Here is a 54,731-nt window from a genome sequence, read left to right as displayed (position 1 = left end):
CTGCCCGCTGGTGTCCATGGGCTTCTCCTCCGCCGTGGCCGCCTTTGTGTGCCAGCTTAGGCGCTGCCGGGGTTAGCCGGCAGGGCGTTCGGCCCTCTCCTGCCATCCCGTCCAGCGCAGGCGTTGAACCCTCCGAGGGGCTTCCGAAATACTTGAAGAAGGGGATTGAAGGGCGGTGGACAGGGTGAACAGCGGGTCAGGAGAATTCCGGAAGCGGCTGGAGCGCGCCGCCGAGGTGCGGTCCTACCGGGGAGCCGGCATCAGCGCCGAAGAGGAAGCCGCCCTTGATGCCCTTGAAGCCAAGGAACGGGAAAAGCGCCGCAAGGTGGGCGATGCCGCCAGGACGGACTACCTGATCCGGGATGCCATGGCCCAGGGCAAGTTCGACAACCTCAAGTACGCCGGCAAGCCCATCCCGGGGCTGGGTGAATCGTATGACCCCGACTGGTGGGTCAAGGGCCTGCTCCAGCGCGAGAACATCAGCGGCCTTGGCCCGCCGGCCATCCTCCTGCGCACTGAGGACGCCGAGCTGGACGCCAAGCTTGACGCCCAGTACACGGAACAGCAGGTCCGCGACATCCTGCAGGACTTCAACCGCCGGGTCATCGATGCGCGGCGGCAGCTGCAGGGCGGACCGCCGGTCGTCACCAAGCTCCGGGAGGTCGAGGAGGAAGTGGTCCGCTGGCGGCAACGGCGGGCCTCCCGGACCGTCGAGCCACCGCCGCCGCCGCAAGCGCCGCGTTCGTGGTGGCAGAAGCTGTGGAAGGGCGCGGGTTAGGCAGTCCGCTCGAACAGCTCGCAGAGGGCGTTGTAGTAGCGCCCGGTCTGCCCCTTGTGGACCAGCCCAATCCGGGTGCACACCCTCTGTGAGGCAGTGTTGGCCGGAGCCGTCACTGCCACTACCTTCTGCAGGCCGCTTTCGAAGGCGTAGGCGAGGACCGCGGCCGCGGCCTCGCTCGCGTAGCCGTTGCCCCAGAAATCGGGGTGGAAGTGCCAGCCGATCTCAGTGTCCCCGGAAGGCTGCGGGGGAAGGGAGCCGCCCGACGCCGGGATGGACTTCAGGAGCAGCGTGCCGGCCAACTCCCCGGCGTCTTTGATTTGAACGGCCCAGACTCCATGGACGGGGTGGTCCATCGCCCGCCACACGCGGATCCGTTCCTCCGCCTGCGCCAGGTCCGTCATGACCTCGGGCGGATTGCCGATGAACTGCTGCACCTCCCAACGGGAGTAGAGATCCAGCACAAAAGTGGCATCCGCCGGCTCCCACTGGCGGAGGACCAGCCGCTCAGTTTCGAGGCTCTTCACGCCGTTCATTGTGGCAGGCAGGGCCCTCGGGATGACTGAGGTTTGGCGTGGAATCAGGGCTTGGGTGTCGGATTGGGTCCGATCATCGATGGGGGAGGGCCAGGGAAGGGCGCTGCCGGGTACAGCGGCGCCGCCTTCAGCATGTAGTTGGCCCACTGTGGTCCTGCAATCATGTAGCCGTCGAGCCGGGGGTAGAACGTCCCGTTGATGGTGACGTTCTGGCCGGGGCGCTTCTGGCTTTCCAGGGGGTCTCCGAAGAAGGATGCGGTGGATAGTCCGGTGGTGTAGCCGACGATCCAGGTGGCCCCATTGTTGTTGGACGTTCCGGTCTTGGCGGCCGTGGGCCACTTGTCATGGACCTTGGGATTGATCCAGAAACCCGATCCCCTTACCAGCACGTCCTGCAGCACCGAATTGACGCCCCGCGCCACGTCGGGCTTTACGGCATCCCGGCACTCGACATTCTGCGCCGGCAGCTTGCCGCCGGCGGCATCCGTGATCTCCACCAGCGCGATCGGGGTGCAGTAGCGGCCGTCATTGGCGAAGGTCGCGAAAGCGTTCGCCATATGCAGCGGAGCCACGTTGGTGGCACCGAGCAGGTTGCCCAGCTGGTGCATGTTGATCGGTGACCCGTCCAGCCCGTTGTGCAGGCCCACGCTGTCCACCATCTTCTGGATGCCGCAGAAATCCAGCTGCGTGGCTGATGCGAAGGTGGCCGTGTTGATGGAGTTGTACAGGCCGTAGTTGATGGCCATCTTCCGGTAGAAGCCCTCTTCGGCGTTCTGCAGGTCATCCGCGGCGCCCAGCTCAGGGTTGTTCTGCGCCGTACTGTAGGCGCCCAGCACCTTGCCGCAGCTCGACCGCCACGGGAAGCCCAGCGGGTAGACGCGGCGTGAGGCGTCCACCTCCGCGGTCAGCGGCTTACCCTCGTTCAGCCACTGGGCAAACGTGAACGGCTTCATGGTGGAACCCGTCTGGAACCCGCCCGCACCGTTCAGGTTGTTGCCCTGGGGGTCCTTGGCGTCCACATTGAAGTTCAGGTGGGTGTCGAACTTTCCCGGCTCTGCCAGGAACACCGTGTTCTGGGCCATTGCCAGGATCTTGCCGGTTGCCGGCTGGACCGTGACCAGCGCGGCGCCCCACCGGTCGGGGTTGGCCCCGGCCGTGCCGTCCACCTGCGCCTGGGCAGCGGCCTGCAACCGGCTGTCCAGAGTGGTGATGATGGTCAGGCCCCCGCGGTACAGTTTGCGCTGGCGTTCGGCCTCGTTCTGCCCGAACGCAGGATTGTTCAGGATCAGGTGCGAAATGTAGTCGCAGAAGTACGGGGCCATGGTGGCGTTCGCGCAGCCCTGGCGCTCCGGACTGATCTTGAGTTCAATCGGGGTGGCAACCGCCTGGTCGTGCTCAGCCTGGGTGATCATGCCGAGGTTGCGCATCTCGCCCAAAACCTGGTTGCGGCGGGCCATGGAATTGTCCGGGTTGAGCGCCGGGTTGTAGAACGTGGGACTGTTCACCAGCCCGGCCAGCAGGGCCGCCTGGGGGAGGTTAAGGTCCTTGGCGGTGGTGCTGAAGAAATAGCGCGCGGCGGCCTCGACACCGTAGGCGTCACTGTTGAAGAACACAATGTTCAGGTAGCCCTCAAGGATCTGCTCCTTGCTGAACTTCTTCTCCAGGGCTATGGCCAGCTTCATCTCGCGCAGCTTGTCGCCCATGTCCTTCTGGCCGCTGAGGACCACCTCGTCGGGCCGGTCCTGGGACACCCGCGACTCGTTGATGACATTGGTGACGTACTGCTGGGTGATGGTTGAAGCACCCTGCTGGTCGCCCTTGGTCAGGTTGGCCACCACAGCCCGGAGGATGCCCTGCGGGTCCACGCCGGCATGGTCGTAGAACCTGCTGTCCTCGATGGCGATGACGGCGTCCTTGATGTACGGCGACATCTGGTCCAGCGGGATCCGGACCCGGTTCTCCGCATAGAACGTGGCAATCGGCTGGCCGTCGGACGTCAGCACCTTGGTGGATTGCGACGGCGGCTGCACGGTCAGTTCCTCGGGCAGGCTTTCAAAGAACCCGATGGAGTTGCTGACGCCGAATCCTGCGGCAGCTACTGCCGGGACCACCAGGCTCGCCACCAGGACACCGCACATGGCAGACGCGGCCAGGAACCCCAGGAGTCGTCCCACGGCGCTGCCTTTACCGCGCCTGCGCTTCCTTTTTTTCACCATTTTTCAGCCCTCGGAGCTTGGAGGTGTGAAAAGACTACGCCCGGGTAAGAGGGTCTTCCATAGCCCGGCAGGTCAGGATTTGGTCACACTTCGCCCTTGACGGGCCGATAGCTACCAACATATCGTTAACTATCGCTGAATAGGTTAGTGAAGATAATGATCCTTTGGAAGGACGAGCCACCATGAAAGGCATTTCTGACGAAAAATTCCCCCACCGCGATGTCGGCAGGGGCAGGTTTGAGCGGGGTAGGGGCCGCCGCGGGCCGCACGGCCACCGCGGCGGCGGATTTGGCCCAGTCTTTGGACCCGGTTTCGGCCCAGGCTTCGGCCCAGGATTTGGCCGCGGGTCGAGGCGAGCAAACCGCGGTGATGTCCGCGCAGCCATCCTCTCGCTCCTAGCCGAATCGCCGTCGAATGGTTACGGCTTGATCAAGACCATCGCCGAAAAGACGGACGGCGCGTGGCGCCCGAGCCCCGGCTCCATCTACCCGACGCTGCAGCAGCTCGTGGACGAGGGCCTCATCGAGCCGCTGAGCGAAGGGCGCGGCACCGAGTTTGCCCTGGGCGACGCCGGCAGGGCCTACGTTGCAGAGCACGCCGAGGAGATGGAGAACGCATGGAATGCCGGTCCGGACAGCTCGGACCGGGAATTCCACCAGAGCATCGGCAAGCTGATGGGCGTTATCCACCAGTTCCGCAGCGGCGTCTCGGAGGAGCAGCGTGCAGCGGCGATCGAAAAGCTGGATGAAACCCGCCGTGCCCTGTACAAAATCCTGGCGGACTAGGTAGGGAAGCCCGGCGGCGCCGACACCCTAGGCGAACGCATCCTCCTTGGCCCTCCGCATGACAGCGTCCTTGGTTGTGCCATGGAGTTCGGCAGAACCGGGCCGCAGCGGGTTGAGCCCGGCGCCCAGCTGACCGAAGGCGTAGGCGCTCTCTGCGTGCTCGGACAGGTCCACGCCCGCAGTCTCCGCTTCGTGGCTGACCCGGAACCCGATGGTCTTGTTGATGGCCCGGGCGATGACCAGGGTGCCGAGTCCGGAGAGCAGCATGGTGACGACGACGGCCGCCATCTGGGCGATGAGCTGCTGGATGCCGCCGCCGTAGAAGAGCCCGCCGCCCTGGCCGTCAACGGGCAGGGCAATGAAGCCAAGTGCCAGGGTGCCGATGAGCCCGGCACCAAGGTGGACGCCCACTACATCCAGGGAGTCATCCAGTCCGAACCGGTACTTGAGGTCAACGAAGACGGCGCAGGCGGCACCGGCCACCAGGCCCAGGCCGATTGCGGCCACCGGGCTGATGTTGGCGCAGGACGGGGTGATGGCCACGAGTCCGGCCACCACACCTGATGCCGCCCCCAGGGATGTGGGGTGGCCGTGCCGGATCTTTTCCGTGACCAACCAGCTGAGCATGGCCGCGGCCGGGGTCACCAGCGTGTTGACCCAGATCAGGCCTGCCTGTTCGGCGGTGGTGGCAGCGCCGCCGTTGAAACCGAACCAGCCGAACCAGAGGATGGCCGCACCCAGCATGATGAAGGGCACGTTGTGCGGGCGGTGGTTCGAGTCCTTGGCGAAGCCGTGCCGCTGCCCGACGATGAGGGCGAGGACCAGGGCCGCTGTTCCGGAGCTGATCTCCACCACGGCGCCGCCGGCGAAATCGATGACCTGGCCGAAGACCGCGGTGAGGGCGCCGCCAGGGCTCAGGAGCCCGCCGCCCCAGATCATGTAGGCGAGGGGGCAGTAGACCACCGTGATCCAGAGCGGCACGAACAACGCCCAGGCGCCGAACTTCGCCCGGTCGGCGATGGCACCGCTGATCAGGGCCACGGTAATGATGGCGAACGTGGAGCTGAAGCCGGCCTTGATCAGGTCCGGGGAGCCCATCAGGTTCTGGAGCCCGAAGCTGGTGAAGGGGTTGCCGAAGAAGCCCAGCACGCCGTCCCCGGTGGTCATGGAGTAGCCCCACAGCACCCACACCACCCCGACGATGCCGGCGGAGATGAAACTCATCATGATCATGTTGAGGGCGGCTTTGGCGCGCGTCATGCCGCCGTAGAAAAGACCCAGTCCCGGAGTCATCAGCAGTACCATCGCGGCCGACATCATTAGCCAGACGTGTTGGGCAGAAATTTCCACCGGCGGTCCCTTCGCGCAAGATCCTCCCGGGACGGTTCTGACGTCCCGGCAATTCCCCCGGGGACCAATCTTTCGTTGCCTGTGTTTCGGTTACTGCCCCGGCAAGTTGCGGCGAGGTTACGCAAATCGCTTCCGCGTGAAGTTCGCGTGTCGAAGATGTTTCAGCTGTGTTAACCGGCGCCCTCCGGGCTGTGCCGAGAATGGGGCGGGCGGCTCTCGCGCGCCCCAATGGCGGGGTAGGTCCGGGGGAAAAGGTGAGGAACGCCGTCGTACGCTTCCGCCGCCACGTTTCCTGCCCGTGAACGGCGGCTCACTGCCGTGGGCTAGAACTGCCGGGCGTTGGTGAGGACCGGGAGCTTGGCGCGTACGTCCTCAACCGTGGAGGGATCGATGTCCACGACGGCGAGTTCTGGCTTGCCACCAAGCGATGCCAGGGTGGAGCCCAGCGGGGAGATGACGGCGCTGTGGCCGATTCCGGTGGGCGCGCTGCCGGCCGGTCCTGCGCCGGTGGTCTCGGGGTCGCCCTGGCCGCAGGCGACGACGAAGGTGGTGCTGTCCAGTGCCCGGGCGCGGACCAGGAGGTCCCACTGTTCCGCCTTGCCTTCACCGGCACCCCAGGAGGCGCACACGATATTCACCTGGGCGCCGGCCTTCGCATTGGCCGTAAACAGGGCCGGGAACCGGACGTCGTAGCACGTGGCCAGGCCGAAGACGGTTCCGTCCACCTCGAACGTGACGGGGCTTTCCCCGGCGTCCACGGTCTTGGATTCGGTGAAGCCGAAGGCGTCGAAGAGGTGGACCTTGTCGTAGGACGTGTCCACGCCGGGGCCGGTCACCAGCAGGGTGTTGCGGACCCGGCCGTCCTTCCCGGGGGTGAACATCCCCGCCACAATCACAATCTGGAGTTCCCTGGCGATACCCCTGACTTTGTCGGCCCACGGGCCGTCCAGCGGTTCCGCAATGTCCTTCAGGGAGTGGCCGAAGGCCCGCATCGCCGCCTCGGGGAAGACCACCAGTTCCGCGCCGGCCGCCTTGGCCTGTGCGGCATAGTCCCGGATCAGCTCCAGGTTGGCCGCCGGATCGGCGCTGCTGATGATCTGGGCGACTGCAAGACGCATGGAAGAACTCCAATCTGGTGCCGCAGGCAGGTGCGCCGAGCGGGGGGACATTCCCAGCTTATCGAGCTACTGCTTGTAGCCCTCCACCTCGCTGACGGGCCTCGGTTCGGCCTCATTGGGGTTCTCCCCGGAGTCCGACTTCGCCCTGCGCTGGCGCAGCAGGTCCCAGCACTGGTCCAGGCTTTCCTCCACCTGCCTGAGCCGGGCCTGGTCCGGCACCTGTCCGTCACCGGCCGCCTCGCGCAGGGAATGCTCCTCCTCCACCAGGGCCTGGATGCGCGCCAAAATGTCCTGATCGTTCATTATTTCCCTCTTTCCCTTGCCTGTCCCTCCGGTCCCCTCAGGGTACGTAGTCGCTGCAGAACCCACCACCCCCTGCGCGGTACCATCAGGTTCATGCCCACTGTGCTTGATATGGCAGGTCCAATCCTGGAAATGCTGACCTGGATGTGCCTGCCCACCGGCCTGGGCCTGCTGTTCTACACAGGATTCCTCCGCCGCTTCGTGCACCCATGGGCAGTGGCCGACGCCGTGGTGTACTCGGACAGCACCGGCGTGGGTTTCCGCTGGCTGGACCGGAAGCAGCAGATGCACCGGGCACCCATGTCGCCCCATGACATCAAGCACCTATCCGAGGGCGATACGCTGCCCATTTACTACCATCCCAAGCGTCCCACCCAGTGGCAGACCGTGGAGCCGGAGGAGGCCGGCCGGACGGCTGCGGTGCTGGGGCGTGTGCTGACCGGCATCGGGGCCGTGGCCCTGCTGGCCGGTTTTGTCCTGCCGATGTTCTGAAAGGGTGCCCGGCGGCCGGCAGCTAAGCGGCGAGGACCACGCCGATGCCCAGGCCGCCCAGCACAACCCCCGCGAAAGCCGTCCACAGCACCGCGGTGATGTCGGCGTCGACACGTTCCCTGGCTATGCCGCGGGAGCTGGTGCTGTAACGCCGGCGCTGGGTGAGGTAGATGGCCAGGGCGGCAGCCGAGGAAACGGCGAACAGCAGCAGGATGGGGAATCCGTGCACCGGAAGCCAGCGCAGGAAAATCGCGCTGACCGTCACCAGCGCCATCATGGTGCGGCCCCACGCAAGGCTGGTTCGTTCAGGCTGCAGGCCCGGATCACCGTGGGAGCCGGGGCGGGAACGTGCCATCGGTCATCGCCAGAGGATGAAGACAAGCACGACGGCGGCCGCCAGGGCGCCTGCCCCGGCAAGCAGCGGCACAATGAGGGGCAGCGGCAGGGGTGCTTTGTTGCGCATGCTCCGTTCCACCCGGAGCCACCGTACGGCCGCCCCGGCGCTGAGCAGCATGCCCAGCAGCAGCAGGACTATGGCCAGGCCCTTGCGGACCGGCTCCAGGAACAGGTCGGCGGTGAACGCCTCAATGGCGATCCCGCCCGCCAGCAGCGCCAGGGATGTCCGGATCCAGGCAAGGAAGGTGCGCTCATTGGCGAGGGTGAACCGGGGGTCCGGTTCCTCCCCGCCCGGCAGCAGCCGCTCGGCGATCTTTCCGCGCGGCGGCGTAGGTTCGCTGGATGCCGGCTGGGAGTTGGTCACGGTGCCAGTTTAGGCGGTGCGGCCGGACCTCCTTTAACTGCCGCTCCTAACTGCCGCCCCGTGGTGCGAACATGATCACCGCCACGCCCAGCAGGCAGATGAGGGAACCGGCGATGTCCCAGCGGTCGGGCCGGAAACCGTCGAAGACCATGCCCCAGGCGAGCGAACCGGCAACGAACACGCCCCCGTAGGCTGCCAGGATCCGGCCGAAGTGGGCGTCCGGCTGTAGGGTGGCCACAAAGCCGTAGGCGCCCAGGGCGATGACGCCCAGCCCTGCCCACCACCAGTCCTTGCCTTCCCGTACGGATTGCCACACAAGCCAGGCCCCGCCAATTTCCGCTGCGGCGGCCAAGGCGAACAGCAGGACGGCCTTGCCGATGGTCAGTGTCGTGTCAGGAGTACCCACGCAGCCATCATGCCAGCCGGGAATGCCGCCGGGGTCGCGGAGGTTGGGGACAGGTATGGAGCGCATTGGATTCTTGTCATTCGGCCACTGGGGTCCCGGCCAGGGCTCCCGCACCAGGACGGCGGGTGAGGCGCTGCTCCAGGGCATCGAACTGGCCGTGGCCGCGGAGGAGCTTGGTGTGGACGGCGCGTTCTTCCGCGTCCACCACTTCGCCCGCCAGCAGGCCTCCCCGTTCCCGCTGCTGTCCGCCATCGCGGCCCGCACCAGCCGGATTGAAATCGGCACCGGGGTGGTCGACATGCGCTACGAAAACCCCCTTTACATGGCAGAAGAGGCAGCAGCCGCCGACCTGATCAGCGGCGGCCGGCTCCAGCTGGGCATCAGCCGGGGATCACCCGAGCCGGCCCGGCAGGGCGCATCAGCCTTCGGCTACGTGCCGCAACCGGGTGAAACCGACGCCGATATGGCCCGGCGGCACACGGCCCTTTTCCGGAAGGCGATCAGCGGCGCCGGTGTGGCAGAGGCTGATCCGCGGTACGCCGGCGGTGCCACCGGACTGCTGCCGGTCCAGCCCCAGTCGCCCGGCCTCGTCGAACGCATCTGGTGGGGAGCAGGGAGCCGCAAGACCGCCGTCTGGGCTGCCGAGCAGGGCATGAACCTGATGAGTTCCACCCTGCTGACCGAGGACACCGGCGTTCCGTTCCACGAACTGCAGGCCGAGCAGATCCGGCTGTTCCGGGATGCGTGGGCCGCGGCCGCCCACCGGCACGAGCCCCGGATCTCCGTCAGCCGCAGCGTGCTGCCCATCGTGGATGCCGAGGACAGCCGCTACTTCGCGGGCAGCGCCCTGCGGGACAGCCGGGACCAGGTGGGGATCATCGACGGGCTCACCGCAAGGTTCGGCAAGAGCTATGTGGGCGAACCTGACCAGCTGGCAGAAGACCTGGCCGCAGACACCGCCGTCCAGGCAGCGGACACCCTGCTGCTGACGGTCCCCAACCAGCTGGGCGTGGAGTTCAATGCCAAACTTTTGAAAAACGTGGCCAGGCACATCGCCCCGGCGCTGGGATGGAGCCCCTCCCGCTCCTGACCGGCCGTAATCTCTCCCGGGTGGCACGTAATGTCCGCCCGCCATAGCCGCTCCAGGGTATATACTAAGCATGCTTACGATAAACGCGGGAACCGTCTGCGCACGCCAACCGTTACTCTTAGAGTGCGGCTTGGGGGCTTAGCGCCCCTTTTACAGCGTGACTGCGGAACGGTCATATGACGGAGAGAGAGAAATATGGCTCGCGCCGCTCTAGGCTTAATCGCATGATCCGGCTAAGACAGCTGGCCCAGGCGGCCTCAGTACTCACCACGCCCCTGGCGCCCGAGGACATCCTTGCCCTGTTCAACCCGGTGTACTCCGCCCGGCAGCTGCGCGGGGTGGTTACGCGCGTGGTGCAGGAAACCGCGCAGTCGGCCACCATCTTCTTCCGGCCCGGCCGCGGCTGGCACTCCCACCTCGCGGGGCAGTGGGCGCGCATCGGCGTCGAACTCAACGGCGTCCGGCACTGGCGCTCCTACTCCCTCAGCGCTCCCGCCGGCAAGGACCCTGCCATCACCGTCACGGACGTGGGCGCCGTGTCCGGAACGCTGGTGCGCACCACGCGTCCCGGCGATGTCCTCTTCCTGGCACCGCCGCAGGGCGACTTCGTGCTCCCGGAGCACCCGCGGCCCCTGCTGATGGTCACCGCGGGCAGCGGCATCACTCCAGTGATGTCCATGATCCGCACGCTTGTTCCGCGGCGCCCGGATGCCGACGTCGTGCTGGTCCATTCCGCCAAGACCCCCGGCGACAGCCTGTTCCGCGAGGAACTTGCCGAGCTTGCCGACCAGTTCCCCAACTTCAGGCTGGCCCACTGGTTCACCGGTGAGCAGGGGCGCATGGACCTGACCAGCACAGACCAGCTGGACGAGCTCTGCCCGGACTGGAGGGAACGCGCGGCCTACGCCTGCGGGCCGGACAGCTTCCTGGATGACGCCGAAGCGCTCTGGAAGCGTGCAGCGCTCACCACCGCGGCGCCCGGCTCCGAGATAGCCGTGGCCGGCAGTGCAGGCAACCTGATGATCGAACGGTTCAACACCACGTTCAATGTCGGTGTAGGACATGACGGCGGCTTGGTCACCTTCGAAACGTCCGACCGGGAAGTGGAAGCCGACGGCGACACCCCCCTCCTGGACGTGGGCGAGGACGCCGGAATCCTGATGCCCAGCGGCTGCCGGATGGGCATCTGCCACAGCTGCCTCACCCCGCTCCGGGCCGGCCAGGTCCGCGACCTCCGCACCGGCGAAGTCCACGGCGAACCCGGCCAACTGATCCAAACGTGTGTCTCGGCAGCCGCCGGACCCGTCAACCTCGAACTCTGAGGAGCATCACGGTATGTCTGTAATTTCACCCAGCAAAGCCACTCCCTCGTCCACCAAGGGCAGCGCCGCCGGCGGGTCCAGGACGCGCCCCGGAAAGCTGGCTGAGTCCGGCAGCCCCACCGTCCGGCCGCCTGCAGCGGCGCACCTGACCGACGAGCAGGTAGCCGAGCTGGGCCGTGAACTCGACGCCATCCGCGACGAGATCCTGGCCAAGCGCGGCGCCGAAGACGCGGCCTACATCCGCCGGATGATCAAGATCCAGCGCGGACTCGAAATCTCCGGCCGCGCCGCGCTGCTGGTCAGCAAGAACAAGGCCGCCTGGGTTACCGGCACCACCCTGCTCAGCCTGGCCAAGATCCTGGAGAACATGGAGCTGGGCCACAACATCCTCCACGGCCAGTGGGACTGGATGCGGGATCCGGACATCCACTCCACCACCTGGGAATGGGACTTCGTCACCCCCTCGCGCTCCTGGCAGCACACCCACAACGACCTGCACCACCGCTGGACCAACGTGGTGGGCAAGGACAACGACGTCGGATACAACCTCCTGCGCATGGACGATGCCCAGCCGTGGAAGCCCATCAACCTGGCCAACCCGCTGTTCAACGCCATCCTGGCACCGGTTTTCGAGTGGGGCATCGCCATCTACGACCTCGAGCTGACCGAGTACAAGGAAGGCACCAAGTCCAAGGAAGCCCTGCTCAAGGACCTCAAGGCTTTGGGCAAGAAGGTGGTCACGCAGTTCACGAAGGATTACGCCGCCACCCCTGCCGTGGCAATGCTGACCGGTTCCGGGAAGCAGGCCCTCTACGGCACCATCGCGGCCAACGCGATCCGCAACGTCTGGGCTCATGCGGTGATCTTCTGCGGCCACTTCCCCGAAGGTACCGACACCTTCACTGAGGAAATGGTGGAAGGCGAAACCCGCGGCGACTGGTACGTCCGCCAGATGATCGGCTCGGCCAACATCTCGGGATCGAAGTTCATGCACATCATGACCGGCAACCTGTCGCACCAGATCGAGCACCACCTGTTCCCGGACCTGCCCTCCAGCCGGTATGCAGAGGTGGCTCCCCGCGTCCGCGAAATCTGCCAGCGCTACGGGCTGAAGTACACCACCGGACCGCTGATCAAGCAGGTGGGCTCCTCCTGGGCCAAGGTGTTCAAGCTGGCACTGCCGGGCAAAACCGCCAAGGCCTGATGTTTTGGCTGCCCCAGCCGCATAATTGATCCCACAGCCGCCGCGGCCTACGGAGGAATCATGCGGTTCTTGGGAGCACTTCTTGTCATCTGGTTGATCATCGGCGGGGTGGCCGCCTGGCAGCGCGGCTACTTCGGCGGGGCACCGGGGAACTGTGCCGAGGCGGGAACGGTGCTCGTCACCATCGTGGCCGGGCCCTTGAATTACATGGGAGTCAACCCGCAGATCTCCTGCGAGCTGCCACAGCCGTCGCAGTAGCAGGATCGGCACCCAACGCCATTCGCGGCCCTAGAGTAGGGAGTGCGCGGGCTCCGCACAACGTTGCCCGCACCGACCAGCCTCGAAAGGAATCTGCCCGTTATGGCTTTCATCACCGTTGGGACCGAGAACAGCACTGACATCGAGCTCTACTACGAGGACCACGGCTCAGGCCAGCCCGTTGTTCTGATCCACGGCTACCCCCTGGACGGCTCGTCGTGGGAGAAGCAGACAGCTGCCCTGCTGGACGCCGGCTACCGGGTCATCACCTATGACCGCCGCGGCTTTGGCAAGTCCAGCAAGCCCACCGAAGGCTACGACTACGACACGTTCGCTGCCGACCTCAACGAGCTGCTGACCGCGCTGAACCTGAATGACGTGGTGCTGGTGGGCTTCTCCATGGGCACCGGCGAGGTGGCGCGCTACCTGGGCACCTACGGATCCGCCCGCGTGGCACGTGCTGCCTTCCTCGGTTCCCTGGAGCCGTTCCTGCTCAAGACCGACGACAACCCGGACGGCGTCCCGCAGGAAGTCTTCGATGGCCTGATGGAAGCGGTGAAAGCGGACCGCTACGCCTTCTTCACCGAGTTCTTCAAGAACTTCTACAACACGGACACCTTCCTGGGCACCCCGAGGCTCAGCCAGGAGGCCGTGAACGCCAGCTGGAACCTGGCCTCCAGTTCAGGGGCAACGGCATCCGTTGAGGCCCAGCCCACCTGGATCACGGACTTCCGCCAGGACATCCCCAAGATCGACGTTCCGGCTCTCATCCTGCACGGCACCGCGGACAACATCCTCCCCATCGACTCCACCGGCCGCCTCTTCGCGAAGGCACTGCCCGGCGCCGAGTACGTGGAGATCGAGGGCGCCCCGCACGGCCTGCTCTGGACCCACGGCGCCGAGGTGAATGAAGCACTGCTCCGCTTCCTCGCCAAGTAGCGCCCCGAGCAAGCAACTTTCGACGACGGCGGGAGGCCGCCGTCGTCGACAGTGCGCGAGCGTCGGCCTGCCCGGCAGTAAGTCGCCGAAGAATTCGCCCTATATGCGAGGGGCCTGTGAAACGGGAGCGGGGGACAGCTGCAGAGCCAGGTCCCGGAGCTCCGTAGGCCGGAACGGTTTGGTGAGGTACGCCGCGGCACCGGAAGCCATCCCTGCCAGCACGTCATCATTTTCAGACCGGGCCGTCAGGAACAGCAGGGGGGCCTTGCTGACCTCCCGGATGGCGCGTGCCACAATATGGCCGTCCATGTCCGGCAGGCCAAGGTCCAGGGTGACAAGGGCAATAGCCGGATCTTCGGCCGCGGCTATGGCCTCGGCACCGGTCGGGACCGAAAGCACCTCGAATCCGGCGCGCGAAAGCACCACGGTGATCAGTCCAGAGATGTCTTTGTCGTCTTCCACGACAAGGCAGACCCTTTTATTTTCCATCAAAGCCCCCCGGCGAAAGTTTGCCTTATTCTACCTGCGCCGCGGTGCTTTGCGGATGTATTAATTAGCCGTCGTAATGTGTGCGCGCCGGGCCCTGGCCCAAAGCGTTGACGACGGCGGCCGCCACGTCATGCAGCTTCGAGTTGCGGGTGCTGGACGCCGTCTTGAGGATCTCAAAGGCGTCAAGCTGGCTGCAGCGGTTCTGGGCCATGATGATGCCCACGGCCATGTCGATCACGGTGCGGGATTCCAGCGTGGCGCGCAGGTTGGCTGCCGTCTCGCTGTAGTGGGCAAAACGCACGGCCAGGCGGAGCGCGAGCGACGTCTGGCTGACGAAATCCTCAGCGAATTCGAGGACCCGGCTGTCAAAGCGGTTCGGCCTGCGCGAATACAGCAGCAGGGCAGCCTTCGTCTCGCCTTCCAGGTGGAACGGCAGCGCCACCACGGAGCGGACCCCCTCTGCGGCCATGGCGGCGGAATACTCGGGCCACCGACCGTCCGCCTCGAGATCCGGAACGTGCACGGTCTCCCGGGTGATGGAAGCAGTGAGGTTGGGAGCTTCTGCGAACTGGTGCTCAAGGAGGCCAAGGGCCTTGGCCTCCGGGCTGCTGCTGGCCACCGTGGCGGCCTTGCGCTGCCGGAGCAGGGTGATGGCGCACAGCATTTCGTCGCCGGGCTCGGAAAGATTGCGGGCAGACACCTGCGCCAGTTCGTTGAGGAAATCCTCGACGTCCGAGCTGTTCAGGACCAGCTCGTGCAGGTGCTCTGTGATGGATGTATCGGTTTTTGCTGTTGACTCGCCGGCCACGGTTTTTCTGGTGCCATTCGCTCAGGTCAAAACAACCCGGCAACACACACCGGCCCTGCCGCGAAGACGGGAACCGGTGGAGGTCGCTGGATAGATGAACTGTCCAACGGCCTGCTGCTAAACCGATATTCCGAGTATATACATCCCGGCGTCCGCCCGGGCGTCACATTCACCCGCGCCGGAACACGCCACTCTGGCGCACTGCCGGTGTTCCCGGCAGAATGAAGCAGGTGCCGGCGCCCCGGCGGCGGGCCGGGAGGCCCGCGCCAGCTTCCCCGGAAGGGACACGAACATGCCCAGGCTACTCATCATCGGTCCGCCCGGCTCGGGCAAGGGGACCCAGGCCGAACACCTGGCCCGGCACTTCGGTGTCCCGGCGGTCTCCACCGGGGACATCTTCCGCAGCAACGTGAGCCGGGGGACGGACCTGGGTGCCCAGGCGGCCAGGTACCTCGACGGCGGCGACTTCGTTCCGGACCACCTCACCAACGCCTTGGTAAAAGACCGGCTGCTGGACAGCGACGTCCGGTCCGGCTTCCTGCTGGACGGGTATCCGCGCACGGCCCCCCAGGTGGTGGAACTGGACAACCTGCTCGGCTCCCAGGGACTGGCCCTGGACGCCGTCATCGAGCTGCGGGCACCGGACGCCGAACTCGAGCAGCGGATGCGCGTGCGCGCCGATGAACAGGGGCGCACCGATGACACCGTGGACGTGTTCCGCCGCCGGCTGGACCTCTACCACCGCGAGACCCACGAGGTGGTCTCCGTCTATGCGGGCAGGGGGATCCTGGTCTCCGTGGACGGAAGCGGCGACCCGGCGGACATCACCACACTGGCGATCGCCGCCGTCGAAAAGTTCCTTGCCACACCCCGGGCCTGATTCGGGCCCATCCAACCAACCGAAGGACATCCTGATGAGAATTGCCGTCACCGGCGGAAGCGGAAAACTCGGCCGGCACGTGGTCCGCCGGCTCACCGACGACGGACACCAGGTCCTCAACCTGGACCGGGAAGGAACCCGGAGCCCCAGACTGCTGGTGGTGGACCTGCGCAACTACGGCCAGGTGGTGGATGCGCTGCTCGGGGTGGACGACAGGCACACCGGGTTCGACGCCGTGGTGCACCTGGGCGCCATCCCCGCGCCGGGCATCCTTCCGGACGCGGCGACGTTCGAAAACAACATGCTCTCCACCTACAACGTCTTCCAGGCGGCCCGGCGCGCGGGCATCAAGAAAGTGGTCTACGCCTCCAGCGAGACGGTGCTGGGACTGCCGTTCGACGTCGATCCGCCTTACATCCCTGTGGACGAGGAATACCCTGCCCGGCCGGAAAGCACCTACTCCCTGGTCAAGCACCTTGAAGAGCAGATGGCGGTGGAGCTGACGCGCTGGGACCCGGAACTGAGCATCGTAGGCTTGCGCTTCTCCAACGTCATGGACGTGGAGGACTACGCCAGCTTTCCCTCGTTCGATGCCGATGCAATGCTGCGGAAGTGGAACCTCTGGGGCTACATCGACGGCCGGGATGGTGCCCAGGCCGTGGCGCGGGCGCTGGAGAACGGCAGGCCCGGGTTCGAAGCGTTCATCATCGCGAATGCGGACACGGTCATGGACCGGTCGAGTGCCAGCCTCGCCGCCGAGGTTTTCCCGGCAGTGAAGGTGACCAAGGAACTGGGCGAGCACGAAACCATGCTGTCCATTGACAAGGCCAGGCGGCTTCTGGGATTCGAACCTGTTCACAGCTGGCGGGACCACCGGCCGTAGCCCCGCGGGCATGGTCCGGCGGCGGAAAACCCGGCGCGCGCAGGAATGCCCAAGGGTTCCCGCAGGATCCTGCGAAGACCAGCCTGCGGGCCTATCCGGGCTCCTATTCTGGTGGTGACAGCGGTGGTTCCCCGGCCCCGCACCCCCAACGCCATCACACCAAGGACCCCAAAATTCGCACCCCATCTTTTGTGCTGTCCGCAGCCGCAGCACTGGTCTCAGCCGTCGCCCTGACTGCCACGTCCGTCCCCGCCGCAGCGGTACCCAAAGAGGACGCGGGCACCGCGGGCCGCTACATCGTCCAGTTCGCGGCGAATGCCAATGTGGAAGCCGAGGCGGCAAACCTGCGCGGGCAAGGGCTCGCCGTCGGCCATACCTTCAAAAACGCGCTCCGGGGCGCGGTGATCACGGCCAACCCCGCCCAGGCCGAGGCGCTGGCCCGGTCCGGCCGCGTCCTGTCGGTGGAGGCGGACGCCCCCGTCAGCATCTCCGGCACCCAGCAGCCTTCGCCCTGGGGCCTTGACCGGGTGGACCAGCGCGGCCTGCCGCTGTCCGGATCCTACTCGTGGACCGCTGCCGGGACCGGTGTGACCGCCTACGTGGTGGACACCGGCGTCCTGGCCTCCCACGCCGATTTCGGCGGCCGTGTGGCCGCAGGCTGGAGCGCGGTGACTGACGGCCTGGGCTCCGGCGACTGCAACGGCCACGGCACCCACGTCGCCGGAACCGTGGCGGGATCCACCTATGGCGTGGCAAAGGCGGCAACCGTGGTGCCCGTCCGGGTGCTCGACTGCAAGGGCTCCGGCTACAACTCGGACGTGGTGGCCGGACTGGACTGGATCGCGGCCCACCACCCGGCAGGCGTGCCGGCGGTGGCCAACCTCAGCCTCGGCGGCCCCGCCAGCACGGCGGTGGACACGGCCATCCAGGCAGTGATGAACGACGGCGTCTCCGCAGTGGTTGCCGCCGGCAACTCCGCCGTGGACGCGTGCGGCAGTTCACCCGCACGGGTGTCCGCGGCCGTCACCGTGGCTGCCAGCGATTCGGCAGACCGGCAGGCGTCCTTCTCCAACTACGGCTCCTGCGTGGACCTGTACGCCCCAGGCGTGGGCATAACGTCCACGTACTACACCTCCGCCACGGCAACGGCCTCCATGTCCGGTACATCCATGGCCGCGCCCCACGCTGCCGGCGCTGCCGCCGTGCTGCTCTCGCAGAACCCGGCCCTCACCCCGGCCCAGGTAGCCGGTTCACTCGTGTCCAACGCGACCGCCGGCGTCATCACCGGCGCCACCGGCGGAACCCCGAACCGGCTGCTGTACGCCGGCACCGTGGCTGCCGCGCCCGCGCCAGCTCCTGCTCCCGCGCCCGCTCCTGCACCCACAGTCACGGCCATTGCTCCCGGTGCGAACGCCACCTCGGTGGGGACCGGCAGCAACGTGACGGCCACCTTCAGCACTGCAGTACAGGGCGTCTCAGCGGCCACCTTCGTGCTCAAGAACGCGGCTGGCAGCAGCATTCCCGCCACCGTTACCTACAACGCCACCACCCGGACCGCCACCCTGGACCCCTCTGCCAGCCTCGCCGCCGACACCGTGTACACGGCTTCGCTGGTGGGTGGCTCCGCCGCCATCAGGGATGCAGCCGGAACCCCGCTGGCCTCCGCCAGCTGGAGCTTCCTGACCGGACCGGCCCCGGTGGTTACCGGCACCACCCCGGGCAGCAATGCTTCACTGGTGCGCCGCGGCAACAACATCAGCGTGAGCTTCAGTGAGGCGGTCCAGGGCGTCAACGGCACCACCTTCACCGTGAAGAACTCCGCCACGGGGGCCGTGGTATCGGCCACCGTTTTCCGGAACGGCACCACCAACCAGTGGATCCTGGACCCACAGCAGGCACTGGCCGCCAAAACCAAGTACACAGTGACGGTCACCGGCGGCGGGACGGCCGTCCGCGACCTGGCCGGAAACCAGCTGGCCACCCGCACCTGGCAGTTCACCACCGGCTCGTTCTAGGCCGGGAAGGGTTAGGGGATTATCCCGCCCTGCGGGGATAATCTTCACCCAAGGCAATCTTCACGGCGCAGGGATGGGCACAGTGGCACAGCAGGAACCAGCAGGCTACGGAACAGCTTCCGGAAGAACTGGGAAGCACGCCGGCAAGTGGCGGGCCTTCCACGACAAGTTCGTGGTGGAGGAACGCTACCTGGATCCTGCCGACCGGCGGGGCCTCTACCGGGCGGCTGTCATCCTCGTGACTGCCGGCGTGGCGCTCTTCGTGGCCACCCTCATCAGCGTGCTGCAGGCGGACGGGCTCTCCGCGGCAGATGGCCCGGTCCGCGACTGGCTGCTCGGCCTGAGGTCCAACACCCTGACGGTCATCATGATCTTCCTGGCCGTGGTGTTCGGGCCCATCGCCCTTCCCATCATCATCCTGGTAGTCGTTCTCGCGTGGGGCTTCGCCGCCAAGCATGCCTGGCGGCCCATCCTGCTGGCCTCCGCGATGCTGACGGGCGTCATCGTCTCGCAGATCATCCTCCAGGTCGTCCGACGCTCGCGGCCACCCGTGGACCAGATGCTCTTTGGCATCGACCACACTTTTTCGTTCCCCTCCGGCCACGTCCTGGGGGCATGCGACTTCCTGCTGGTGGGTGCCTTCCTGATCTTCTCCCGGCGGAAAAACACCCGCGCTGCGGTATGGGGCTTTATTGGGGCGGGCTTCGGCATTGTCCTGGCGGCGCTGAGCCGGCTGTACCTGGGGTACCACTGGCTCAGCGATGCACTCGCCTCGGTCTCCCTCTCGCTCATCATCCTGGGCGGAGTGATTGCCGTGGACACCTGGCGGACTGCGCGGATCCCGGGGGAGCGGATCACCGGGGAGCTGTCCAAGGCGGAGACGCAGGGCGAGTAGCCCCGCCTATTCAGGCGGGCGGCCGGGACCGGGCCCGCTTCAGGGCGCGGTGGAGTTTCACGTTGGCAGCCTCCAGTTCCAGCACCTTGGCCACGCCTGCAAGGTTCAGGCCCTGTTCCAGGAGTTCGCCAATGCGCAGCAGCACGGCGATGTCGTCGTCGCTGTACTGGCGGGTGCCACCCGCGGTCCGGGACGGGGTCAGCAATCCCTTGGTCTCGTACAACCGGATGTTCTGCTGGCCCGTCCCCGCCAGCTTGGCCGCAACCGAAATGGCGTAGAGCGCACGCCCGCTGGCTGGGCGCGGCGCCCGTCCTGCTCCGTCTGCCATGGGGCCTCCAAAATCGTCGTGCGGCGGTATTGCCTCAGTTTCCCACGGGTGCTATAAAAAATCTATATCCACCACCATAGATCGGCGGGGGATACAGAACCGATCCAACACTTACAAGCTGAAGGAGTGGGAAAAATGATGTTGATGCGTACGGACCCGTTCCGCGAGCTGGACCGGCTCACGCAGCAGGTCTTTGGAACCGCCGCCCGCCCGGCTGCCATGCCCATGGACGCCTGGCAGGAAGACGGTGAATTCGTTGTGGCATTTGACCTCCCGGGTGTCAAGGTTGACTCGCTGGACCTCAATGTCGAACGCAACGTCCTCACCGTCCGGGCCGAGCGCCAGGACCCCACGCAGCCGAACGTTGAGCTGGTGGCTGCGGAGCGTCCCCGCGGTGTCTTCAGCCGCCAGCTGATCCTCGGCGACACGCTGAACACGGACAACATCAAGGCAAGCTACGACCAAGGTGTCCTGACCCTGCGCATTCCCGTCGCCGAGCAGGCAAAGCCGCGCAAGATCGAGATCGACACGCAGCAGGGCCAGAGGCAGCAGATCTCAACCTAGCTCCCGAATACCGCCAGGCACGCGCACGGCGCCGCCCTGGCGGTGAAGTCCATGTCCGAACGGCGGCACCCGGGCCTTTCGTGCCCAGGCGCCGCCGGTGCGGAGGGCCAAGATGACTGACACTCCCGATTACTACGCCACCCTGCACGTCCGCCCGGACGCCAGCCAGCAAGAAATATCCAGGGCCTACCGGGCCCTGATGCGCAGCCACCATCCCGACATGGAGGGCGCCAGTGACCCGGAAGGCGAACTGCTGCGGATCATGCAGGCGTTCAGTGTCCTGCGCAATCCGCAGCGGCGCGCCGCCTACGACAAACAGCAGGCGGCCTCCGGTCCGCGGGTGATTCCCGTGCGGAAAGTGCCCGCCCGCGGCGGCGCCTCCGAACCTGCATTCAGGGTTACCCCCGTCCGCTGGGAGAGCGGGCCCTGGTCCTAGCAAACGGCGTGCAGGCAGCGTTCCGGGTGTCACCAACGGAAAAACGGCAGCAACGAAAACCGCGAGGAGGCGGAGACCTGCATGAGCGATTGGCGGCGCTACGATTCACACCTGATTCCGGCATTCCATGAGCGCTTCGAGCAGCGGTGGGGTGTTGGGACGGCACCTTTCCTCGACCCGGAAGCGCATGAGGAACCCCTGCCCCGGGCGCAATGGATCAATCCGGCCACGGGTGCGGCGCTGGCCGTGGTGCCGGTGTGGACGGCCGAGGAGAAGCAGCAAAGGTCGTTTGGCGTGTTCTACCTGCCGCCTGGCGGGGACATCTGGGTCCTCCGGCCCGGCTATACCGGCTACCTGGAACCCGCGGACGGCGAACCGGAACATCTGGTGACGCTCCGCAATGACGCTTTCCGCAAGGCCGTGGCGCACGCCAAGGAGTTCATCTTCGGATCCCAGTAGTTGCTGGCTGCGGCGGCTGCGGCAACGTTTCGCGCCGGGGGCAGGCCTGCTCGTCAGCAGGCTTACTGTATGCCATCCTGAGACGTACTTATTCGACCGTGACGAAGGCCCGCCCCATGCACATCACCGCCAAGGAACTCGCAGCACTCATCCCTCCGGGGTTCACGCTGGGTGTTGCCACCGCTGCGTTCCAGATCGAAGGGGCACTGGACGAGGACGGCCGCGGACCCGCCGGCTGGGACGTGTTTGCCGCCAAGCCCGGCGCCATCGTGGAGGACCACAGCCCGGTGGTTGCCTGCGACCACTACCACCGGATGCCCCAGGACGTTGCCCTGATGAAGCAGCTGGGCGTGGATTCGTACCGGTTTTCGTTCGCGTGGCCGCGCATCCAGCCCACAGGGAGCGGGCCAGCCAACAAAGCGGGCCTGGCTTTCTACGACAAGCTCCTCGACGAGTTGCTGGCCAATGGCATTTCGCCCATGGCCACTATCTACCACTGGGACACCCCGCTGGCGCTGGACGAGGCGGACGGCTGGCTGAACCGGGACACCGCCTACCGGCTGGGGGAGTACGCCGGGATCCTGGCCGATGCCTTCGGTGACCGGGTAGCCCGCTGGGTCACCATCAACGAACCCGCCACCGTCAGCACCAACGGCTACTCGCTGGGCCTGCACTCACCAGGCAAGGAGTTGCTCCTGGGCGCCTTTCCCACTGTCCACCACCAGCTGCTGGGGCACGGTTTGGCCATGCAGGCTCTGCGGGCCGCCAAGGTTGCGGGCGAGATCGGCATGACCAATGTCTACTCACCCATGGTCCCCAACTCGATCAACCCGCTGGACCGCATCAGTGCCGGGCTGATGGACCTGGCCCAGAACCGGCTCTACGCGGACCCCGTGCTCACCGGCAAGTATCCAGACCTGATCCGGGCCGCAAAGTTCTTTTCCTCCTTCGACCACCCGGAGGAGGACATGGCAGTCATTTCCCAGCCGCTGGATTTCTACGGCCTCAACTACTACATGCCCACCAAGGTGGCGGTGGGCCCGGGCGGTGGCGCGGTGCCCGCGAGCATGGCCGAAGCCATGGGCAGCGACCTCAGCGCGGCCGGCAGCGGCGGCACCCCCTTCCACGTGGAGACCTGGCCGGAGGCGGACATCACGTCCTACGGCTGGCCGGTGAAGCCGGAGTACATGGCGGTGGCCCTGAAGGAGATGGCCGAGCGGTACCCCAACCTGCCGCCGGTGATCCTTACCGAAGGCGGTGCCAGCTTCGAGGACATCATTGTCCGGGACAAGTCCACCAACACCCGGTTCATCCCGGATGAGCGCCGGCTGAAATACCTCTCGGACCACCTGGAAACGGCGCTGCGGGCAACCTCCCCGGGCGGCGAGGCGGAGTCCGTGGACCTGCGCGGCTACTACGTCTGGTCACTGCTGGACAACTTCGAGTGGTCCGCTGGCTACAACCAGCCGTTCGGGCTCCTGCACGTGGACTTCGAGACGCTGGACCGGACGCCGAAGGCCTCGTACTTCTGGCTCCAGGAGCTGATCGAGGAACGCGACCTGGCCGTGGCGGCAGGTGCTGCCATAGCGCAGGCCTTGGTGCCGGAGGAGTTTGAAGCGGAAGCGCCCGACGACGGCCTGTCCCCGCTGGGTGCCAGCGCCTAGGCCTGCGCCGGTTTCAGAGCATTCCCAGCATGGCCAGCTGCTTGGCCATTCCGGCGCCGTCCGGGGAGTAGATCCACGGGACCTTGGAGGCGGTGTGGTCGCCGTCCTCCGAGTGGCCGCCGGCAAACACGGACTCGCTGACGGAGAGCTGGCGGATGGCAATGGCCGCCACCTTGTCCGGGTTATCGCTGGCAAAGCCGGAATAGATGGCTTCGTCATGCTGGCCGTTGTCTCCGATCAGGAGCCACTGCATGTCCGGAAACTCCTTGCTCAGCCGTTCCAGGTTGCGGCGCTTGTGCTCCTGCCCGCTGCGGAACCAGCGATCCTGGGTCAGGCCCCAGTCCGTCAGCAGCAGGGCCCCCTTAGGGTACATGTTGCGGTTGAGGAACCGTGCCAGCGTGGGAGCAGCGTTCCATGGGCCGGTGGACAGGTACACCACCGGCGCGTCGGGGTGTTCAATGGTCAGCCGGTCCAGCAGGACTGCCATGCCGGGGGTAGCCATACGGGCCCGCTCGCTGAGCACGAAGGTGTTCCATAGGGCCAGGAACGGGCGGGGCAGGGCCGTCACCATGACGGTGTCGTCAATGTCCGAAACGATGCCGAATTTCACCTCGGGGGCGATCACCTGGATAAGGGCCTCGGCGGGCTCGGTCCCTTCGGCCCGCAGCACGGCGGTGTGCCAGCCGGGAGACAGCTGGACGCTGACCTCGGTGTCAATGATCCCGCCGCGGTCCGCACGCACGTGGGTGACAACATCGCCAATGGTGATTTCGACGTCGATGAACTGCAGCGGCACACCGGTGAACGCCCGCCAGCCGCGGATATTCTGGTTACCGTTCTTTGCAGCGGTTTCGGCCTTGCTGCCCGGGAGCGGCTTTTGCGTCATCAGGACCCTGCCCAGCACCCGGACCAGGGTGGTGGACCCGTAACCCTGGTAGGCGATGGTCTGGGGTACGAACTTCCAGCGCCTGGCCAGCTTGATCCGGACCCCGTTGAAGGCGTCGGAGATTCGGTGGGCCAGGCGGAAAACCTGGTTGCCTGATAGTCCAAGCCGATTGTCCATGTCCTGGCTGGAAGGGTTGGCGGGGTTCCGGTGCGAGTCCTGCGGAGCGGTGTCCATGGCTCCACTCTGCCACAGGGCGCCGGCCGGCGAGGAGGCCGTGGTAACGTAACGCCGCTCCGTGGCGCTGCCCTGCGGCGTCAACCCGTGCCAAGGATGCCGCGCAGGGTCTCCGCGTTCCGCACTGCGTTGCCGCCGCCGTCGTTATTGAAATAGGCGTAGACATCGAGGCCGTCAGCCGCCCATCCGCGGATCTGGTCCGCCCACCAGTGCAGGTCCGCGTCGGAGTAGGAGCCTGCGTAGAGGTGCTGGTGGTCCGGCCCGTGCAGCCGGACGTAGGCGAACGGGGCCGTGGTGCGCAGGAGGCAGGGCAGGTTGGCGCCGCTCATGATGCAGTAGGCGGCCTGGTGCCGTTCCAGCAGCGCGAACACCTCCGGGCTGTCCCAGGTGGGGTGGCGGAATTCCACGGAGACCCGGATCCAGGGCGGAACCGCCGCCAGGAAGTAGTCCAGCCGGGCATCGTCGCGTTCCATTTGCGGCGGCAACTGGACCAGCAGGACCGCCCGTTTGTCGCCCAGTTCATGCCAGCAGCGTTCGATCCGCTCCAGCCACACCTCGGGGGAGTAGAGCTTCCGGGCATGGGTAAGGCCGCGGGGAGCCTTGACCGACATGCTGAAACCCGGGGGCAGGCGCCGGTTCCAGCCGGCGAAGGTGGTGTCCCTGGGCCAGCGGTAGAAGCTGGCGTTGAGCTCGACGGTGTTGAAGCGCGCGACATAGTGCTGGAGCCTGTCCTTCACCGGGAGCCGGGGCGGGTACAGGACGTTCTCCCAGTGGTCGTAGCTCCACCCTGACGTGCCGATATGGACTGCCACCCCTGCAGGCTACACCGAATTGTGCCTTTCAACGGGCCCCCGGAAGGGCGCCACTGTGGCAGGGTAAGGTCATGGCGCGAATAGAGGATTACGCGGTGGTGGGGGACCTGCAGACCGGTGCCCTGGTGAGCAACGAGGGCTCCATCGACTGGCTGTGCCTGCCCCGCTTCGATTCCCCCGCCTGCTTCAGCGCGCTGCTGGACACGCCCGACGCCGGCCGCTGGCTTTTGGCGCCCAAGGACGGGGGGCCCTGCACGCGGCGGGGCTACCGCGACGGCACCCTGATCCTCGAAACGGAGTGGGAGACCCCCGAGGGGACGGTGCGGGTCACCGACTTCATGCCGCCCCGTGACGCGGTGGCGGACATCGTCCGCATCGTCGAAGGCGTCAGCGGCAGCGTGAAGATGCGCGGCGAACTGGTCATGCGGTTCGACTACGGCCACATCATTCCCTGGGTCCGCCGGGACAAGTACGGGCTGCATGCCATCGCGGGCCCGGATGCCGTCTACTTCGTCACCCCCGCGCCCCTCCAAAGCGAGAACATGCACACCATCAGCGAGTTCACCATCAGCGCGGGGGAGCGCATCCCGTTCGTGCTGACCTGGGCGCCCAGCCATGTGGGCCGGCCCCACACCGTGGACGCGGAGAAGGTCCTGGCCACCACCTATGCCTTCTGGCGTGGCTGGGCTTCGCAGTGCACCGTCAAAGGCGAATACCAGGAGGCCGTGCTGCGCTCCCTGGTTACCCTGAAGGCGCTGACCTACGCGCCGACCGGTGGAATTGTGGCAGCTGTGACCACGTCCCTGCCGGAGCAGCTGGGCGGACCGCGCAACTGGGACTACCGGTACTGCTGGCTGCGGGACGCCACAATGACGCTCCAGGCGCTCCTTGCGGCCGGATACAGCGCCGATGCAGCCGCCTGGCGGGACTGGCTGCTGCGCGCCGTTGCCGGCGACCCCGCGGACCTGCAGATCATGTACGGGATTCACGGCGAACGGCGGCTGCCCGAAATGGAGCTCTCCTGGCTGAAAGGCTACGAAAACTCTTCACCGGTCCGGATCGGGAATGGTGCCGCGGAACAGCTGCAGCTGGATGTCTGGGGTGAGGTGTTGGACTGCCTGGCGCTGACCCGCAACTCGCTGCTCAAGCACACGGACGAGGCCTGGGACCTGCAGTGCGCCCTGATGGAGCACCTGGAGACCATCTGGGACCAGCCGGACAACGGGCTGTGGGAAATGCGGGGTCCGCGCCGGCACTTCACGCATTCCAAGGTGATGGCCTGGGTGGCCGCGGACCGGATGGTGAAAGGTGTCCGCGAATCCGGGCTGCCGGGCCCCGTGGAGCGCTGGGAAACGCTGCGGGACACCATCCACCGCGACGTCATGGCCAACGGGTTCGACGCCGCCCGCAACACGTTCGTCCAGTCCTACGGCAGGCCGGAGCTGGACGCCAGCCTCCTGTTGATCCCGCGGGTGGGGTTCCTGCCGCCGGACGATCCGCGGGTCATCGGAACCATCGAGGCCATCCAGCGCGAGCTCACCGAGGGCGGCTTTGTCCTGCGCTACCGTCCGGCCGAGAGCGACGACGGGCTCCCGGGCGACGAGGGCGTGTTCCTGGCTTGCTCCTTCTGGCTGGTGGAGGCGCTCCTGGGGGCGGGCCGGCACGAGGAATCAAGGCAGCTTTTCGAACGCCTGCTGGAACTGCGGAACGATGTGGGGCTGCTGAGCGAGGAGTGGGCGGTCAAGGCCGGCCGCCAGCTGGGTAATACTCCGCAGGCTTTCAGCCACTTCGCCCTTGTGACTAGCGCTTTGGAGCTGCATCAGGATACGGTTCGCCGGAGTGATACCCCCATTCCGCCGGAATCGGCGGAACGGCGCAGAGGCGGCGCCGACAGGGGTACAGCTTCTCCTTCGCAGAATAGATAAGTATACTTACTAACACCTCATGGAGTGCTCCAAAAAGCACAGTGCCGTGACTGACGGAGGAGTGATTTTTATGGCCGGGTATTTTGAGCTCGTGGACGCGCCCGATGGCGGCTACAGGGTCCGGATGATGGATGGAACCGGAAACCTGATGGCCATCTCGGTGACCTTTCCCACCAAGAGGGCGGCAGTGGCCGGTGTGGCGATGGCCCGCGAAATAGCAGGCACCGGCCTGATCAGGGACAAGAGCCACGACGGCGCGGGCACCATCATCCGGGAGCGTGTGCGACCGGTTAATACCGCGAAAGAGGCGGCCGCCCGGCACAAGAGGGTGCCGGAGGCCAAACGGGCAGCGGTGGGCTGATGGTCCAGCCGCGGATGTCACCCCCTGGCGGGCAGCGCCGGGGGGTTCTCTTTGACGTCGACGGGACGCTGATCGACTCGTCCTACATCCACACCATTTCCTGGTGGGGAGCCTTCCGCCAGCAGGGCTACGACATACCCATGGCTTCCATCCACCACTTCGTGGGCATGGGCGGGGACCGCCTGGTGGATAACCTCCTGCCCCCGGACCGGGACCGGGAGGCGGACAAGGACGTCATGGCCAGCCACGGCGCGCTGTATGCCTCCCACTGGCCGGCGCTGCGGGCCTTCGACGGCGCCAGGGACCTGCTGGCCCGCTGCCACGACGACGGGCTTGCTGTTGCGCTCGCCTCTTCGGCGCGGAAGAAGGACCTGCAGGTCATGAAGGGCATCCTGGGCGCCGACCCCTTCATCGACGGTGCCACCAGCGCCAACGACGCCGAGAACAGCAAGCCGTCCCCTGACATCCTGGTTGCCGCCCTGGAAAAGCTCGGCGTGGAGGCCCGGAACGCAGTGTTCGTGGGCGACGCTGTATGGGACATGAAGGCCGCCGCAGCCCTCGGCATACCCTCGGTGGGAGTCACCTGCGGCGGTATCAATGCTGCAGAGTTGCGCGAGGCCGGCGCTGTTGAGATTTACGAGGGCCCGCGGGACCTTCTGGAGAATCTCGGGTCAAGCGCCATCGGCCAGCTGCTGCGGCAGGATTCCTAGGTTACTCAGACCGTCTGCCCGCCCGTGACCGTATCCTCGTCCCCGGCATTGGCGGGCTTTGCCCAGGACACCGCAACCCGCACGGAACCGTCGTCGTTACGGTCAATGTCCGTGACGATATCTGCCGCGCTGGCGCCCATCTCCAGGATTCTGGTGCGGTAGGTCTTCACCAGCGCCTCGAGGCTCTCCTCCGTCCACTCGCCCGGCCGTATGCGGGTAGAGATCTCGACCGGTTCCGGCTGGTACAGCGACATGGTGTTCCTCTTTCACTCGCACGGGCGTAGGGCTGGCCCTTCCTACGCTAGAAGCCCCCGGCCGGGACGACAAGTATTTGATCAGCCTGCTTACTTTTTCTCACACAAGTCGATAGCGTCGAAGGACGGGCGTTCCGTTCCACGGGAACACCAGAAGAGAAAGGGAAACTGTGAAAGCTCTGACCTGGCAAGGGAAACGCTCGGTAAGCGTCGAGGAAGTGCCGGACCCGGTGATCCAGGAGCCTACCGATGCGATCGTGCGCATCACCTCGACGGCGATCTGCGGCTCGGACCTGCACCTGTACGAGGTCCTGGGCCCGTACATGCACAAAGGCGATGTGATCGGCCACGAACCGATGGGCATCGTGGAGGAAGTGGGCAGCGCAGTCACCAACCTTCGCCCCGGGGACCGCGTGGTGGTGCCCTTCAATATCTCCTGCGGCCGCTGCTACATGTGCGAACAGGGCCTGCAGTCCCAGTGTGAAACCACCCAGGTGAAGGAGAAGGGTTCAGGAGCGGCCCTCTTCGGCTACTCGGAGCTGTACGGCTCGGTCCCCGGCGGGCAGGCCGAGTACTTGCGGGTCCCGCATGCGGACTACGGCCCGGTAAAGGTGGGAACAGAGCTTCCCGATGAGCGCTATCTTTTCCTCTCCGACATCCTTCCCACCGCCTGGCAGGCCGTGGAGTACGCGGACGTCCGGCCAGGCGGCACCCTTGCCGTGTTCGGCCTGGGGCCGGTGGGCCAGTTCGCCAGCCGGATCGGCGTCCACCGCGGCTTCCGCGTGGTGGGTGTGGACCCCGTCCCGGAGCGCCGGGAGATGGCCGCGCGGCACGGGGTGGAGGTGTTTGACTACACCAAGACCATTTCGGACGAACTGCGGGAGATGACCTCCGGCCGCGGCCCTGACGCGGTGGTGGACGCCGTCGGGATGGAAGCCCACGGTTCGCCGGTGGCAGGCTTCGCCCACCAGGCGCTGGGCCTGCTGCCGGACAAGCTGGCCCAGAAGGCGATGGAGACCGCCGGCGTGGACCGCCTGGCGGCCCTGCACACTTCGATCGACGCCGTGCGCCGCGGCGGGACCATCTCGCTCAGCGGCGTGTACGGCGGGCAGGCGAGCCCCATGCCGATGCTGACGCTGTTCGACAAGCAGATCCAGGTGCGGATGGGCCAGTGCAACGTCCGGCGCTGGACCGACGACCTGCTGCCGCTCGTTGAGGACGACGCCGATCCGCTGGGGGTGATGGACCTGGTCACCCACCGCTCGGGTCTGGAAGGTGCCCCTGCACTGTACGAAAAGTTCCAGAAGAAGGAGGACGGCTGCATCAAGGTGGTCCTGAACCCGGGCGCCTGAGCCGTTTACCAGCGGAGGCAGGGGCCGGGAGGCCTGAACGTCAACAGAAGCTGTTCATGGCCTCCTGGGCAACCTCCTGCATCTCGAACAGCAGCGGGTTCACCCCGAGGGTGGGCGGCCCGGGAGGGTAGGCCACGGTGATGGCCAGCTGTTTGCTGCCGTCCTCGCTGGTCATGGCGATGGTTCCGTAGCCGTCCACATCCCCGGGAAGCCCGTAGTAGAAGCGGTTGTTGCAGGTGTTGTTCCAGCGCCGCAGGGCAAAGCCGTAGTACTGCGAGTAGCCGCCCTTCATGGCGGTCACGGTGTCAGGTGCCAGCAGCCTGCCCTGCAGCAGCGCCGCGTAGAACCTGTTCACTTCCTGCACTGTGGATACGGCTCCATTGGAAGGTGCCTCGGCCAGCCAGGCGGGCGCGGCCGCGTCCCTGGGGATGCCCTCGATGGTGACGTAGCCGTGCACCATGCCTGCGGGCTGCGGGCCCCCAAGCGTGGATGCCTCCAGCCCCAGGGGGCCGGCAATGTCGGCTGCCAGGACCCGCCCGATGTCCTGGCCGCGGAGCCGCTCAACAATCAGGGCCAGCACCGCGTAGTTGGAGCGGGAGTAGTCGAAGATCCGTGCCAGCCTGCCGTCCCACGGCAGGGTGGCGGCGAGGCCCAGCTGCTGTTCGAGGGGGAGCGGCCGGCCCGCCAGCTCCTCCCAGTGTCCGGATGCCAGCAGGGGGAGGGAGAAGTCCGGAAGCCCGGATTCATGCGTCAGCAGCTGCCGGACGCTGACGGGGCCGGGCGGCTTCAGGACGGCGCCGAACTCCGGCAGGTATTCGCTGGCCTGGCCGTCAAGGTCCAGCCTGCCCTCCTCCACCAGCTTCAGCACGGAGACGGCCACCATGGACTCCGTGATGGTGCCGACGTGGACGGGATCGGCCACCGTTGCCGCTTCACGGGTCTCCAGGTTCCGGACCCCGGCGGCGTGGGTCCATGCGTCCTCGCCCATGGTGACGGCGATGAGGACTGCCGGGGCGCCGTCGTCGACCATCCTGGAACTGAAAGCCTCCAGCAGCGCGATGGCGGCGGGCTTGTCCGGGTCCGGGTCCGGGGGCTCTGGCTGCCCGATGCAGCCCGGACCGGCCAGCAGGATGACGGCACACAGCACAGCCGTCATGCACCTTGTGATGCGGCCCCTGCGGCTACCCATGGAACTATTCTTCCCCCAACTAAGTAGCGCCACCTGTCGTTTTGGGGTTCCAAAACGAGAGGTGGCGCTACCTGGTTGGGGAGTGCGGCTCAGGTGAGGCGGACCTGCCGGTTCATGTCCTTGTAGAGCAGGTACCGGAACTCGCCCGGGCCGCCGGCGTAGCAGGCCTGGGGGCAGAAGGCGCGCAGCCACATGAAGTCGCCTGCCTCTACCTCAACCCAGTCGTTGTTGAGCAGGTACATGGCCTTGCCCTCAAGGACGTACAGGCCGTGTTCCATGACGTGGGTTTCGGGGAACGGGATCACGCCGCCGGGCTGGAACGTCACGATGTTGACCTGCATGTCGTGTGCAAGGTCGTTGGAGTCGGTGAAGCGGGTGGTCTTCCAGACGTCGTTGGTGTCCGGCATCGACGTCGGCTCCACGTCCTTCTCGTTGGTGACGAAGGACTTGGCCTCGTATCCCTCCAGGCGTTCATAGGCCTTGCGGATCCAGTGGAAGGAGACGATATCGTCCGAGACGTTCTCCAGGCCCCACTGCGAGCCAGCAGCCAGGTAGGCGTAGCCGCCTTCCTCGAGCTGGTGCAGCTCGCCGTCCAGCGTCAGGTTGAGTTTGCCCTTGGTGACAAAGATGACGCCCTCCACGCCTTCCTCGAACTCGGCGCGCGGTGCTCCGCCGCCCGGGGCGATCTCCACGATCAGCTGGGAGAAGGTGGTGGCAAACCCGGAGATGGGGCGGGCGATGATCCACGAGCGGGTGTTGCTGAAGCCCGGCAGGTTGGAGGTGACGATGTCCGTCAGCACCCCCTTGGGAATCACTGTGTAGGCCTCGGTGACGATGGCGCGCTCGGTGGTGAGGTGGGTCTGCGGCGGCAGGCCGCCTTGCGGGTAGTAGTACTTGCCCATGGAGGGATTCCTTTGCTTAGGAGTTGGAGGTGGTGGCGAGCCTCGGGTGGGCCAGCGCGGTGAGCTGGGGAAGCCCGACGCCGGCGAGCGCCTGGACCTCATCGGCCCCCACTGCACCGCACTGGACGCCGCGCAGGACGAACGCGGCCAGTGCCCGGGCGGTGGCGGGTTCGTCCATGACGCCGCCCGCGGTCTGTTCCACGTAGTTGCGCAGCCGGGCTGCCGCCGCGGGCAGGCCCTGCCGGTAGAAGGCGTACGTGGCGGCAAACCTGCTGGGCAGCTGGGCAGGGTGCAGGTCCCAGCCCTGGTAGTAGCCCCGTTCCAGGGACCGCCGGACCAACCGCCCGTGCAGTTGCCAGGCGTTCTCCACGTTGTCGCCCACGGGGATGATGTTGGTGGAGCCGTCCGAGAGCCGGATGCCGGTGCCGGCCACCGCGAGCTGCATGACTTCCTTCGCGAAGTCCGCCACGGGGTGCTCCATGGACTGGTACTCCGCGGAGATCTGCAGCGACGCCGAGTAGTCGTAGGTGCCGTAATGCAGGCCGCTGATCCGGCCGGGCACTGCGTGCGGCAGTTGCGCCACCGGTGACGTGCCCTCCGGACCCAGGATGAGCTGGGGCGTTTCCACCTGGACCTCGAAACGCAGCCGGCCGGCGGGCAGCGAGTGCACCTGCTCCAGCCGGGACACGGCGAAGTCCATGGCCTGGACCTGGGCCACGGTGGTCACCTTGGGCAGGGTCAGTACCAGCCCCTCCGGCAGCTCGCCGGCGGCGGCCAGGCCGGAGACGAACAGGTCCAGTGTGCGCAGCCCGCGGGCCCGGGTGGCCGCTTCGAAGCACTTGAACCTGATACCGATGAATGGGGGAGCGGACCCGGCCGCGGCTGCGGCGGCCACAGCGGAAGCCGCGGCAACCGCCGCTGCGTCCTCGGCGTCGTCGCCCCTGTCTCCGAACCCGTCCTCGAAGTCGAGCCGGAGATCCTCGATGGGTTCGGAGGCCAGCTTCGCTTCCACCCGCGAGGCGACGGCCTCGGCGAGGCCGGGCTCCTGGCCCAGCAGGCTCCCCAGCCTCCCGAAGCCGCCGTGGGCCTCAACGGCAGCCTTGGCTTCGGTGCCCCACTCGGCAGCGAGCGACGGCGTGAAGCGGTCTGCGGGCACGTACACCGTGTGCACGGGCTGGCGCGAGCCGTCGTCGCCGGGATAGTTGTGTTCCAGGAGCCGGTCCGTGTCGGCCAGCTGGCCGTCGATGTGCGCCAGGTCCCCGGGTGTGAGCGAGGGTCTGGGTGATGCGGGCATGCCTCAGCCCACCAGTTCGTAGGCGGGGGTGGTGAGGAAGTCGGTGTAGTCGTCCGAGAGGCAGATGTTCGCGATCAGTTCGCTGGCCGGCTGGTAGTAGCGGCGGAACGCCTCGTCACCGAACTCGGTGCGGAGCCGCTCGGTTTCCTCGCCCAGGATCCGCTCCACCAGCTCCTTGGTCACCGTGTTGCCGGTATCCGCCAGGACGGACTTGTTCCGGATCTGCTGCCACACCTGGGAACGGGAAATTTCGGCGGTGGCGGCGTCCTCCATCAGGTTATGGATGGCCACCGCGCCGTTCCCCGAAAGCCAGACCGCGGTGTAGGCCACGGCGACGTAGAGGTTCAGCCGAAGGCCGGCCTCGGTGACCTGGCCTTCGGCGGAGGAGACGTCCAGCAGCTGGCCGGCGGTGACGTTGACCTCCGGGCGCTGCTTGTCCAGCTGGTTCGGCTTGCTTCCCAGGACGGAGTCGAAGACCTCGCGGCAGGTGGGAACCAGGTCCGGGTGGGCAACCCAGGAGCCGTCGAATCCGTCGTTCGCTTCGCGGGTCTTATCCGCCCGGACCTTCGCAAACGCCGCCTCGGTCACTTCGGGGTGGCGGCGGTTGGGAATGACGGCCGCCATGCCGCCCATGGCGAAGGCGCCGCGCTTGTGGCAGGTCTTGACCAGCAGTTCGGTGTAGGCGCGCATGAACGGCGCGGTCATGGCCACCGAGGCGCGGTCCGGCAGGACGAACTCTTCGCCGGCGTCGCGGAAGTACTTGATGAGGCTGAACAGGTAGTCCCAGCGGCCGGCGTTCAGGCCGGAGGCGTGGTCCCGGAGTTCGTAGAGGATCTCGTCCATCTCGAACGCTGCCGGAATGGTCTCGATCAGCACTGTGGCGCGGATGGTGCCCTGGTGCAGGCCCAGGAAGTCCTGGGCGAAGACGAACACGTCATTCCAGAGCCGGGCCTCAAGGTGGCTCTCCATCTTGGGCAGGTAGTAGTACGGACCGTGCCCGTTGAGGACCAGCTGCTTGGCCACGTGGTAGAAGTGCAGGCCGAAATCCACCAGCGCACCCACGGCCGGTTCGCCGTCAATCAGCAGGTGCTTTTCCTGCATGTGCCAGCCACGGGGGCGGGCCACCACGACGGCGAGCGGCGCGTCGGTGCGGAGCCTGTACTCCTTGCCCTCGTCGGAGGTGTAGCTCAGGGTGCCCTGCGCGGCATCACGGAGGTTGAGGATGGCGTCGATGACGTTGCTCCAGGTGGGGGTGCTGGCGTCCTCAAGGTCCGCGAGCCACACCTTGGCGCCGGAGTTCAGGGCGTTGATGGCCATCTTCGCCGGCGACGCCGGGCCGGTCATTTCCACCCGGCGGTCCTGCAGGGCTGCCGGTGCCGGCGCGACCTTCCAGTCGCCGTCGCGCACGTCCTGGGTTTCCGGCAGGAAGTCCAGCTTTCCGGTCTCCGCGACGCGCTGCCGCTTGGCGGCGCGGGCTGCCAGCAGCTCGTTGCGGGTTCCGGCAAAGCGCTTGTGAAGCTCCTCCACGAAAGCCAGCGCCTTGGGGGTGAGGATCTCCTCGGCGCGGTTGATCGGCCGGGGATCTGTGACGGTGATGGCCATTTCTGGTCCTTTCCTATGGCTGGAAGTCGGGCGGTCAGGCGTTGGCGAGGGCGGCCACGGGAACCTCGGCGGCATCCGTGCCCTTGGTTGCCACGTTGGCGGAACGGGCGGCCCCTGCCACTGCTGCAGCCACGTCGGCGGCCACATGGGGATCGAAGACGCTGGGGATAATGTAGCTGGCATTGAGCTCGTCGTCAGCAACCCGGTTGGCGATGGCCTCGGCCGCGGCCACCAGCATGTCCGGCGTGATGTCACTTGCCCCGGCGTCCAGCAGGCCGCGGAAGAATCCGGGGAAGGCCAGCACATTGTTGATCTGGTTCGGGAAGTCGCTGCGCCCGGTGGCCACCACGGCGGCGTGCTTTGACGCAATGACGGGGTCGATCTCAGGGGTGGGGTTTGCCATGGCGAAGACGATCGCGTCCTCGGCCATGGAGGCCACCTGTTCCTCGCCGATGACGTGCGGGGCGCTGACGCCGATGAACACGTCCGCTCCCTTGAGGGCGTCGTGGAGGCTGCCGGAGAAGCCGTCCTGGTTGGTGTTCGCGGCAATCCAGGTGCGGTGCTCGTCGTCGTACTTTTCGCCCGCGTGGATGGCACCCGAGCGGCCGGCGGCAATGATGTGCCGGGCACCCTGCGCCTTGAGGAGCTGAATGATGGCGGAACCGGCGGCGCCGACGCCCGAGACCACGATTTTCACCTCGGAGAGCTTCTTGCCCACCACCCGCAGGGCGTTGACCAGGGCGGCCTGGGTGACGATCGCGGTGCCGTGCTGGTCATCATGGAAGACGGGGATGTCCAGTTCCTCGCGGAGCCGGTTTTCGATCTCGAAGCAGCGGGGCGCGGCGATGTCCTCCAGGTTGATGCCGCCGTAGACCGGGGCCATGGCCTTGGCGATTTTGATGATCTCCTCGGTGTCCTGGGTGTCCAGGCAGACCGGCCAGGCGTCCACGTTGGCGAACTGCTTGAAGAGCGCAGCCTTGCCCTCCATGACGGGCAGGGCGGCGGCGGGACCGATGTTTCCCAGGCCCAGGACGGCCGAACCGTCGGTGAGGACGGCGATGGTATTGCGCTTGACGGTCAGGTTGCGGGCCGCTGCCGGGTCCTCGGCGATAGCGAGGCAGACGCGCGCGACGCCGGGAGTGTAGGCGCGGGAAAGATCGTCGCGGTTGCGCAGGGCCACCTTGGGGACGACTTCCAGCTTGCCGCCCAGGTGCATCAGGAAAGTGCGGTCCGAGACGTGCTGGACCGTGACTCCGTCAAGCGCGTTCAGGGCGTCCTTGACCCGCGCGGCGTGTGCGTCGTCGGTGGTGTTGCAGGTGACGTCCACAACCAGTGTCTCGTGGTGGGACTCGCTGACGTCCAGGGCCGTGATGGCGGCGCCGGCTGCTCCGACGGCTGCGGCGAGTTCGCTGGTGGCGCTGAAGCTTGACGGTGCTTCCACGCGCAGGGTGATCGAATTTCCGGGGCTGGGGTTCGCCATTGAATGTCCTCCTGTTGGGCCATGTCCGGGTTGCTGACCAACTCGAATGTTTTCGTATTATGGATATTATTATCTACCTTATGGAAAGACAACCCCTGTTTGTGACTGATCGCATCGGCACGGCCCGTGCTGTATCTTGAAACAACTAGGGCAACTCTTTTCACGATGCGGATAAGACTTGTCGGAATCCGAGCCACAGGAGACTTGGTTATGGCTGAGAAAGCCGCCGGAGGCGTGCAGTCCGTTGAGCGCGTCTTCGAACTCTTGGAATTGATCACCGACGCTGGCGGCGACGTCACGCTTAGTGAGTTGTCCTCGTCCACGGACCTGCCGCTGCCCACCATCCACCGGCTCCTGCGCACCCTCGTCGCACTGGGTTACATCCGGCAGTTGCCCAACCGCCGATACGCCCTGGGCCCGCGGCTGATCCGGCTGGGCGAGGGGGCCAACAAGCAGCTCGGTGCCCTGGCCCGCCCGCAGCTCAAGACGCTGGTTGACCGGCTGGGCGAGACCTCCAACATGGCCGTGCTCGATTCGGACATGGTCATCTACGTGGCCCAGGTGCCGTCCCTGCACTCCATGCGCATGTTCACCGAGGTGGGACGCCGGGCGCATACCCATGCCACCGGCGTCGGAAAGGCCATCCTGGCCCAGCTCGACGACGACGTGGTCCGCGGCATCGTTACCCGCGCCGGCATGCCCACGCCAACAGTCAAGAGCATCCGCGACGTCGACGACCTCCTTGCCGACCTGAAGCTCATCCGCGAGCGCGGCTACTCCATCGACGAGGAAGAGCAGGAGCTCGGCGTGCGCTGCTTTGCCATGGCCGTGCCCAACGCCCCCACTCCCACGGCGATCTCGGTCTCCGGCCCGGTGTCCCGCGTGGACGAGCACTTCGCCGACAAGGCTGTTCCCGTCCTGCGGGAGGCAGCCGAGGCAATCTCCGCGGAACTCAACCGCTCCTGATCCCCTCCCCGGCCAGTGGCTTAATGCATGCCTCCGGCGACCGTTGACCGTGTTCGCAGCTGGGCGTACCATGTGCGGCATCCATCGGATTCGAACCCATCGGGGGTTGTCATCATGACGAAATTCATGGACGTTCACCACAACATGGTCGGCATCACTGCCGAACAGCTCAGGGCTGCGCATGATGCGGACCTGGCGATCCAGGGTGAAGAAAGCGTCGATTTCCAGCAGGCATGGGCGGACCCTGAATCGGGCCTGGTCTACTGCCTGTCGGAGGCTCCGTCTGCCGAGGCGGTCCGGCGCATTCATGAGCGGACCGGCCATCCGGCGGACGAGATTCATCCCGTGCCGCTTGTGGTCTGATCCGCAGGAAAGGACAGCCTCGGAGCCAAAGGCCCCGGGGCTGTCCCTTTGCCTTCTCTAGTGTTCTGACGCCTTCTCCGCGGACTCGATCTTGACTTCCTTGCCGTCGCAGTCGATGAGCTTGCCGCCCTCGAAGCGGTCGCCGTCCATCAGGCACTTGATGTCCTGTTCCTGGACTACCCGCTCGGTGCCGGCCACGAATACGGACTGGTTCTCCGAGTTGCCGGCCTTCAGGTGGTTGAACAGCAGGTTCAGCAGGATGGCCATCACGGCGGCGGAGCTGATGCCGGAGTGGAAGATGGTGCCGAACCAGGACGGGAACTGGTCGTAGAACGCGGGGGCGGCGATGGGAATCATGCCGAACCCGATCGAGGCGGCCACGATGATCAGGTTCATGTTGTTCTTGTACTCCACCTTGGCCAGGGTGCGGATGCCGCTGGCTGCCACGGTTCCGAAGAGTACGACGCCGGCGCCGCCCAGGACGGGGGTGGGCACTGCTGCGACCACCCGGCCGAGGACGGGCAGCAGGCCGAGGATCACCAGGATCAGGCCGCCGGCGCTGACCACGAAGCGGCTCTTCACCCCGGTGATGGCCACCAGGCCGACGTTCTGGGCGAAGGCGCTCTGGGTGAAGGAGTTGAACAGCGGGGAGATGGCGCTGGAGAGCATGTCCGCGCGGAGGCCGTCGCCGATCCGTTTGGAGTCCACCTTGGTGCCCACGATCTCGCCCACGGCGATGATGTCAGCGGACGTTTCGGTCAGGGTGACCAGGATGACGATCAGCATGGAGATGATGGCCGCAATTTCGAAGACCGGCGGGCCGAAGGCGAACGGGGTGGGGAAGGCGACGATTTCGCCCTGGCCCACCTTGGAGAAGTCGGCCATGCCGAAGGCGAAGGCGATGGCGGTGCCCAGGACCATGGCGAGCAGGATGGAGAGCCGGGAGATCGCGGCGCTGCCCACCTTGCTCAGGAGCAGGACGATGGCCATGGTGGCTGCCGCGAGGCCGATGTTGGCCATGCTGCCGTAGTTGGAGGCCTTGCTGTTGCCGCCCATGGCCCAGTTGGCGGCCACCGGCATCAGCGTGAGGCCGATGGTGGTGATGACCGTACCCGTGACCACCGGCGGGAAGAACCGGATGATCTTCGAGAACAGCGGAGTGATCAGCAAGCCGATCAGCGACGCGGCGATGACCGATCCGAATACCGCCTGGATCCCGCCGCCGCCGTGCACGATGGCCACCATGGTGGAGACCCCGGCGAAGGACACACCCTGGACCAGCGGCAGCTGCGAGCCGAAGAACGGAACGCCGACGGTCTGCAGAATGGTGGCGAGTCCGCCGACGAACAGGCAGGCAGCAATCAGCAGTCCGATGTCCTGCGAACTCATCCCGGCCGCCGCGCCAATGATCAGGGGAGGGGCGATGATGCCGCCGTACATGGTGAGGACGTGCTGGAAGCCGTAGGCGAAGGTGCTTCCGATCGACAGCCGCTGGTCCTCCGGCCGGGCCTGCTGGGCCCCTTTACCGGCGGCCGCAGCGGCCAGTTTCTTTTTGGTGTTCATGGCAGACTTTCTGGGTTCATGGCAGACGTCATCGTCTGGCTAACTGTGTCTGGCTAACGGGTGTAAATCTGTGGGTCCGGAGTTTTTGTCCACTTATGGGGACTTCAGAGGTACTGAAGTCGACTTATCTGGACAAAAACTCCGGACGGGGTGGGGTGATGCAGGCGGTCTAGCAGAAGCCGGCGATGCCGGACCAGGCGGCCGGGGCCGGGGCGGCATCCTCGCGCTGGACGGTGGCCTCGATCAGGCCGTAAGGACGGTCGGCGGCGTAGAAGACCTCGTTCGGGTTGTCCAGGCCGAACGGGGTGAGGTCCACCAGGAAGTGGTGCTTGTTGGGCATGGAGAACTTGATCTCGTCGATCTCGGTGTGGGCCTCCAGGACCTTCTGGCCCATGTCGAACAGGGTCTGCTGCAGGGCGTGGGAGTACTTCTCAGTGAAGCCTTCGAGCAGGAGTCCCTTGACGTCGTCGTAGCTCTTGTTGAAGTCAAGGTTGCTGAAGTCGGTTCCGGTCTTGAAGCGCCAGCGGGCGGAGACGTCCGTGGCCAGGATGCGGTCCGTGGTTTCCGGCAGGGTGGTGTAGCGGTCCCGCGGGTAGCCGACGAAGCCGGACTGGGTGGACTTCAGGACGGTCAGGTCCTTGAGCCCGGAGACCAGGTGCGTTGTGGCGCCGTCGCGGACCAGGACGGCGGTCCGGACTTCCTGGCCGTTGCGGACGAACGAGTGGTCGTGTTCGCTGCCGTGGGCCTGGATACGGTTCCACGCGTAGGACTCGGCTTCCCACCGGCCGCCGGTCACCCAGTCGAAGCTGGACGTGAAGTGCTCGCCGAGGCGCAGCAGGAAGGCCTCGGGGGAGCCGACGCCGTCACGGGCGAAGGCGTAGATGGTGTTCTTCTGGGTGTCCGTGGCAACCACGTGGGCGTTGTCGCCCTCCAGGTGTGCCGCGGTGAAGTCGCCGCGCAGCTGCGAGGTGACGTTCAGGTCCTCGATCTCGTGGCGGTTGGTGTCGCGGGTGATCTTGACGACGCGGACTTCGGCCTTGCCGTACTGGTTTTCGCCGAGGATGATCTTGCTGCTCATGGTCATTTCCCAATCTCCGGTAAGTGGAACCAAGGTTCCATCACTGAAATTAAGCGCGCGTTTCTGGCGCGTTTCCGGTGGAGCCGACCCAACAAAAAAGAGCCGGCATCCATTGATGCCAGCTCATTACGACCCTGCCTGCTGCTCCCAGGTTACGTGACGTGCGCCACGAGTTGCCTTCCAGCGTACCCCCGCAATCCGGTGGTGTACATCACAAGGCCAAAATTCGTTTTGTGACCGGGCTGGCCTCGGCGCTGCACCAGAAGCTATTGACGGTTTCGCCCCGGCGCGCCTAATCTTTCATATAGCAAGATTTATTTTCCGCCATACGAAAAGCAGCTTGAGGAGGGCCAGATGTACCAGCAGGACGCGACGCCGGCACCAGCACCGGCGGCCGCCCAGACAGCGTCGGAGTTCTACCTCCCGCTTGGCGGCGGAACGGATCCCGATTTCTACGTGCCCGAGGACCGGGTCCACGAACGCGGCCGCTTCTCGCGCTGGATCCACGCGCTGCCGGGATTCAACCGCCGCTGACGCCGTCAGGACGGCGGACGTCCCGGCCACTCCTTTCCGGCCCAGGGGTCGTAATCTGCAATGAGCTCCTCCTGGGGCGGCCGCTCCGCCTCGGGAACGTGCTGCAGGTTCACCCGCACCCGGTACCAGAGCGAGCTTGAGCCGCGCATCCCGTCCACCAGCACGTCGGCCGGGGCGAGTGAAGGAACGACGGCGGCGTGCCGGGTTTTCCACTCGTCCAGCGCAGCCAGGGCCTCCGGCTTCGTCCGGGTCCGGGCCACTTCGATCAGCGGCATCGTTGACTGCCGGCGGCCCGAGCCGTTGGCTCCCCGCGGTGCCTTCTCGGCCGGACCCAGCTCCTTGGCGAGGGCCAGCAGCCCGTCAAGGGAACCGGCGGCGTCGTCGATGCCCGCGTGCGGGTCGCCGACGTCCGCAAACCGCTCCAGAACCGTGGGAACCGTCAACCGCTCCGGCCTGGCAGTGCGGACCTCTTCCCACAACAGCGGCGTTGATACCCGCGCGTCAGGTAATGCCCGGACCGAGTACGCGGAGGCCACCGTCCGGTCCTTGGCGTTCTGGTTGAAGTCGACGAACACGCTCTCGCCGCGTTCCTCCTTCCACCACCGTGCCGTGGCCAGGCCGGGCGCGCGGTTCTCCACTTCCCGGGCCAGGGTTTCGGCGGCGAGCCGCACATCCCGGTAGGACCACTGCGGCGCGATCCGCACCAGGATGTGCAGCCCCCGGGAACCGCTGGTCTTCGGCCATCCAACCAGCCCCACGTCGTCGAGGACCTCCTGCGCGACGTAGGCGACGTCCACGATCTGCGACCACTCCACGCCCGGCATGGGGTCGAGGTCCACCCGCAGTTCGTCGGGGTGCTCCAGGTCCTCTGCACGCACCGGATGCGGGTTGAGGTCCAGGCAGCCCAGGTTGATGACCCAGGCCAGGCCTGCCGCGTTCCGGATCACCGCCTCCTCGGCCGACGTCCCCGACGCGTAATGCAGCGTGGTGGTGTCTATATAAGGAGGGTGGTTTTCCGGTACGCGCTTCTGGAAGAAGGGTTCCTCGCCGATGCCCTTGGGAAACCGCTTGAGCACCATCGGCCGGCCGCCCGCCCCGCGCAGCGCACCGTCGGCAACTGCCACGTAGTACCGCACCAGGTCCAGCTTGGTCAGGCCGGGCTGCGGGAACACCACCTTGTCCGGGCTGGAGATGCGGACCTCTTCACCATCGATGTCCAGGATCTCGGCCGGCGTCTTTGACGGAGTCATGCGGCCACGCTAGCAACGATGTGATCCCGCGGCATAGGCCCGCTTCGACGGTTCACTGCCGGGACGACGTCACCGGACATCGTGTGCGCAGGGAACCGTCGAAACGGCGGAACACGCCCTAGCCGTTCACCAGACGGCGGGCGGCAGCCGAATGCTCGGCGATGAGCCCGGCGACGTCCAGGCCCGGGATCTGCCCCTCCACCACGCGCCACTGCCCGCCCACCATCACCCGGTCGGCCCGGTCCGCCGCACAGAGCAGCAGGGCGGCGAGGGGATCGTGGCTGCCGGAGAAGCGGAGATCGTCCAGTGTGAACAGTGCAAGGTCCGCCTGCATGCCGGGAGCCAGCTGGCCCAGCCCGCTCCGCCCGAGGACGGCGGCCGAGCCGCGCGTCGCCCAGCCCAGTGCCCGCTCCACCGGGACATCCGCGCCATACCGCAGCCGCTGGAGATACAGCGCCTGCCGGGCTTCCAGAATCATGTTCGAGGCATCGTTCGACGCCGAGCCGTCCACGCCCAGCCCCACCGGAACTCCCGCGTCCTCAAGTTCCAGGACCCGGGCCGTGCCCGAGGCCAGGCGCATATTGGAGGTGGGGCAGTGCGCGACGGCGGTCCCGGCTGCCCCGAGCCGGCTGATCTCGGTGTCGCTGAAGTGGATGCCGTGGCCCAGCCAGGTGCGGTCCGTCAGCCAGCCGACGCTGTCCAGGTAGTCGATGGTCCGAAGCCCGAACATCTCCCGGCAGAAGTCCTCCTCGTCGAGCGTTTCGGCCAGGTGGGTGTGCAGCCGGACGTCCAGGCGCTCCGCGAGGGCTGCACTTTCGGCCATGATTTCCTTGGTCACCGAGAATGGCGAACAGGGGGCCAGAGCGATCTGGATCACCGCGTCCTCCCCCCGCTCGTGATACGCGGAGACCAGCCGCTCGCTGTCTTCCAGCACCACCTCCGGAGCCTGCACCGTTGACTGCGGCGGCAGGCCGCCGTCGTCCGTCCCCAGGGTCATGGAGCCGCGGGTGAGCGTGGCGCGCATGCCAAGCCGGCGGACCGCCGCCACCTCGATATCGACGGCTTCCTCCAGCCCGGCAGGAAAGAGGTAATGGTGGTCGGCGGCGGTGGTGCAGCCGGAGAGCAGTAGTTCGGCCAAGGCCACGGTGGCGGCCAGCTCAAGGTCTTGGGGGGTGAGCCGCGCCCAGACCGGGTACAGGTTCTGCAGCCAGGGGAAGAGCGGGGCGTTGGCCACCGGCCCCCACGCGCGGGTAAGGGTCTGGTAGAAGTGGTGGTGCGTGTTGATCAGCCCCGGCAGCAGGACGTGCCGGCGGGCGTCGAACGTTTCGTGGACGGGTACCGCCGGCTGCTGCCCCGCAGCCAGGACTTCCTCGATCACGCCGCCGCTGACCACGATCCCCCCCGAGGCGTCGAGGCTGTTTGCGGTGAAGGCGGCCTGCGGATCCTTGATCCAGAGGCGGGAGCTGGTGGCAGGGGAGGAGTTCATGGGGCTGTCCCTATCTGAGCGCAGTTGCAGTAAATCCAGCTCAGTGAAGCCCTGTCTGCTGATCCAGGGCCGCGGCTCCGGTGCGGGGCGCGGGTGGCTTCAGCGTAGGGAGCCGGCAGGGTTCCGTCAACGCGCGGATTGTGACTGCCCTCCGTTTTCTGCGCCAGTGAAGGCGTGGAAACACAGATTTCACATTGCGGAATAAAGTTTTCAGAAAACTATGGCGCGGACCACAATCCGGTGCTAATCTCGATTTTGCCAAAGGCGGGCACCCGGTTCCCGGGAAGCTATCTACCAGGCGCAACTTAACCTTCACAGCACATGCTGAAGCCTGGTAACCGTCGCACCTGGTTCTACTGGTACTGCAAGCGGCACCGGGCTTCCCGGCAAAAGGAAGTCGCATCATGAGTACCACCGTCACGGCCGAGCAGTTCCTGGCCAGATCCATCCGGCTGGCAACGGCCAACGTCCTCAACAGCGGCGGGCCCTTCGGCGCCATGATCGTCACCGCGGACGGCAAAACGTTCGACGGCGTCAACCGCGTCACCGCGGACAACGATCCCACGGCCCACGCCGAAGTCACGGCAATCCGCACCGCCTGCCGCGAGCTCGGCACCTTCGACCTCAGCGGCGCCGTCCTCTACACCAGCTGCGAGCCATGCCCCATGTGCCTCGCCTCGGCGCTCTGGGCCCGCGTGGAGCGGGTGGTGTACGCCGCAGACCGGCACGACGCCGCATCCGTCGGCTTCGACGACGCCGTCTTCTACGAATACTTCGATAACCAGGACAGGGATTCCCTGATGCCGGTCTCCAAGCTGGAACTGGGCGATCCCCAGGCGCCGGCGCCGCTGGAGCCGTTCAACACCTGGAACACGCTCGAAACCAGGATCGACTACTAGGCCCGGCGGCTCACCATGACCATCCTGGATTCCTCCCACGAGGAGCATTCGGCTCCAACACCCCGCACCCCCCGGCCGGCACCGCGTTCCCCCAAGCCGCCGGCGTCGAACTCCATCCTTGACCGCTTCTTCCAGATCACACAGCGCGGCTCAACACTGGCGCGTGAATTCCGAGGCGGCCTGGTCACCTTCTTCACCATGGCGTACATCGTCATCCTGAACCCCCTGATCCTGGGCGGCTTCAGCGCGGACAACGCCCCCACCGACGTTGCCGGCGGCTGGCTCTCCGCAGCGCAGGTCGGGGCGGTCACCGGCCTCACCGCCGGCGTCATGACCATCCTTTTCGGCCTGGTGGCAAACCTTCCCTTCGGCCTCGCCGCAGGACTGGGCATCAACTCGTTCCTTGCCGTCTCCGTGATCCAGGAAGTCACCTGGGCCGAGGCAATGGGCCTGGTGGTGATCAACGGCATCCTGATCGTGCTCTTCGGCGTTACAGGTGCCCGTACCGCCATCTTCCGGGCCGTCCCCAAGGAACTGAAGGCCGCCATCACCGTGGGCATCGGCCTGTTCATCGCCTTCATCGGCTTCGTGGATTCCGGTTTTGTCCGGGCCACCGCCGGCGGGCCGCCCGTGCAGCTGGGCGACGGCGGCTCCATCACCTCCGTGCCCACCCTCGTGTTCGTCGTCGGCCTGCTCAGCATGGGCATCCTGGTGGCGCGCAAGGTCCAGGGCGGGCTCCTCATCGGCATCGTGGGCACCACCGTGCTCGCCGCCGTCGTCGAAGCCATCTTCAAGATCGGCCCGGCCAGCGCCACCAACCCCGGCGGCTGGCACCTCAACACCCCCGTGCTCTCCGGGCAGCTGGTGTCCGCCCCGGACCTGGGCCTGGTGGGCCAGTTCGACCTCTTCGGCTCGTTCGCCCGGATCGGCGGACTCGCGGCCACCATGCTGGTGTTCACCCTGGTCTTCACCAACTTCTTCGACGCCATGGGCACCATGACCGGCCTCGCCAAGAGCGCAGGGGTAGCCCACAAGGACGGCACGTTCCCGCGGCTCAAGTCGGCCTTCATCGTGGAAGGCGTGGGCGCGGTGGCCGGCGGGGCAACCTCAGGTTCCTCCAACACCGTGTACATCGACTCCGCGGCCGGCATTGGCGAAGGCGCCCGCACCGGCCTGGCATCGGTGGTCACGGGCGTGCTGTTCCTCGGCTCGATGTTCCTCACCCCGCTTACCAGCGTCGTTCCGCTTGAGGTCGCCGCCGCGGCCCTGGTGGTGGTGGGCGCCATGATGATGGCGCAGATCCGCGAGATCAAGTTCAGCAAGTTCAGCGTGGCCCTGCCGGCGTTCCTCACAATCGTGACCATGCCGCTGAGCTACTCGATCGCCAACGGCATCGGCGTCGGCTTCGTCAGCTGGGCCATTATCGGCGCGGCATCAGGCAAGGCCAAGAAGATCCACCCGCTGATGTGGGTGGTCAGCGCAGGCTTCCTGGTGTACTTCGCCCGCGGCCCCATCAACGTCCTGATGGGCGCCTGATCCGCCGTTTTCCCGGCCGTTTGGGACATCCGCATCCGTCATACGGGTGCGGATGTCCCGGCCATCAGCTTTTCCGAACCAATTGCTTTCCGTACCACCCGACAGGAACGACAATGGACACCACCGCCGCGCGGAAGAAGGAGTGCCGCCATGCTTGACCTGATCCCTTCCCTGGGCGCCTGGCTGCCCCACCTCGCGCACCAGCCGTTCGCGGTGGCAACCATCCTCTCGGCTACCGGCTCTGTTCCGCGGCCCGTGGGCACCTCCATGATTGTCACCGAATCCGGAAACGTGCTGGGCAGCCTGTCCGGCGGCTGCGTCGAGGGCGCCGTGGTGGCGCTCGCCCAGGAGGCAATGGACGACGGCGGGACCCGCCGCCAGGCGTTCGGCTTCAGTGCCGCCGACGCCTTCGCCGCCGGGCTCACCTGCGGGGGGCGGCTGGACATCCATATCGAACCGGTGCCCGCGGGCAATGACGCCCCGCTGCGGACTGCCCTGCACCTGCTCGCTGACCGCGGCCCGGACGAACCCGTGGCCCTGGTGCGCCGGCTGGGCACCGGGGGAGGAGCCGCCGTCGTAATGTCAGATCCGGCCCGCGCCCAGGCACACGCCGGGCTCGCCAACCTGCTGCAGCCCGGCACCGCTCCGGATCCCAAATCCGTCCGCAAGATCCAGGCCATCCTCTGCAGCGGCGGAACGGGCGTGGTCCCGCTGGCTGGCGCCGGCACCTGCCCGCCTGACAATTTTGCCCAGGACCTGCCCCGGGACGCGGCGATGGTCCTGGTGGAAGCACGCCTCGCCCCGCCGCGGATGCTGGTGTTCGGCGCCAACGACTTCGGTGCCGCCCTGGTCCCGGCCGCCAGGCTGCTCGGCTACCACGTGACCCTCGTGGACGCCCGCCCTGCCTTTACCGCACAGCCGCGGTTTCCGGCGGCCGACGAAGTGGTGACGGACTGGCCGCACCGCTACCTCGCCGCGGAATCGGCGGCCGGGCGGCTGGACAGCCGCGCCGTGGTTGCCGTGCTGTCCCACGACCCCAAATTCGACCTTCCGCTGCTGGAAACGGCGCTGGCCCTGGACCTCGCCTACGTGGGCGCCATGGGCTCCCGCCGCAGCCACCTGCAGCGGGTGGACCACCTGCTTGCCGCCGGCGTCCGTCCCGAACGGATCGCCGAACTTCACTCGCCCATCGGACTGGACCTCGGCGCCGTCACGCCGGCGGAAGTGGCGGTGTCCATCACCGCCGAGCTTCTCGCCTCCCGCAACCGCGCCGCCCGCTGCATCCCGCTGCGGGACACCTCCGGTCCCATCCACCAGCAGCCCGCACCCGGGCAGCCGCACACCGCCACCCCACAGGAGATCGCATGGACATGAACACCATTGAGGCGGTGGTTCCCACCACCGACCCCGCAGAATGGCGCGACGGCGACGCCTGGCTGGCCGGCGGAACCGTCCTGTTCTCCTATGGCAGCCTCGCCTTCGGCCCCCAGCCGCTGCGCCGCCTCCTGGACCTCGGCACCGCCGGCTGGAAGCCCGTCACTGTTTCCGGCGACGGCATCGACCTCGCCGCGACATGCACCGTTGCCGAGCTGTACAAGCTCCCGGAGTCAGCCGAAGCCGCGGGCCGCCCCTGGCCGGGGCTGGACCTGGTCCGGCCGTGCTGCGATTCGTTCGTGGCCTCCTTCAAGGTCTGGAACACCTCCACGGTGGGCGGCAACCTGTGCACCTCGCTTCCGGCCGGGCCCATGATCTCGCTCTGCGCCGGGCTGGACGGGATGGCCATCATCCTGGGACCCGGCGGTGCCAGCCGCACCGTTCCGGTGGCGGACTTTGTCACCGGCGACACGAAGAACTGCCTGGCACCAGGTGAACTGCTCCGCAGCATCCACCTCCCCGCGTCGGCCCTTGCCTCGCGGGTGGCGTTCCGCCGCCTCTCGCTGAGCAATCTGGGCAGGTCCGGGGTGCTCCTCATTGGACGGCTCGACGGCGGCACCTCCCTGGTCCTCACCGTCACCGCCGCAACAAAGCGGCCCGTGCAGCTGCGCTTCGACGGTCTCCCGGAACAGGACCAGCTGGCGGCGGCACTTGACGACGGGATACCGCAGGAGCTCTACCACGACGACATCCACGGACTGCCGGCCTGGCGCCGGGACATGACCTCCCGGCTCGCCGAGGAAATCCGCGCCGAACTCGCCGCCCCGGAAGGGGCGGCCGGGCTCCAGGTCTCCGGAGACTTCTGGCCACCCCGGGCGCTTCCACCGCGGGCCGGCCGCGACGCACTTTCGAAAGGGGCCTGAGCATGGCCATCGAGATCAACGGAACATCAGCGGATGCCGCACCCCGCCCGGGGCAGTGCCTCCGGACCTTCCTGCGCGAGCAGGGCGCGCTCGGCGTGAAGAAGGGCTGCGACGGCGGCGACTGCGGGGCGTGTACCGTCCATGTGGACGGCACCCCGGTGCACAGCTGCATCTACCCCGCCGTGCGGGCAGAAGGACACACCGTCACCACCATCGAGGGCCTGGCCGCCACATCCGGCGCGGAGCTCCACCCGGTCCAGCAGCAGTTCATTGAGCGGCAGGGCTTCCAGTGCGGCTTCTGCACCGCGGGCATGGTGATGACCGCCGCCACGTTCGACGACGAACAACGGGACAACCTGCCCCGGAACCTCAAGGGCAACCTCTGCCGGTGCACCGGCTACCGCGCCATCGGTGACGCTATCTGCGGCCACGCCGGCCACCCCGATCCGCACGGCCCGGGTTCCGGCATCGCCGGGGAAGGCCAGCCCGATTCCGAGCCCGGACGGCTGGGCAACGACGTCCCGGCCCCCGCCAGCCGGGCCGTGGTCACCGGCACCGCCCGGTACACCCTGGATATCCCAGTGGACCAGCAGCAGGCCCTGCTGCACATGAAGATCCTGCGCTCGCCGCACGCGCATGCGCGGGTCATCTCCATCAACAAGGACGCGGCCCTGCAGGTACCGGGCGTCGTGGCAGTCCTCACCCACGAGGATGCCCCGGCCCAAGCGTTCTCCACCGCCCAGCACGAGCTGTTCACCGACGACCCGGACGATACCCGCGTGCTGGATGACGTGGTGCGGTTCATCGGGCAGCGGGTGGCCGCCGTCGTCGCCGAATCCGTTGCTGCCGCCGAAGCGGGAGTGCGCGCCCTGCAGGTGGAATACCGGGAACTGCCCGCGGTCTTTACGCCGCAGGACGCCCTGGAACCCGGCGCACCGCTGGTGCACGGCGACAAGGACGGCACAACTGCCCGCATCTCCCGGCCGGACCGCAACGTGGTGGCCGAACTCCACTCCGAACTGGGCAGCGCGGCGGACGGTTTTGCCGCCGCCGACTTCGTCCACGAGCAGACCTACCGCACCCAGCGCGTCCAGCACGTCGCCCTGGAAACGCACGCCGCCATCGCCTCCGTGGACGATGGCGGCCGGCTCCAGGTGCGCACGTCCAGCCAGGTCCCCTTCCTCGTCCGCCGGACACTGTGCCGGGTGTTCGGGCTGGAGGAGGGCAAGGTCCACGTGGTGGCCGGCCGCGTTGGCGGCGGGTTTGGCGGCAAGCAGGAGGTGCTGGTGGAGGACCTGGTGGCGCTGGCAGCCCTGAAGCTGCAGCGTCCGGTCCAGCTGGAGCTGACCCGCACCGAGCAGTTCACCGCCACCACCACCCGCCACCCCTTCACCATCAAGCTCAAGGCCGGAGCCACCTCGTCCGGTGACCTGACCGCCCTGGAACTGGACGTCCTCACCAACACCGGCGCCTACGGCAACCACGGCCCCGGCGTGATGTTCCATGGGTGCGGCGAGTCCCTGGCCGTGTACAAGTGCGCCAACAAGAAAGTGGACGCACACGCCATGTACACCAACACCGTGCCCGCCGGTGCGTTCCGCGGGTACGGGCTGAGCCAGATGATTTTCGCCATCGAATCCGCCATGGATGAACTGGCCGCGGGCATCGGGATGGACCCGCTGGAGTTCCGCCGCCGGAACATGGTCCGGGAGGGCGACCACATGCTGTCCACCCAGCCGGAACCGGAAGAGGACGTCCACTACGGCAGCTACGGCCTGGACCAGTGCCTCGACCTGGTCCGTGACGCGCTGGACCGGGGCCGCGAACGGTACCGGGCCGCCGGCCTGGCCGAGCTGGGCCCGGACTGGCTGACCGGGGAAGGTGCGGCGCTGTCCATGATCGACACCGTCCCGCCGCGCGGCCACTTTGCCCACTCCAGGCTGAGGCTCCTGCCGGACGGGACCTACCAGGCCGACGTCGGAACCGCCGAGTTCGGAAACGGTACCACCACCGTCCACGCCCAGCTCGCCGCCACCGCCCTGTCCACCGAGGCCTCGCGGGTGGCGGTACGGCAGTCGGACACGGACCTGATCGAGCACGATACCGGTGCGTTCGGCTCGGCCGGCACCGTGGTGGCTGGGAAGGCCACCCTGGCGGCGGCCGAGGAACTGGCCGTCCGCATCCGGGCTTTCGCGGCCGGCATCCGGCAGACCCAGGCCGCCGCGTGCGTCCTTGACGGTGACGCCGTGGTGATCGACGGGACGCCCCTGGCCCTGGCGGAACTGGCGCAGGCGGCCGCGGAAGCCGGCGTCGAACTTGCTGCCGAGGGCCGCTGGGGCGGGACGCCGCGTTCCGTGGCGTTCAATGTCCACGGCTTCCGGGTTGCGGTGAACCGCGGGACTGGCGAGCTGAAGATCCTGCAGAGCGTGCAGGCGGCCGACGCCGGCGTGGTGGTCAACCCCCGCCAGTGCCGCGGCCAGATCGAGGGCGGCATTGCCCAGGCGATCGGCGCCGCCCTGTATGAGGAAGTGGTAGTGGACGACGCCGGCAAGGTCACCACGGACATCCTGCGGCAGTACCACATTCCCACCTTTGCGGACGTGCCGCGCAGCGAGGTGTACTTCGCCGAGACCAACGATTCCCTGGGGCCGCTGGGCGCGAAATCCATGAGCGAAAGTCCCTTCAACCCCGTGGCACCCGCCCTGGCCAACGCCATCCGCAACGCCACCGGCGTGCGGTTCGCGTCCCTGCCCATCGCCCGGGACCGGATCTACCTGGGGCTGAAGGAAGCGGGGCTGGTGCCTGCCGAGCGCGTGCTGTCCTGAGGCGACGCGAGGTCACAAAATACCCTCCGGCGCGACATCCTTGGACCGGATGTGGTCCCGCGTTGCATATAGTCGAGGGATGGAACAGCGGATTTTAGGCAAGACCGGGCGGAACGTGTCCGTCGTGGGGCTTGGTACGTGGCAGCTCGGCGCTGACTGGGGCAACGTGGACCCCGCCCAGGCGCAGGCCATCCTGGCGGCTTCTGTGGAAGCCGGCGTCACCATCTTCGACACCGCGGACGTCTACGGTGATGGACGCAGCGAACAGGCCATCGGGAAGTTCCTCGCGGACAACCCCGGGCTGGACATCACCGTGGCCACCAAGATGGGCCGCCGGGTGGACCAGGTTCCGGAAAACTACACCCTCGCGAACTTCCGCCAGTGGGTGGACCGCTCACGGACCAACCTCGGCACCGACACTTTGGACCTGGTCCAGCTGCACTGCCCGCCCACGCCCGTCTACAGCAACGCCGAGGTCTACGACGCGCTGGACACACTGAAGGCCGAGGGTGCCATCCGTGACTACGGCGTCAGTGTGGAACGGACGGACGAAGCCCTCGAGGCGATCCGGCATGAAGGCACGGCCTCCGTCCAGATCATCCTGAACGCCTTCCGGCTCAAGCCGCTGGACGAGGTACTCCCCGCCGCGAAGGCCGCAAACGTGGGCATCATCGCCCGGGTGCCGCTGGTCTCCGGCCTGCTGTCCGGCAAGTACTCCAAGGAGACCTCGTTCGCCGCGGACGACCACCGGAACTACAACCGCAACGGCGAGTCCTTCGACGTCGGGGAAACATTCTCCGGCGTGGACTACGAGCTTGGGTTGAAGGCCGTGGCGGAATTCGAGCAGCTGGTGCCCGCGGGGGCCACCACGGCGCAGGCGGCCATCGCGTGGATCGCCGCGCAGGACGGCGTCACCACCGTGATCCCCGGCGCGCGGAACGTCGAGCAGGCGGCGGCGAACGCTGCTGCTGCGTCAGTGCCCATCAGCGAGGAGTTCGACGGCGGCGTCCGCTGGATCTATGACCACTACTTCCGCGAGGCCATCCACCCGCGCTGGTAGGGTCCGCTGCCTGATGAGTCCCGCTGCAGGCCTCGACAGGTTCGTTGCGGCCCTTGCTGCGGCGGAGCCCGGGCCTGCATGCACCAACTTTTTCGACCACTCGGTGCCCGCTAATGCAGTTCGCCGGGCGAACCTGCGGCTGTACCTTTCGGCAATGCTGGATTTCTCGCCGGACGTGCTTCTGGTGGGCGAAGCGCCCGGCTTCCGCGGCATGCGCATCACCGGGGTCCCGTTCACCAACCGGACCATGTTTGAAGGACCGGCCAACAGTTTTGGCCTTTTCGGCGCGGGCACGGGATACGTCCTGCCGCCTGACGCTGCGGGTGTCCCGGCCGAGCCGACAGCAACCGTGATGTGGCAGGTCCTGGCCGAGCTCGAGTTCCTGCCCTTGCTGTGGAGCGCCTTCCCCTGGCACCCGCACCGGCCCGGCCAGCCGCAGACCAACCGGACGCCACGGCCTGCGGAAACAGCCCTGGGGACGCCGTTCTGGCAGGCGCTGGCTGAGCTGTTCGCCATCCGCAGGCTCGTGGCCGTGGGCAATGTGGCGCACCGCAGCCTGCTTCAGGCCGGCCTGGACGTGCCCAAAATCCGGCACCCGTCCCACGGCGGCCGGACCGGCTTCAAGCAGGGACTGCAGGAACTGCTACTGGAGTAGGCCCAACTGGTCCGGGGTGTCCACGTCCCCGCCGGTGGACTGGTCGCTGCAATCCACCTCGTCCACCAGCTCAGGATGCGACTTTAGGAAGGTGCGCGCCCCGGCGTCGCCCGTCACCGTTGCGCTGACCGCCTTCCGCAGCGAGGCATCGATGAGCAGGGGATGGCCGCGGCGCAGCGCAGGCGGCAGGCCGGCGTCGGGCGCCTGCGGGGGGCGGTAGGCGGCGGCGGTGATCCGTCCGGGCCGGTGGGAGGCGAGGAGCCTGCCCACCGTTGTCCGGGTCAGGCCGGGCTGGTCCACGAGGGCGATGAGGAGATGGTCCTCGGGGTCCGCTTCCAGGTCGCCGAGCAGGAACGAACTGCCCATGCCCGTGCGCCAGTCCTGGTTGACGATGACCCGGTAGCGGTCCAGGTCGGCCTTGGCTGCGACGTCCGGTGCGCCCGCTCCAAGGACCACCACCACGTCGCGGCAGCCGCCGTCGAGCAGGGTTCCGGCGACCGCCTCTACCAGCGGCCGGCCGCGGTAGGCGAGCAATGCCTTGGGGCCCAGGCCCAGCCGGGTCCCGGCGCCGGCGGCCAGGACGACTCCGGTGGTGCGCATGTTCCCCATAGCTGCACCCTAGTGGAATTTTTGTCCAGGTACGGCGGGCTTAGGGGCGTTGAAGTCGCTATAACTGGACAAAAACTCCGACCGTGGGTCAGGCCTCTCCGCCGGCTCCTCCGGTGGTTCCGGCGTTCACGTCCAGCAGCTTGTAGCGGTCCATCGCGTACGACGGCGCTGCCTCCTCCACCTCGCCCCTCGCCGCCAGCATCTGCAGGGCTTTGACCACGATGGAGTGGGTGTCGTTCTTGAAGTAGCGGCGGGCTGCGGCGCGGGTGTCCGAGAAGCCGAAGCCGTCGGCGCCCAGGGTGGCGAACTGGTGCGGCAGGAATTGCCGGATCTGGTCCGGGACGGCCTTCATGTAGTCCGAGACGGCGACGACAGGCCCTTGTGCCTCGGCCAGCTGCCGGGTGACGAACGGGATCCGGGCTGGTTCGCCCGGGTTGAGGAAGGCTTCCTCTTCGGCGGCGAGGCCGTCGCGGCGGAGTTCGTTCCAGGAGGTGACGGACCAGACGTCGGCGGAGACGGACCAGTCCTCGGCAAGGATCCGCTGGGCTTCGAGGGCCCAGGGGACGGAGACGCCGGAGGCCAGGAGCTGGGTTTTGGGTCCCTTCGCGTCCGATCCGGACAGGCGGTAGATGCCCTTGATGACGCCCTCGACGTCCAGTTCCTCGGGTTCGGCGGGCTGGACGATGGGCTCGTTGTACACGGTGAGGTAGTACATGAGGTTCTTGTCCGTGCTGTCGGGGCCGTACATCCGTTCGAGGCCGTCGCGGATGATGTGGCCCATTTCGTAGCCGTAGGCGGGGTCGTAGGTGACTACTGCCGGGTTGGTGGAGGCGAGCAGGGGGGAGTGGCCGTCGGCGTGCTGGAGGCCTTCGCCGGTGAGGGTGGTCCGTCCTGCGGTGGCGCCGATGATAAAGCCGCGGGTCATCTGGTCCGCGGCTGCCCAGAAGGCGTCCCCGGTGCGCTGGAAGCCGAACATGGAGTAGAAGACGTAGACCGGGACCAGGGGCACGCCGTGGGTGGCGTAGGCGGTGCCGGCGGCGGTGAAGGCTGCCACGGCGCCGGCTTCGTTGATGCCGGGGTGGATCAGCTGGCCTGCGGGGGATTCCTTGTAGGCCAGGACCAGGTCACGGTCCACGGACAGGTAGTTCTGGCCCTTGGGGTTGTAGATCTTCGCCGTGGGGAAGAACGCATCCATGCCGAACGTACGGGATTCATCAGGCACGATGGGAACCAGCCGGTGCCCGAACTTCTTGTCGCGGAGCAGGTCCTTCAGGAGCCTGACGAATGCCATGGTGGTGGCTGCCTGCTGCTTGCCCGAGCCGCGCTTGGCCACCTCGTAAGACTTGGCATCCGGCAGTTCCACGGCCTGGTGGTTTGAACGCCGTTCCGGAGTGAAGCCGCCTAGCTCCCGCCGGCGGTCCAGCAGGTAGGCGATCTCGGGTGCGTCCGCTCCCGGATGGAAGTAGGGCGGGCGATAGGGGTCAGCCTCCAGTTGGGCGTCGGAAATGGGAATCCGGAGGTAGTCCCGGAATTCCTTCAGGTCATCCAGCGTGAGTTTTTTCATCTGGTGGGTGGCGTTGCGGCCTTCGAAGTGGGGTCCGAGTCCGTAGCCCTTGACGGTTTTGGCGAGG

56 protein-coding genes (1 of these 56 running past the window's edge) are annotated in these 54,731 nt (G+C 66.9%); 30 read left to right on the top strand and 26 right to left on the bottom strand.

Features of this window, described 5'->3' with window-relative positions:
- On the bottom strand, positions 1–18 hold the 5' portion of the coding sequence (locus AC5RT3_RS02595; RefSeq protein ID WP_494051771.1) for a PaaI family thioesterase. Its footprint begins 516 nt before the window's first position; only the first 18 of its 534 coding nucleotides appear in the window; its start codon is at positions 16–18; its stop codon lies beyond the left edge, outside the window.
- Positions 19–184: 166 nt separating this feature from the next.
- On the opposite strand from AC5RT3_RS02595, the gene AC5RT3_RS02590 reads away from it, so the two are divergent.
- Positions 185–778 carry a DnaJ family domain-containing protein gene (locus tag AC5RT3_RS02590; RefSeq protein WP_494123557.1) on the top strand — a complete coding sequence of 198 codons (594 nt, stop codon included), beginning with the start codon at positions 185–187 and terminating at the stop codon, positions 776–778.
- Here AC5RT3_RS02590 and AC5RT3_RS02585 read toward each other — a convergent pair.
- Together AC5RT3_RS02585 and AC5RT3_RS02580 are read right to left on the bottom strand one after the other, a co-directional pair.
- On the bottom strand, positions 775–1,314 hold the full coding sequence (locus AC5RT3_RS02585) for a GNAT family N-acetyltransferase (protein ID WP_494123420.1): 540 nt from the start codon (positions 1,312–1,314) through the stop codon (positions 775–777). The genes AC5RT3_RS02590 and AC5RT3_RS02585 overlap by 4 nt on opposite strands.
- A gap of 44 nt (positions 1,315–1,358) precedes the next feature.
- On the bottom strand, positions 1,359–3,530 hold the full coding sequence (locus tag AC5RT3_RS02580; protein ID WP_494123419.1) for a transglycosylase domain-containing protein: 2,172 nt from the start codon (positions 3,528–3,530) through the stop codon (positions 1,359–1,361).
- Positions 3,531–3,712: 182 nt separating this feature from the next.
- Between AC5RT3_RS02580 and AC5RT3_RS02575 the strand changes: the two genes are divergently transcribed.
- The gene (locus AC5RT3_RS02575) at positions 3,713–4,315 is read left to right on the top strand and encodes a PadR family transcriptional regulator (protein ID WP_494123418.1); all 603 of its coding nucleotides are present in this window, start codon (positions 3,713–3,715) and stop codon (positions 4,313–4,315) included.
- Positions 4,316–4,342: 27 nt separating this feature from the next.
- Here AC5RT3_RS02575 and AC5RT3_RS02570 read toward each other — a convergent pair whose 3' ends face one another.
- From AC5RT3_RS02570 to AC5RT3_RS02560, 3 genes are all read right to left on the bottom strand, one after another.
- A complete protein-coding gene (locus tag AC5RT3_RS02570) occupies positions 4,343–5,665 on the bottom strand; it encodes an ammonium transporter (protein ID WP_494123417.1) in 1,323 nt (440 codons plus the stop codon).
- A 323-nt stretch (positions 5,666–5,988) separates the two neighbouring features.
- The gene (locus AC5RT3_RS02565) at positions 5,989–6,783 is read right to left on the bottom strand and encodes a carbon-nitrogen hydrolase family protein (protein WP_494051765.1); all 795 of its coding nucleotides are present in this window, start codon (positions 6,781–6,783) and stop codon (positions 5,989–5,991) included.
- Between the two features lie 66 nt (positions 6,784–6,849).
- Positions 6,850–7,086, bottom strand: coding sequence for a DUF2630 family protein (locus AC5RT3_RS02560; protein WP_494009500.1), 237 nt, complete (start codon positions 7,084–7,086; stop codon positions 6,850–6,852).
- Between the two features lie 93 nt (positions 7,087–7,179).
- On the opposite strand from AC5RT3_RS02560, the gene AC5RT3_RS02555 reads away from it, so the two are divergent.
- A complete protein-coding gene (locus tag AC5RT3_RS02555) occupies positions 7,180–7,578 on the top strand; it encodes a hypothetical protein (protein WP_494051764.1) in 399 nt (132 codons plus the stop codon).
- 22 nt (positions 7,579–7,600) lie between these two features.
- On the opposite strand, the gene AC5RT3_RS02550 is transcribed toward AC5RT3_RS02555, so the two are convergent.
- Genes AC5RT3_RS02550 through AC5RT3_RS02540 form a run of 3 tightly spaced genes read right to left on the bottom strand, consistent with a single transcriptional unit; the run spans position 7,601 to position 8,723 of the window.
- A complete protein-coding gene (locus AC5RT3_RS02550) occupies positions 7,601–7,933 on the bottom strand; it encodes a DUF202 domain-containing protein (protein ID WP_494123416.1) in 333 nt (110 codons plus the stop codon).
- A 3-nt stretch (positions 7,934–7,936) separates the two neighbouring features.
- Entirely contained in the window at positions 7,937–8,338 is a 402-nt protein-coding gene (locus tag AC5RT3_RS02545) for a YidH family protein (RefSeq protein WP_494051763.1), read from the bottom strand.
- Between the two features lie 46 nt (positions 8,339–8,384).
- On the bottom strand, positions 8,385–8,723 hold the full coding sequence (locus tag AC5RT3_RS02540; protein WP_494051844.1) for a YnfA family protein: 339 nt from the start codon (positions 8,721–8,723) through the stop codon (positions 8,385–8,387).
- Positions 8,724–8,799: 76 nt separating this feature from the next.
- On the opposite strand from AC5RT3_RS02540, the gene AC5RT3_RS02535 reads away from it, so the two are divergent.
- From AC5RT3_RS02535 to AC5RT3_RS02515, 5 genes are all read left to right on the top strand, one after another.
- Entirely contained in the window at positions 8,800–9,834 is a 1,035-nt protein-coding gene (locus AC5RT3_RS02535) for an LLM class flavin-dependent oxidoreductase (RefSeq protein ID WP_494123415.1), read from the top strand.
- 224 nt (positions 9,835–10,058) lie between these two features.
- The gene (locus AC5RT3_RS02530) at positions 10,059–11,156 is read left to right on the top strand and encodes a ferredoxin reductase (protein ID WP_494051761.1); all 1,098 of its coding nucleotides are present in this window, start codon (positions 10,059–10,061) and stop codon (positions 11,154–11,156) included.
- 13 nt (positions 11,157–11,169) lie between these two features.
- Positions 11,170–12,360, top strand: coding sequence for a fatty acid desaturase family protein (locus AC5RT3_RS02525; protein WP_494051760.1), 1,191 nt, complete (start codon positions 11,170–11,172; stop codon positions 12,358–12,360).
- Between the two features lie 60 nt (positions 12,361–12,420).
- Positions 12,421–12,618, top strand: a complete 198-nt coding sequence (locus AC5RT3_RS02520; RefSeq protein ID WP_494009493.1) for a hypothetical protein — start codon at positions 12,421–12,423, stop codon at positions 12,616–12,618.
- A gap of 102 nt (positions 12,619–12,720) precedes the next feature.
- Complete coding sequence (locus AC5RT3_RS02515) at positions 12,721–13,557, top strand: alpha/beta fold hydrolase (protein WP_494123414.1); 837 nt, start codon at positions 12,721–12,723, stop codon at positions 13,555–13,557.
- A gap of 99 nt (positions 13,558–13,656) precedes the next feature.
- Here AC5RT3_RS02515 and AC5RT3_RS02510 read toward each other — a convergent pair whose 3' ends face one another.
- Positions 13,657–14,019 carry a response regulator transcription factor gene (locus AC5RT3_RS02510; RefSeq protein ID WP_494051758.1) on the bottom strand — a complete coding sequence of 121 codons (363 nt, stop codon included), beginning with the start codon at positions 14,017–14,019 and terminating at the stop codon, positions 13,657–13,659.
- 91 nt (positions 14,020–14,110) lie between these two features.
- Positions 14,111–14,854, bottom strand: coding sequence for a GAF and ANTAR domain-containing protein (locus AC5RT3_RS02505; protein WP_494123413.1), 744 nt, complete (start codon positions 14,852–14,854; stop codon positions 14,111–14,113).
- Positions 14,855–15,146: 292 nt separating this feature from the next.
- Here AC5RT3_RS02505 and AC5RT3_RS02500 point away from each other — a divergent pair, with 292 nt between their 5' ends.
- The 4 genes from AC5RT3_RS02500 to AC5RT3_RS02485 all read left to right on the top strand — a co-directional run bounded on the left by AC5RT3_RS02500 (position 15,147) and on the right by AC5RT3_RS02485 (position 19,527).
- Positions 15,147–15,734 carry an adenylate kinase gene (locus AC5RT3_RS02500; RefSeq protein ID WP_494051756.1) on the top strand — a complete coding sequence of 196 codons (588 nt, stop codon included), beginning with the start codon at positions 15,147–15,149 and terminating at the stop codon, positions 15,732–15,734.
- 34 nt (positions 15,735–15,768) lie between these two features.
- Positions 15,769–16,617 carry an NAD-dependent epimerase/dehydratase family protein gene (locus AC5RT3_RS02495; RefSeq protein ID WP_494051755.1) on the top strand — a complete coding sequence of 283 codons (849 nt, stop codon included), beginning with the start codon at positions 15,769–15,771 and terminating at the stop codon, positions 16,615–16,617.
- Between the two features lie 191 nt (positions 16,618–16,808).
- Positions 16,809–18,632 carry a S8 family serine peptidase gene (locus AC5RT3_RS02490; protein ID WP_494123412.1) on the top strand — a complete coding sequence of 608 codons (1,824 nt, stop codon included), beginning with the start codon at positions 16,809–16,811 and terminating at the stop codon, positions 18,630–18,632.
- 73 nt (positions 18,633–18,705) lie between these two features.
- Positions 18,706–19,527, top strand: coding sequence for a phosphatase PAP2 family protein (locus tag AC5RT3_RS02485; RefSeq protein ID WP_494051753.1), 822 nt, complete (start codon positions 18,706–18,708; stop codon positions 19,525–19,527).
- Positions 19,528–19,537: 10 nt separating this feature from the next.
- Here the strand turns inward: AC5RT3_RS02485 and AC5RT3_RS02480 are convergent, their stop codons facing one another.
- Positions 19,538–19,855 (bottom strand): MerR family transcriptional regulator, encoded by a 318-nt coding sequence (locus AC5RT3_RS02480; protein WP_009358512.1) that lies wholly within the window; start codon positions 19,853–19,855, stop codon positions 19,538–19,540.
- 138 nt (positions 19,856–19,993) lie between these two features.
- Here AC5RT3_RS02480 and AC5RT3_RS02475 point away from each other — a divergent pair, with 138 nt between their 5' ends.
- The 4 genes from AC5RT3_RS02475 (at position 19,994) to AC5RT3_RS02460 (ending at position 22,978) form a co-directional block, all read left to right on the top strand.
- Positions 19,994–20,419 carry an Hsp20/alpha crystallin family protein gene (locus tag AC5RT3_RS02475; protein WP_494009902.1) on the top strand — a complete coding sequence of 142 codons (426 nt, stop codon included), beginning with the start codon at positions 19,994–19,996 and terminating at the stop codon, positions 20,417–20,419.
- A 112-nt stretch (positions 20,420–20,531) separates the two neighbouring features.
- Entirely contained in the window at positions 20,532–20,855 is a 324-nt protein-coding gene (locus tag AC5RT3_RS02470) for a J domain-containing protein (protein WP_494009485.1), read from the top strand.
- 81 nt (positions 20,856–20,936) lie between these two features.
- Positions 20,937–21,314, top strand: coding sequence for a hypothetical protein (locus AC5RT3_RS02465; protein WP_494102660.1), 378 nt, complete (start codon positions 20,937–20,939; stop codon positions 21,312–21,314).
- 116 nt (positions 21,315–21,430) lie between these two features.
- Entirely contained in the window at positions 21,431–22,978 is a 1,548-nt protein-coding gene (locus AC5RT3_RS02460; protein WP_494123556.1) for a glycoside hydrolase family 1 protein, read from the top strand.
- A 13-nt stretch (positions 22,979–22,991) separates the two neighbouring features.
- Here AC5RT3_RS02460 and AC5RT3_RS02455 read toward each other — a convergent pair whose 3' ends face one another.
- The gene (locus tag AC5RT3_RS02455) at positions 22,992–24,098 is read right to left on the bottom strand and encodes an App1 family protein phosphatidate phosphatase (RefSeq protein ID WP_494123411.1); all 1,107 of its coding nucleotides are present in this window, start codon (positions 24,096–24,098) and stop codon (positions 22,992–22,994) included.
- A gap of 80 nt (positions 24,099–24,178) precedes the next feature.
- Entirely contained in the window at positions 24,179–24,910 is a 732-nt protein-coding gene (locus tag AC5RT3_RS02450) for a DUF72 domain-containing protein (protein ID WP_494123410.1), read from the bottom strand.
- A 71-nt stretch (positions 24,911–24,981) separates the two neighbouring features.
- On the opposite strand from AC5RT3_RS02450, the gene AC5RT3_RS02445 reads away from it, so the two are divergent.
- From AC5RT3_RS02445 to AC5RT3_RS02435, 3 genes are all read left to right on the top strand, one after another.
- Positions 24,982–26,835, top strand: coding sequence for a glycoside hydrolase family 15 protein (locus tag AC5RT3_RS02445; RefSeq protein WP_494123409.1), 1,854 nt, complete (start codon positions 24,982–24,984; stop codon positions 26,833–26,835).
- 70 nt (positions 26,836–26,905) lie between these two features.
- On the top strand, positions 26,906–27,196 hold the full coding sequence (locus AC5RT3_RS02440) for a hypothetical protein (protein WP_494009479.1): 291 nt from the start codon (positions 26,906–26,908) through the stop codon (positions 27,194–27,196).
- Positions 27,196–27,906 (top strand): HAD family hydrolase, encoded by a 711-nt coding sequence (locus AC5RT3_RS02435; protein ID WP_494123408.1) that lies wholly within the window; start codon positions 27,196–27,198, stop codon positions 27,904–27,906. The genes AC5RT3_RS02440 and AC5RT3_RS02435 overlap by 1 nt, the downstream gene beginning before the upstream one ends.
- 5 nt (positions 27,907–27,911) lie before the next feature.
- Here the strand turns inward: AC5RT3_RS02435 and AC5RT3_RS02430 are convergent, their stop codons facing one another.
- Positions 27,912–28,160, bottom strand: coding sequence for a hypothetical protein (locus AC5RT3_RS02430; protein WP_494123407.1), 249 nt, complete (start codon positions 28,158–28,160; stop codon positions 27,912–27,914).
- Positions 28,161–28,330: 170 nt separating this feature from the next.
- On the opposite strand from AC5RT3_RS02430, the gene AC5RT3_RS02425 reads away from it, so the two are divergent.
- Positions 28,331–29,512 carry a zinc-dependent alcohol dehydrogenase gene (locus AC5RT3_RS02425; RefSeq protein WP_494051742.1) on the top strand — a complete coding sequence of 394 codons (1,182 nt, stop codon included), beginning with the start codon at positions 28,331–28,333 and terminating at the stop codon, positions 29,510–29,512.
- A 40-nt stretch (positions 29,513–29,552) separates the two neighbouring features.
- Here the strand turns inward: AC5RT3_RS02425 and AC5RT3_RS02420 are convergent, their stop codons facing one another.
- The 5 genes from AC5RT3_RS02420 to AC5RT3_RS02400 form a co-directional block, all read right to left on the bottom strand.
- Positions 29,553–30,701 carry a serine hydrolase domain-containing protein gene (locus tag AC5RT3_RS02420; RefSeq protein WP_494123406.1) on the bottom strand — a complete coding sequence of 383 codons (1,149 nt, stop codon included), beginning with the start codon at positions 30,699–30,701 and terminating at the stop codon, positions 29,553–29,555.
- 89 nt (positions 30,702–30,790) lie between these two features.
- Positions 30,791–31,603, bottom strand: coding sequence for a bifunctional allantoicase/(S)-ureidoglycine aminohydrolase (locus AC5RT3_RS02415; protein WP_494009474.1), 813 nt, complete (start codon positions 31,601–31,603; stop codon positions 30,791–30,793).
- A 16-nt stretch (positions 31,604–31,619) separates the two neighbouring features.
- Positions 31,620–32,897: a DUF6986 family protein gene (locus AC5RT3_RS02410; RefSeq protein WP_494051740.1), complete on the bottom strand. Its 1,278-nt coding sequence runs from the start codon at positions 32,895–32,897 to the stop codon at positions 31,620–31,622.
- Positions 32,898–32,900: 3 nt separating this feature from the next.
- A complete protein-coding gene (gene aceB / locus AC5RT3_RS02405) occupies positions 32,901–34,499 on the bottom strand; it encodes a malate synthase A (protein ID WP_494051739.1) in 1,599 nt (532 codons plus the stop codon).
- A 34-nt stretch (positions 34,500–34,533) separates the two neighbouring features.
- A complete protein-coding gene (locus AC5RT3_RS02400; RefSeq protein WP_494123405.1) occupies positions 34,534–35,979 on the bottom strand; it encodes an NAD-dependent malic enzyme in 1,446 nt (481 codons plus the stop codon).
- Positions 35,980–36,189: 210 nt separating this feature from the next.
- On the opposite strand from AC5RT3_RS02400, the gene AC5RT3_RS02395 reads away from it, so the two are divergent.
- Positions 36,190–36,945 carry an IclR family transcriptional regulator gene (locus AC5RT3_RS02395; RefSeq protein ID WP_494009470.1) on the top strand — a complete coding sequence of 252 codons (756 nt, stop codon included), beginning with the start codon at positions 36,190–36,192 and terminating at the stop codon, positions 36,943–36,945.
- Positions 36,946–37,059: 114 nt separating this feature from the next.
- On the top strand, positions 37,060–37,308 hold the full coding sequence (locus tag AC5RT3_RS02390) for an SCO4226 family nickel-binding protein (protein ID WP_494009469.1): 249 nt from the start codon (positions 37,060–37,062) through the stop codon (positions 37,306–37,308).
- A gap of 57 nt (positions 37,309–37,365) precedes the next feature.
- Here the strand turns inward: AC5RT3_RS02390 and AC5RT3_RS02385 are convergent, their stop codons facing one another.
- Together AC5RT3_RS02385 and pucL are read right to left on the bottom strand one after the other, a co-directional pair.
- Positions 37,366–38,871: a nucleobase:cation symporter-2 family protein gene (locus AC5RT3_RS02385; RefSeq protein WP_494123404.1), complete on the bottom strand. Its 1,506-nt coding sequence runs from the start codon at positions 38,869–38,871 to the stop codon at positions 37,366–37,368.
- 169 nt (positions 38,872–39,040) lie between these two features.
- A complete protein-coding gene (pucL, locus tag AC5RT3_RS02380) occupies positions 39,041–39,955 on the bottom strand; it encodes a factor-independent urate hydroxylase (protein ID WP_494009467.1) in 915 nt (304 codons plus the stop codon).
- 348 nt (positions 39,956–40,303) lie between these two features.
- Here pucL and AC5RT3_RS02375 point away from each other — a divergent pair, with 348 nt between their 5' ends.
- A complete protein-coding gene (locus AC5RT3_RS02375; RefSeq protein ID WP_494051735.1) occupies positions 40,304–40,483 on the top strand; it encodes a hypothetical protein in 180 nt (59 codons plus the stop codon).
- Between the two features lie 5 nt (positions 40,484–40,488).
- Here the strand turns inward: AC5RT3_RS02375 and ligD are convergent, their stop codons facing one another.
- Positions 40,489–41,733 (bottom strand): non-homologous end-joining DNA ligase, encoded by a 1,245-nt coding sequence (gene ligD / locus AC5RT3_RS02370; RefSeq protein WP_494123403.1) that lies wholly within the window; start codon positions 41,731–41,733, stop codon positions 40,489–40,491.
- A gap of 118 nt (positions 41,734–41,851) precedes the next feature.
- Positions 41,852–43,219 (bottom strand): 8-oxoguanine deaminase, encoded by a 1,368-nt coding sequence (locus AC5RT3_RS02365; RefSeq protein WP_494123402.1) that lies wholly within the window; start codon positions 43,217–43,219, stop codon positions 41,852–41,854.
- 404 nt (positions 43,220–43,623) lie between these two features.
- Here AC5RT3_RS02365 and AC5RT3_RS02360 point away from each other — a divergent pair, with 404 nt between their 5' ends.
- From AC5RT3_RS02360 to AC5RT3_RS02330, 7 genes are all read left to right on the top strand, one after another.
- Positions 43,624–44,118, top strand: a complete 495-nt coding sequence (locus tag AC5RT3_RS02360) for a nucleoside deaminase (protein ID WP_459791214.1) — start codon at positions 43,624–43,626, stop codon at positions 44,116–44,118.
- A gap of 15 nt (positions 44,119–44,133) precedes the next feature.
- Complete coding sequence (locus tag AC5RT3_RS02355) at positions 44,134–45,654, top strand: NCS2 family permease (protein ID WP_494051732.1); 1,521 nt, start codon at positions 44,134–44,136, stop codon at positions 45,652–45,654.
- A 150-nt stretch (positions 45,655–45,804) separates the two neighbouring features.
- Complete coding sequence (locus AC5RT3_RS02350) at positions 45,805–47,028, top strand: XdhC family protein (protein WP_494123401.1); 1,224 nt, start codon at positions 45,805–45,807, stop codon at positions 47,026–47,028.
- Positions 47,019–47,951, top strand: coding sequence for an FAD binding domain-containing protein (locus AC5RT3_RS02345; protein WP_494123400.1), 933 nt, complete (start codon positions 47,019–47,021; stop codon positions 47,949–47,951). Before AC5RT3_RS02350 ends, AC5RT3_RS02345 begins: the two co-directional genes overlap by 10 nt.
- A 2-nt stretch (positions 47,952–47,953) precedes the next feature.
- A complete protein-coding gene (locus AC5RT3_RS02340; RefSeq protein ID WP_494123399.1) occupies positions 47,954–50,776 on the top strand; it encodes a molybdopterin-dependent oxidoreductase in 2,823 nt (940 codons plus the stop codon).
- Between the two features lie 79 nt (positions 50,777–50,855).
- Positions 50,856–51,836: an aldo/keto reductase gene (locus AC5RT3_RS02335; protein WP_494009459.1), complete on the top strand. Its 981-nt coding sequence runs from the start codon at positions 50,856–50,858 to the stop codon at positions 51,834–51,836.
- A gap of 13 nt (positions 51,837–51,849) precedes the next feature.
- Positions 51,850–52,491, top strand: a complete 642-nt coding sequence (locus AC5RT3_RS02330; protein WP_494009458.1) for a uracil-DNA glycosylase — start codon at positions 51,850–51,852, stop codon at positions 52,489–52,491.
- On the opposite strand, the gene nboR is transcribed toward AC5RT3_RS02330, so the two are convergent.
- Both nboR and AC5RT3_RS02320 read right to left on the bottom strand, forming a co-directional pair.
- The gene (gene nboR / locus AC5RT3_RS02325; protein WP_494123398.1) at positions 52,480–53,100 is read right to left on the bottom strand and encodes a nicotine blue oxidoreductase; all 621 of its coding nucleotides are present in this window, start codon (positions 53,098–53,100) and stop codon (positions 52,480–52,482) included. The two genes, AC5RT3_RS02330 and nboR, sit on opposite strands and share 12 nt — an antisense overlap.
- 88 nt (positions 53,101–53,188) lie before the next feature.
- The coding region (locus AC5RT3_RS02320) for a transketolase-like TK C-terminal-containing protein (protein ID WP_494123397.1) at positions 53,189–54,731 on the bottom strand (1,543 nt) is incomplete at its 5' end.

The organism is Arthrobacter sp. Y3221159, assembly GCF_059089885.1.
The sequence above is the reverse complement of the archived record's forward strand: the minus strand, read 5'-3'. Positions and strand labels throughout refer to the sequence as shown.

Coding starts and splice junctions, on each gene's coding strand:
- AC5RT3_RS02585 (WP_494123420.1), bottom strand. CDS start 1,314: ATGAACGGCGTGAAGAGCCTCGAAACTGAGCGGCTGGTCCTCCGCCAG.
- AC5RT3_RS02580 (WP_494123419.1), bottom strand. CDS start 3,530: ATGGTGAAAAAAAGGAAGCGCAGGCGCGGTAAAGGCAGCGCCGTGGGA.
- AC5RT3_RS02575 (WP_494123418.1), top strand. CDS start 3,713: ATGAAAGGCATTTCTGACGAAAAATTCCCCCACCGCGATGTCGGCAGG.
- AC5RT3_RS02565 (WP_494051765.1), bottom strand. CDS start 6,783: ATGCGTCTTGCAGTCGCCCAGATCATCAGCAGCGCCGATCCGGCGGCC.
- AC5RT3_RS02560 (WP_494009500.1), bottom strand. CDS start 7,086: ATGAACGATCAGGACATTTTGGCGCGCATCCAGGCCCTGGTGGAGGAG.
- AC5RT3_RS02555 (WP_494051764.1), top strand. CDS start 7,180: ATGCCCACTGTGCTTGATATGGCAGGTCCAATCCTGGAAATGCTGACC.
- AC5RT3_RS02550 (WP_494123416.1), bottom strand. CDS start 7,933: ATGGCACGTTCCCGCCCCGGCTCCCACGGTGATCCGGGCCTGCAGCCT.
- AC5RT3_RS02535 (WP_494123415.1), top strand. CDS start 8,800: ATGGAGCGCATTGGATTCTTGTCATTCGGCCACTGGGGTCCCGGCCAG.
- AC5RT3_RS02530 (WP_494051761.1), top strand. CDS start 10,059: ATGATCCGGCTAAGACAGCTGGCCCAGGCGGCCTCAGTACTCACCACG.
- AC5RT3_RS02525 (WP_494051760.1), top strand. CDS start 11,170: ATGTCTGTAATTTCACCCAGCAAAGCCACTCCCTCGTCCACCAAGGGC.
- AC5RT3_RS02520 (WP_494009493.1), top strand. CDS start 12,421: ATGCGGTTCTTGGGAGCACTTCTTGTCATCTGGTTGATCATCGGCGGG.
- AC5RT3_RS02515 (WP_494123414.1), top strand. CDS start 12,721: ATGGCTTTCATCACCGTTGGGACCGAGAACAGCACTGACATCGAGCTC.
- AC5RT3_RS02500 (WP_494051756.1), top strand. CDS start 15,147: ATGCCCAGGCTACTCATCATCGGTCCGCCCGGCTCGGGCAAGGGGACC.
- AC5RT3_RS02495 (WP_494051755.1), top strand. CDS start 15,769: ATGAGAATTGCCGTCACCGGCGGAAGCGGAAAACTCGGCCGGCACGTG.
- AC5RT3_RS02485 (WP_494051753.1), top strand. CDS start 18,706: ATGGGCACAGTGGCACAGCAGGAACCAGCAGGCTACGGAACAGCTTCC.
- AC5RT3_RS02480 (WP_009358512.1), bottom strand. CDS start 19,855: ATGGCAGACGGAGCAGGACGGGCGCCGCGCCCAGCCAGCGGGCGTGCG.
- AC5RT3_RS02475 (WP_494009902.1), top strand. CDS start 19,994: ATGTTGATGCGTACGGACCCGTTCCGCGAGCTGGACCGGCTCACGCAG.
- AC5RT3_RS02470 (WP_494009485.1), top strand. CDS start 20,532: ATGACTGACACTCCCGATTACTACGCCACCCTGCACGTCCGCCCGGAC.
- AC5RT3_RS02465 (WP_494102660.1), top strand. CDS start 20,937: ATGAGCGATTGGCGGCGCTACGATTCACACCTGATTCCGGCATTCCAT.
- AC5RT3_RS02460 (WP_494123556.1), top strand. CDS start 21,431: ATGCACATCACCGCCAAGGAACTCGCAGCACTCATCCCTCCGGGGTTC.
- AC5RT3_RS02455 (WP_494123411.1), bottom strand. CDS start 24,098: ATGGACACCGCTCCGCAGGACTCGCACCGGAACCCCGCCAACCCTTCC.
- AC5RT3_RS02445 (WP_494123409.1), top strand. CDS start 24,982: ATGGCGCGAATAGAGGATTACGCGGTGGTGGGGGACCTGCAGACCGGT.
- AC5RT3_RS02440 (WP_494009479.1), top strand. CDS start 26,906: ATGGCCGGGTATTTTGAGCTCGTGGACGCGCCCGATGGCGGCTACAGG.
- AC5RT3_RS02435 (WP_494123408.1), top strand. CDS start 27,196: ATGGTCCAGCCGCGGATGTCACCCCCTGGCGGGCAGCGCCGGGGGGTT.
- AC5RT3_RS02430 (WP_494123407.1), bottom strand. CDS start 28,160: ATGTCGCTGTACCAGCCGGAACCGGTCGAGATCTCTACCCGCATACGG.
- AC5RT3_RS02420 (WP_494123406.1), bottom strand. CDS start 30,701: ATGGGTAGCCGCAGGGGCCGCATCACAAGGTGCATGACGGCTGTGCTG.
- AC5RT3_RS02415 (WP_494009474.1), bottom strand. CDS start 31,603: ATGGGCAAGTACTACTACCCGCAAGGCGGCCTGCCGCCGCAGACCCAC.
- AC5RT3_RS02410 (WP_494051740.1), bottom strand. CDS start 32,897: ATGCCCGCATCACCCAGACCCTCGCTCACACCCGGGGACCTGGCGCAC.
- aceB (WP_494051739.1), bottom strand. CDS start 34,499: ATGGCCATCACCGTCACAGATCCCCGGCCGATCAACCGCGCCGAGGAG.
- AC5RT3_RS02400 (WP_494123405.1), bottom strand. CDS start 35,979: ATGGCGAACCCCAGCCCCGGAAATTCGATCACCCTGCGCGTGGAAGCA.
- AC5RT3_RS02395 (WP_494009470.1), top strand. CDS start 36,190: ATGGCTGAGAAAGCCGCCGGAGGCGTGCAGTCCGTTGAGCGCGTCTTC.
- AC5RT3_RS02390 (WP_494009469.1), top strand. CDS start 37,060: ATGACGAAATTCATGGACGTTCACCACAACATGGTCGGCATCACTGCC.
- AC5RT3_RS02385 (WP_494123404.1), bottom strand. CDS start 38,871: ATGAACACCAAAAAGAAACTGGCCGCTGCGGCCGCCGGTAAAGGGGCC.
- pucL (WP_494009467.1), bottom strand. CDS start 39,955: ATGACCATGAGCAGCAAGATCATCCTCGGCGAAAACCAGTACGGCAAG.
- AC5RT3_RS02375 (WP_494051735.1), top strand. CDS start 40,304: ATGTACCAGCAGGACGCGACGCCGGCACCAGCACCGGCGGCCGCCCAG.
- ligD (WP_494123403.1), bottom strand. CDS start 41,733: ATGACTCCGTCAAAGACGCCGGCCGAGATCCTGGACATCGATGGTGAA.
- AC5RT3_RS02365 (WP_494123402.1), bottom strand. CDS start 43,219: ATGAACTCCTCCCCTGCCACCAGCTCCCGCCTCTGGATCAAGGATCCG.
- AC5RT3_RS02360 (WP_459791214.1), top strand. CDS start 43,624: ATGAGTACCACCGTCACGGCCGAGCAGTTCCTGGCCAGATCCATCCGG.
- AC5RT3_RS02355 (WP_494051732.1), top strand. CDS start 44,134: ATGACCATCCTGGATTCCTCCCACGAGGAGCATTCGGCTCCAACACCC.
- AC5RT3_RS02350 (WP_494123401.1), top strand. CDS start 45,805: ATGCTTGACCTGATCCCTTCCCTGGGCGCCTGGCTGCCCCACCTCGCG.
- AC5RT3_RS02345 (WP_494123400.1), top strand. CDS start 47,019: ATGGACATGAACACCATTGAGGCGGTGGTTCCCACCACCGACCCCGCA.
- AC5RT3_RS02340 (WP_494123399.1), top strand. CDS start 47,954: ATGGCCATCGAGATCAACGGAACATCAGCGGATGCCGCACCCCGCCCG.
- AC5RT3_RS02335 (WP_494009459.1), top strand. CDS start 50,856: ATGGAACAGCGGATTTTAGGCAAGACCGGGCGGAACGTGTCCGTCGTG.
- AC5RT3_RS02330 (WP_494009458.1), top strand. CDS start 51,850: ATGAGTCCCGCTGCAGGCCTCGACAGGTTCGTTGCGGCCCTTGCTGCG.
- nboR (WP_494123398.1), bottom strand. CDS start 53,100: ATGGGGAACATGCGCACCACCGGAGTCGTCCTGGCCGCCGGCGCCGGG.